The 57,535-nt window shown below is 68.9% G+C and carries 46 protein-coding genes and 2 pseudogenes (2 of these 48 only partly in view); 30 read left to right on the top strand and 18 right to left on the bottom strand.

The window, feature by feature from the left end; genetic code table 11:
- A protein-coding gene (locus tag DMC64_RS35855) for a family 16 glycoside hydrolase (protein WP_125737108.1) crosses the window boundary here: on the bottom strand, window positions 1-291 show its beginning. It extends 2,694 nt beyond the left edge of the window; 291 of the gene's 2,985 nt are visible here — the first part of the coding sequence; its start codon is at window positions 289-291; the stop codon falls past the left edge of the window.
- 213 nt (window positions 292-504) lie between these two features.
- Here DMC64_RS35855 and DMC64_RS35850 point away from each other — a divergent pair, with 213 nt between their 5' ends.
- Together DMC64_RS35850 and DMC64_RS35845 are read left to right on the top strand one after the other, a co-directional pair.
- Window positions 505-2,565 carry a tetratricopeptide repeat protein gene (locus DMC64_RS35850; protein WP_125737107.1) on the top strand — a complete coding sequence of 687 codons (2,061 nt, stop codon included), beginning with the start codon at window positions 505-507 and terminating at the stop codon, window positions 2,563-2,565.
- A 226-nt stretch (window positions 2,566-2,791) separates the two neighbouring features.
- Window positions 2,792-4,015, top strand: a complete 1,224-nt coding sequence (locus DMC64_RS35845; protein WP_125737184.1) for an HNH endonuclease signature motif containing protein — start codon at window positions 2,792-2,794, stop codon at window positions 4,013-4,015.
- Window positions 4,016-4,146: 131 nt separating this feature from the next.
- Here the strand turns inward: DMC64_RS35845 and DMC64_RS42800 are convergent, their stop codons facing one another.
- Entirely contained in the window at window positions 4,147-4,842 is a 696-nt protein-coding gene (locus tag DMC64_RS42800; protein WP_158634288.1) for a class I SAM-dependent methyltransferase, read from the bottom strand.
- A gap of 117 nt (window positions 4,843-4,959) precedes the next feature.
- On the opposite strand from DMC64_RS42800, the gene DMC64_RS35835 reads away from it, so the two are divergent.
- From DMC64_RS35835 to DMC64_RS35810, 6 genes are read left to right on the top strand one after another with little or no spacing between them, the layout of a single operon-like run.
- Window positions 4,960-6,273, top strand: a complete 1,314-nt coding sequence (locus tag DMC64_RS35835) for a hypothetical protein (protein ID WP_125737105.1) — start codon at window positions 4,960-4,962, stop codon at window positions 6,271-6,273.
- On the top strand, window positions 6,270-7,313 hold the full coding sequence (locus DMC64_RS35830) for a hypothetical protein (protein WP_125737104.1): 1,044 nt from the start codon (window positions 6,270-6,272) through the stop codon (window positions 7,311-7,313). Before DMC64_RS35835 ends, DMC64_RS35830 begins: the two co-directional genes overlap by 4 nt.
- Window positions 7,300-10,338: a tetratricopeptide repeat protein gene (locus tag DMC64_RS35825; protein ID WP_233629928.1), complete on the top strand. Its 3,039-nt coding sequence runs from the start codon at window positions 7,300-7,302 to the stop codon at window positions 10,336-10,338. Before DMC64_RS35830 ends, DMC64_RS35825 begins: the two co-directional genes overlap by 14 nt.
- 58 nt (window positions 10,339-10,396) lie before the next feature.
- The gene (locus DMC64_RS35820; RefSeq protein ID WP_038514728.1) at window positions 10,397-10,924 is read left to right on the top strand and encodes a hypothetical protein; all 528 of its coding nucleotides are present in this window, start codon (window positions 10,397-10,399) and stop codon (window positions 10,922-10,924) included.
- A gap of 9 nt (window positions 10,925-10,933) precedes the next feature.
- A complete protein-coding gene (locus tag DMC64_RS35815) occupies window positions 10,934-11,779 on the top strand; it encodes a DUF3592 domain-containing protein (protein WP_125737103.1) in 846 nt (281 codons plus the stop codon).
- Between the two features lie 21 nt (window positions 11,780-11,800).
- Entirely contained in the window at window positions 11,801-13,126 is a 1,326-nt protein-coding gene (locus DMC64_RS35810) for an MFS transporter (RefSeq protein ID WP_125737102.1), read from the top strand.
- Here the strand turns inward: DMC64_RS35810 and DMC64_RS35805 are convergent.
- Both DMC64_RS35805 and DMC64_RS35800 read right to left on the bottom strand, forming a co-directional pair.
- Window positions 13,119-13,934 carry a hydrolase gene (locus DMC64_RS35805; RefSeq protein WP_233629927.1) on the bottom strand — a complete coding sequence of 272 codons (816 nt, stop codon included), beginning with the start codon at window positions 13,932-13,934 and terminating at the stop codon, window positions 13,119-13,121. The two genes, DMC64_RS35810 and DMC64_RS35805, sit on opposite strands and share 8 nt — an antisense overlap.
- An 82-nt stretch (window positions 13,935-14,016) precedes the next feature.
- A complete protein-coding gene (locus DMC64_RS35800; protein ID WP_125737101.1) occupies window positions 14,017-14,613 on the bottom strand; it encodes a DUF6801 domain-containing protein in 597 nt (198 codons plus the stop codon).
- Between the two features lie 113 nt (window positions 14,614-14,726).
- On the opposite strand from DMC64_RS35800, the pseudogene DMC64_RS43700 reads away from it, so the two are divergent.
- From DMC64_RS43700 to DMC64_RS35785, 4 genes and pseudogenes are all read left to right on the top strand, one after another.
- Window positions 14,727-15,281: pseudogene (locus DMC64_RS43700) on the top strand (hypothetical protein); the annotation flags it as partial.
- A gap of 169 nt (window positions 15,282-15,450) precedes the next feature.
- Window positions 15,451-15,636 carry a hypothetical protein gene (locus tag DMC64_RS43390; protein WP_233629925.1) on the top strand — a complete coding sequence of 62 codons (186 nt, stop codon included), beginning with the start codon at window positions 15,451-15,453 and terminating at the stop codon, window positions 15,634-15,636.
- A 57-nt stretch (window positions 15,637-15,693) separates the two neighbouring features.
- The gene (zapE, locus tag DMC64_RS35790) at window positions 15,694-16,548 is read left to right on the top strand and encodes a cell division protein ZapE (RefSeq protein WP_199755200.1); all 855 of its coding nucleotides are present in this window, start codon (window positions 15,694-15,696) and stop codon (window positions 16,546-16,548) included.
- A gap of 10 nt (window positions 16,549-16,558) precedes the next feature.
- Window positions 16,559-17,125 carry a TetR/AcrR family transcriptional regulator gene (locus DMC64_RS35785; protein ID WP_125737100.1) on the top strand — a complete coding sequence of 189 codons (567 nt, stop codon included), beginning with the start codon at window positions 16,559-16,561 and terminating at the stop codon, window positions 17,123-17,125.
- Here the strand turns inward: DMC64_RS35785 and DMC64_RS35780 are convergent.
- Window positions 17,122-18,510 carry a Gfo/Idh/MocA family protein gene (locus DMC64_RS35780; protein WP_125737099.1) on the bottom strand — a complete coding sequence of 463 codons (1,389 nt, stop codon included), beginning with the start codon at window positions 18,508-18,510 and terminating at the stop codon, window positions 17,122-17,124. The two genes, DMC64_RS35785 and DMC64_RS35780, sit on opposite strands and share 4 nt — an antisense overlap.
- A 172-nt stretch (window positions 18,511-18,682) precedes the next feature.
- A complete protein-coding gene (locus tag DMC64_RS35775) occupies window positions 18,683-19,378 on the bottom strand; it encodes a nitroreductase family protein (RefSeq protein WP_125737098.1) in 696 nt (231 codons plus the stop codon).
- A 281-nt stretch (window positions 19,379-19,659) separates the two neighbouring features.
- On the opposite strand from DMC64_RS35775, the gene DMC64_RS35770 reads away from it, so the two are divergent.
- The 3 genes from DMC64_RS35770 (at window position 19,660) to DMC64_RS35760 (ending at window position 23,554) form a co-directional block, all read left to right on the top strand.
- Window positions 19,660-20,379, top strand: a complete 720-nt coding sequence (locus DMC64_RS35770; RefSeq protein WP_037336721.1) for a trypsin-like serine protease — start codon at window positions 19,660-19,662, stop codon at window positions 20,377-20,379.
- Window positions 20,380-21,356: 977 nt separating this feature from the next.
- Window positions 21,357-22,289 carry a hypothetical protein gene (locus tag DMC64_RS35765; protein WP_125737097.1) on the top strand — a complete coding sequence of 311 codons (933 nt, stop codon included), beginning with the start codon at window positions 21,357-21,359 and terminating at the stop codon, window positions 22,287-22,289.
- A gap of 143 nt (window positions 22,290-22,432) precedes the next feature.
- Window positions 22,433-23,554, top strand: a complete 1,122-nt coding sequence (locus DMC64_RS35760; RefSeq protein WP_233629934.1) for a pentapeptide repeat-containing protein — start codon at window positions 22,433-22,435, stop codon at window positions 23,552-23,554.
- A 120-nt stretch (window positions 23,555-23,674) separates the two neighbouring features.
- Here the strand turns inward: DMC64_RS35760 and DMC64_RS35755 are convergent, their stop codons facing one another.
- The gene (locus DMC64_RS35755; RefSeq protein ID WP_125737095.1) at window positions 23,675-24,247 is read right to left on the bottom strand and encodes a CGNR zinc finger domain-containing protein; all 573 of its coding nucleotides are present in this window, start codon (window positions 24,245-24,247) and stop codon (window positions 23,675-23,677) included.
- Between the two features lie 64 nt (window positions 24,248-24,311).
- Here DMC64_RS35755 and DMC64_RS35750 point away from each other — a divergent pair, with 64 nt between their 5' ends.
- The 6 genes from DMC64_RS35750 to DMC64_RS35725 all read left to right on the top strand — a co-directional run bounded on the left by DMC64_RS35750 (window position 24,312) and on the right by DMC64_RS35725 (window position 32,151).
- A complete protein-coding gene (locus DMC64_RS35750) occupies window positions 24,312-24,950 on the top strand; it encodes a haloacid dehalogenase type II (RefSeq protein ID WP_125737094.1) in 639 nt (212 codons plus the stop codon).
- A gap of 72 nt (window positions 24,951-25,022) precedes the next feature.
- Window positions 25,023-25,520: a hypothetical protein gene (locus DMC64_RS35745; protein ID WP_233629924.1), complete on the top strand. Its 498-nt coding sequence runs from the start codon at window positions 25,023-25,025 to the stop codon at window positions 25,518-25,520.
- Entirely contained in the window at window positions 25,520-26,893 is a 1,374-nt protein-coding gene (locus DMC64_RS35740) for a hypothetical protein (protein ID WP_233629923.1), read from the top strand. The genes DMC64_RS35745 and DMC64_RS35740 overlap by 1 nt, the downstream gene beginning before the upstream one ends.
- Window positions 26,890-28,260, top strand: coding sequence for a VWA domain-containing protein (locus DMC64_RS35735; RefSeq protein WP_037336741.1), 1,371 nt, complete (start codon window positions 26,890-26,892; stop codon window positions 28,258-28,260). The genes DMC64_RS35740 and DMC64_RS35735 overlap by 4 nt, the downstream gene beginning before the upstream one ends.
- Before the next feature lie 19 nt (window positions 28,261-28,279).
- Entirely contained in the window at window positions 28,280-29,392 is a 1,113-nt protein-coding gene (locus tag DMC64_RS35730) for an AAA family ATPase (RefSeq protein ID WP_125737092.1), read from the top strand.
- Entirely contained in the window at window positions 29,389-32,151 is a 2,763-nt protein-coding gene (locus tag DMC64_RS35725; protein WP_125737091.1) for a DUF5682 family protein, read from the top strand. The genes DMC64_RS35730 and DMC64_RS35725 overlap by 4 nt, the downstream gene beginning before the upstream one ends.
- Window positions 32,152-32,194: 43 nt before the next feature.
- Here DMC64_RS35725 and DMC64_RS35720 read toward each other — a convergent pair whose 3' ends face one another.
- Window positions 32,195-33,661: a carotenoid oxygenase family protein gene (locus DMC64_RS35720; RefSeq protein WP_125737090.1), complete on the bottom strand. Its 1,467-nt coding sequence runs from the start codon at window positions 33,659-33,661 to the stop codon at window positions 32,195-32,197.
- Window positions 33,662-33,743: 82 nt separating this feature from the next.
- On the opposite strand from DMC64_RS35720, the gene DMC64_RS35715 reads away from it, so the two are divergent.
- Complete coding sequence (locus DMC64_RS35715; RefSeq protein WP_125737089.1) at window positions 33,744-34,466, top strand: TetR/AcrR family transcriptional regulator; 723 nt, start codon at window positions 33,744-33,746, stop codon at window positions 34,464-34,466.
- Here the strand turns inward: DMC64_RS35715 and DMC64_RS35710 are convergent.
- A complete protein-coding gene (locus DMC64_RS35710) occupies window positions 34,450-35,055 on the bottom strand; it encodes a TetR/AcrR family transcriptional regulator (protein ID WP_125737088.1) in 606 nt (201 codons plus the stop codon). The genes DMC64_RS35715 and DMC64_RS35710 overlap by 17 nt on opposite strands.
- 88 nt (window positions 35,056-35,143) lie before the next feature.
- On the opposite strand from DMC64_RS35710, the gene DMC64_RS35705 reads away from it, so the two are divergent.
- Window positions 35,144-36,016, top strand: a complete 873-nt coding sequence (locus DMC64_RS35705) for an alpha/beta fold hydrolase (RefSeq protein WP_125737087.1) — start codon at window positions 35,144-35,146, stop codon at window positions 36,014-36,016.
- On the opposite strand, the gene DMC64_RS35700 is transcribed toward DMC64_RS35705, so the two are convergent.
- Window positions 35,998-36,606, bottom strand: coding sequence for a TIGR03086 family metal-binding protein (locus DMC64_RS35700; protein WP_125737086.1), 609 nt, complete (start codon window positions 36,604-36,606; stop codon window positions 35,998-36,000). The genes DMC64_RS35705 and DMC64_RS35700 overlap by 19 nt on opposite strands.
- A gap of 70 nt (window positions 36,607-36,676) precedes the next feature.
- On the opposite strand from DMC64_RS35700, the gene DMC64_RS35695 reads away from it, so the two are divergent.
- Window positions 36,677-37,105, top strand: a complete 429-nt coding sequence (locus DMC64_RS35695; protein WP_125737085.1) for a MarR family winged helix-turn-helix transcriptional regulator — start codon at window positions 36,677-36,679, stop codon at window positions 37,103-37,105.
- 1 nt (window position 37,106) lies between these two features.
- Here the strand turns inward: DMC64_RS35695 and DMC64_RS35690 are convergent, their stop codons facing one another.
- Entirely contained in the window at window positions 37,107-37,724 is a 618-nt protein-coding gene (locus tag DMC64_RS35690) for a hypothetical protein (RefSeq protein ID WP_125737084.1), read from the bottom strand.
- An 87-nt stretch (window positions 37,725-37,811) separates the two neighbouring features.
- Between DMC64_RS35690 and DMC64_RS35685 the strand changes: the two genes are divergently transcribed.
- Both DMC64_RS35685 and DMC64_RS35680 read left to right on the top strand, forming a co-directional pair.
- Window positions 37,812-40,808, top strand: coding sequence for a DEAD/DEAH box helicase (locus DMC64_RS35685; protein WP_125737083.1), 2,997 nt, complete (start codon window positions 37,812-37,814; stop codon window positions 40,806-40,808).
- The gene (locus DMC64_RS35680) at window positions 40,801-41,505 is read left to right on the top strand and encodes a hypothetical protein (protein ID WP_125737082.1); all 705 of its coding nucleotides are present in this window, start codon (window positions 40,801-40,803) and stop codon (window positions 41,503-41,505) included. Before DMC64_RS35685 ends, DMC64_RS35680 begins: the two co-directional genes overlap by 8 nt.
- Here DMC64_RS35680 and DMC64_RS35675 read toward each other — a convergent pair.
- Window positions 41,493-42,491, bottom strand: coding sequence for an enoyl-CoA hydratase/isomerase family protein (locus tag DMC64_RS35675; protein WP_125737081.1), 999 nt, complete (start codon window positions 42,489-42,491; stop codon window positions 41,493-41,495). The two genes, DMC64_RS35680 and DMC64_RS35675, sit on opposite strands and share 13 nt — an antisense overlap.
- A 28-nt stretch (window positions 42,492-42,519) precedes the next feature.
- Complete coding sequence (locus tag DMC64_RS35670) at window positions 42,520-45,876, bottom strand: DUF3376 domain-containing protein (RefSeq protein ID WP_125737080.1); 3,357 nt, start codon at window positions 45,874-45,876, stop codon at window positions 42,520-42,522.
- A gap of 152 nt (window positions 45,877-46,028) precedes the next feature.
- Between DMC64_RS35670 and DMC64_RS35665 the strand changes: the two genes are divergently transcribed.
- Window positions 46,029-47,684 (top strand): DUF885 family protein, encoded by a 1,656-nt coding sequence (locus DMC64_RS35665; RefSeq protein WP_125737079.1) that lies wholly within the window; start codon window positions 46,029-46,031, stop codon window positions 47,682-47,684.
- A gap of 22 nt (window positions 47,685-47,706) precedes the next feature.
- Here the strand turns inward: DMC64_RS35665 and DMC64_RS35660 are convergent, their stop codons facing one another.
- The 3 genes from DMC64_RS35660 to DMC64_RS35650 all read right to left on the bottom strand — a co-directional run bounded on the left by DMC64_RS35660 (window position 47,707) and on the right by DMC64_RS35650 (window position 52,042).
- Window positions 47,707-50,160 carry a LamG-like jellyroll fold domain-containing protein gene (locus DMC64_RS35660; protein WP_125737179.1) on the bottom strand — a complete coding sequence of 818 codons (2,454 nt, stop codon included), beginning with the start codon at window positions 50,158-50,160 and terminating at the stop codon, window positions 47,707-47,709.
- Window positions 50,161-50,435: 275 nt separating this feature from the next.
- Entirely contained in the window at window positions 50,436-50,957 is a 522-nt protein-coding gene (locus DMC64_RS35655) for an HAD domain-containing protein (RefSeq protein ID WP_125737078.1), read from the bottom strand.
- Between the two features lie 11 nt (window positions 50,958-50,968).
- Window positions 50,969-52,042 carry a DUF6670 family protein gene (locus tag DMC64_RS35650; RefSeq protein WP_125737077.1) on the bottom strand — a complete coding sequence of 358 codons (1,074 nt, stop codon included), beginning with the start codon at window positions 52,040-52,042 and terminating at the stop codon, window positions 50,969-50,971.
- A 63-nt stretch (window positions 52,043-52,105) separates the two neighbouring features.
- Between DMC64_RS35650 and DMC64_RS35645 the strand changes: the two are divergent.
- Window positions 52,106-53,688: pseudogene (locus DMC64_RS35645) on the top strand (FAD-binding oxidoreductase).
- Here DMC64_RS35645 and DMC64_RS35640 read toward each other — a convergent pair.
- Window positions 53,663-54,586 carry a LysR family transcriptional regulator gene (locus tag DMC64_RS35640; protein WP_125737076.1) on the bottom strand — a complete coding sequence of 308 codons (924 nt, stop codon included), beginning with the start codon at window positions 54,584-54,586 and terminating at the stop codon, window positions 53,663-53,665. The pseudogene DMC64_RS35645 and the gene DMC64_RS35640 overlap by 26 nt on opposite strands.
- A gap of 121 nt (window positions 54,587-54,707) precedes the next feature.
- Between DMC64_RS35640 and DMC64_RS35635 the strand changes: the two genes are divergently transcribed.
- Both DMC64_RS35635 and DMC64_RS35630 read left to right on the top strand, forming a co-directional pair.
- Window positions 54,708-56,090: a M20 family metallopeptidase gene (locus DMC64_RS35635; protein ID WP_199755198.1), complete on the top strand. Its 1,383-nt coding sequence runs from the start codon at window positions 54,708-54,710 to the stop codon at window positions 56,088-56,090.
- On the top strand, window positions 56,087-57,364 hold the full coding sequence (locus DMC64_RS35630) for an MFS transporter (protein ID WP_125737075.1): 1,278 nt from the start codon (window positions 56,087-56,089) through the stop codon (window positions 57,362-57,364). The genes DMC64_RS35635 and DMC64_RS35630 overlap by 4 nt, the downstream gene beginning before the upstream one ends.
- Window positions 57,365-57,469: 105 nt before the next feature.
- Here DMC64_RS35630 and DMC64_RS35625 read toward each other — a convergent pair whose 3' ends face one another.
- Window positions 57,470-57,535, bottom strand: partial view of an HNH endonuclease signature motif containing protein gene (locus tag DMC64_RS35625; protein WP_125737177.1) — the final stretch only. It continues 1,179 nt past the right edge of the window; the window shows 66 of its 1,245 coding nt (coding positions 1,180-1,245); its start codon lies off the right edge, out of view — the gene reads right to left on this strand; it ends in the stop codon at window positions 57,470-57,472.

The following is a 57,535-nucleotide window of genomic DNA, read 5'->3' as shown; positions in this document are numbered from 1 at the left end:
GTTGATGTTCCCGCTGACCTCGGAGACGAACCGCTCGTCGAGCCCGAAGTCGGCGGTGGTGGTCCAGTCGATCGTCGGCATCAACTTGTCGACGTTGGGGGTCTGGCCGGATTTGATCGCGCAGAGCTTGGTGAGCTCACGCTGGAGGTCGTACGTGCGGAGCGTGACACCGGGTTGCTGGGGTGGGATGGCCGCTTCGGCCGGGACTGTCGTCAGCCCGGTCAATGCCGTGACCAGCGCCAACGAGGCGACGATGGACCGGTTGAAGCGCTTGCGGACAAACGGAAGCATCGTTGCTCCTCGGGTCGGCGGCGGAGCACCTCTGTGACGCCGCTGAACCTAAGAGGACTTTCGATCGAAGTCAACGAAAGTCTGTACAGAACGGACGAAAGTTAGACCGAACGGCCGCGTTCGGGGTCTTTGCCTTGCCGTCTCGACCTGCGCCATTCAGGTGGGAACCGCGGGAACTCGCGACAACGGTCCGTCCCGGCGCGATTTCCCGGTATGGATCGTTGGTACGACGAGTCCCCCGGGCGCGGTGAAGCTTCTCCGCTGACCCCGCATCAGCTCCCGTCGGTGACCGCGACGTTCGTCGGTCGGGAAACGGAATTGGCGAAGATCAGCGCGATCGCGGACCGAGGGGACGGCCGTTCCAACGCGATCGCGATCATCGCGGGCGCGCCGGGGGTGGGGAAGACCGCCTTGGCCGTGCAATGGGCGTCCGCGCAGCGCGAGCGTTTTCCCGACGGCGATCTCTACTGCGACCTTCACGGCTACGCGCCGGGTCCGGCCAGTACACCACCCGAAGTCCTCGCCGGTTTCCTGCGCGCGCTCGAAGTTCCCGGGAAGAAGATCCCGCGAAGCCTGGAGGCGAAGTCGGCGCTCTTCCGCTCGTTGCTGAACGATCGCCGGTTCGTCATCGTGCTGGACAACGTCACCTCACCGGACGCGGTACGCCCGCTGTTGCCCAGCACACCCGGCTGTTTCGTGCTGGTGACGAGCCGCAGTAGCCTGTCGGGCCTAGTCGTGACCAATGGTGCCCGCCGGATCACCTTGGACATGCTGATGCCCGCCGAATCGGAGACCCTGCTCCGGACGGCGATCGGATCGCGCCGGGCGGACGGCGAACCCGGCGCGATCAGGGAACTCGCGGATCTGTGCGGGCATCTGCCACTGGCGGTGAGGATCGCCGGCGAGCGAGTGGCGGCGCATCCGTATCTCAGGCTGGCGGATCTTCTCGGGGAACTCCGGTCGGAGGCACGAAGGCTCGACGCGTTCGAAACGGGTGACGACGAAATGTCCGCCCTGCGGCCGGTGTTCTCGTGGTCGTATCAAGCCTTGGATCCCGCCACGGCCCGCGTCTTCCGCATGCTCGGCCTGCATCCCGGACCGACCGTCAGCGTGGCCACCGCGTCCGTGCTCGTCGGCCCGCCCTCGGCCGATGTCCGGCGCAGGCTCGACAAGCTCACCGCGGGATGCCTGCTGAGCGAAGTCGACCGCGACAGATTTCGTTTCCACGACCTGCTGCGCGTGTACGCGAAGGAACGTGTCGACGCGGAGGAGTCCGCCGAAGAACGCGAGGAATCGCCTCGGCGCTTGCTCGAGTGGTATCTCGCCTGCGCCGATTCAGCGGACCGGGTGCTCACGCCCATGCGAAGACGTGTCGCACTCGAAGTCTCCCCGGACGTCTCCGGCAAGCTCGAATTCGGCACCTACGGGGAAGCACTCGCCTGGTGCGAGGCCGAGCAGGCCAATCTGGTCGCGTCGGTGCACGCCGCGCTGGCCGCGGACTGGTCCTCGATCGCGTGCAGGCTGCCGCTCGCGCTGTGGGCGTTCTTCACCTTGCGGAAACCGTGGGCCGACTGGATCGCCACCTACAAAGCGGGCGTCGAGGCCGCGAGACGATGCTCCGACCAGTTCAGCGAGGCTTCACTGCTGGCCGGACTCGGCATCGCGCACCGGGATCTGTGCCGGTTCGAAGAGGCGTTGGCGTATTTGGAGTCGGCGCTCGCGATCCGGCGGCGGATCGACGATTCCTGGGGGCAGGGTCAGGCGCTGATCAGTCTCGGGATCGCGTACCACGAGCAGGGCCGGTTCGCCGAAGCCCTCGGGCACCACACAGACGCGCTGGAGGTCTTCCGGCTCCTCGGTGACGAATGGGGAGCGGCGCAGACGCTGCATTTCCTCGGCCTCACGAACCATGGGCTGGGCCGATTCGACCAGGCTTACGAGAATCTCCGGCAGGCCTTGGACATCCGGCATCGGATCGGCTACCGCTACGGCGAAGCGGAGACGCTGGTGGGGCTGGCCCTCGTCTTCCAGAAGATCGACCGGAGCGGCGAATCCGCGGGGCAGCTGAAGCGGGCCTTGGAACTACGTCGCGACATGGGGGATCGCTATGGTGAAGCGGCGGCGCTGGACCACTTGGGCCAGCTCTGGGCGAGAAAAGGCGAAACCGAGTGGGCGAAGACCTGCTGGGGTGACGCGTTGAACATCTTCAACGAACTCGGTGCGCCGAGGGCGGCGGAGGTGTACGCGCGGCTTCGTGAGGTTCAAGCGAGCTAGGGATTTTGACTGCGGCGGCTTATTGGCGGGAGATGTGGTGGGCCGCCGGTTCTGTTGCCGAAAATCGACGACGTTGCCTACGCGTCTTGCTCCATTTATGAAAGTTGTTTCACGTTATCTGCTGGTGCGGTGTTGCCGAAAATCGGCGATGCCTTTGTCGTTCGTGGGGCCGGAAATTGTCGGTGGTGGGTCGTATGTTCGTGGGGTGGATACTCATTCCGCGCCTGTGGCGCTCCTGGAAGGCCTCACCGATCCCGAGGTGCTGGCTGCGGTGAACGATGTCGCGAATATGTTGGACGACATAGATTCCGTCGCGTTGGCGCAAGCCGCCTCGGCCGGGATCGCACGCCTGGAAGCGGTCCGGTTTCGGGCGCTCGCGCAGCTGAACCGTCATCGTGACGGCGCACGGAGTGTGGCGCAGGAGGTCGCGCTTGAATTGTCCCTTGTGGACAATCATGCCGGTGCGCTGGTCGCCGCCGCTGACGCGCTGACCACCCGTCTGCCCCGCACGTTGAATCTGATGGATGAGGGGAAGCTGGCCGGTTTCAGTGCGATGAAGGTCGCGACGGCCACCGCCTGGCTCTCCGACGAGGATGCTTGTGCGGTGGACGCCGTGCTGGAGGACCGGATCGGGGACAAGAACCCGGATCAGGTGCGGAAAGCCGCGAACCATGCGGCGAACACGATCGACCCTGAGGGCGCCGGTAAGCGGGCCGAGCGGCATCGTGAGGGGCGTCGCCTCACGATGCGGCATGGTGAGAGGGGGGTGGCGTCGATCGAGGTCGAGGATGGGCCGGTGGAGAAGGTCGCTGCGGCGTATCAGCGGATCGATCGTGAAGCGCGGGCTCTCAAGACCAAGGAGGAACCCCGCACTCTCGACCAATTACGGGCAGATGTCGCCCTCGATCTCTTGCTCGATGGCCAGGGCGGGGCGAGTGAACGCAGCGAGGTGTTCCTGTACATGGACTTGTTCACCTATCTCGGGCTGAACGAGGATCCGGCGGAGTTGGCCGGGCACGGCACGATTCCCGCCACGTTGGCCAGGGAGATCGCCACGGGTGGGAACAGTGTGTTGCGGCGGATCGTCACTGATCCGCTGTCGGGGCAGGTTCTGGATTTGGGTCGGGATCGGTATCGGCCGACCGCGGGTTTGGCGGAGTTTGTGCGGGTGCGGGATCGTGAGTGTCGAAGACCCGGCTGTCATCGTCCGGCTCAGGCGTGCGACATCGATCATGCGGTGCCGTGGCAGCACGGCGGGCACACCACCGACACCGACCTCATCGACCTCTGCCGCCGCGACCACCGATTGAAAGACGAACCCGGCTGGACCTACCACCTCGCCTCCGATGGCACTCTGACGATCACCACACCCACCGGACAGCAGTACGACAGCACACCACCACCGCTGCACGAACCCCGCCCGGGAAGCGACGAGCCGCCACCGTTCTGAGTCCGTCGCCGGAATGTGGCGACGGGCGTTGTGGGGGCTGGGTTTCAGCGTTCCGGCCCGTCGCCGGAAAGCGGCAACGGACGGCTTGTGCCCAAGTAGCGGCAAGCGTCCACGAAGTCCCAGCCGACCGGCTAGCGTTTCCGCGCCCACGCCACCAGCCCTCGTTTCGTCAGCGACAAAGGCACCGCCGTCTTGGTGGCCAGCCGCCACGCGGACGGCTCGGGCAGGCCCCGGCCGCGGAGGAACAGCGCGACCGCGGCGCGATCGGGAAGCGTCACCAACCGGGCGTCCCAGGCCCGGATCGACTCGATCTCGAACACCTTGCCCAGCAGAGGTTCGGCGGTTTCCGCGTCGAAGCTCGACGCCCGGCCCCAGCGAGGCAGCGCCCACGCCAGCTCGGGGTCGTTCCACCGGCTCGACGCCGAGACGGCCAGCAGCCCACCCGGTGACAGAACCCGCCTCACCTCGGTGAGCGCTTCCACCGGGTCGGGAACATGGTGAAGCATCCACAACGCGGCCGCGCCGTCGAAGGTCGCTTCGCGGAAAGGAAGGCCGGTCACATCGGCCTGGACGGAGTATCCGGGCGCGTGGGACACGTGCGACGCCAGGTCGGCCACCACCGTCGGCACGTTTCGGCGTACCAGCAGCCGGGAAAGCGCTCCGGTGCCGCCTCCGACGTCCAGCACCAGCGAACATCCTTCGGTCGCGAAGCCGGCGGCGATCTCCGGATGGACGTCGCCGCACGAGGAGAACCACGCGGTCGAGAGCACATTGGCTGCGAAGCGTCCGGGATCACTCTCGTAATCGACGGGAACGGCGTCATTCACGACCTGACAGACTAGGGACGGGCTGGGCGGTTCGCGTCGTCTGCTCGGTGGGGTCTTTCGGGCATCAGGGTGAGGCCCGGCCTCGGATAGAGTTGTGGCCGGAGCGGGGGAGGGCGAGTGACGACGGCATCGGGCGAACCCCGGCTGAGGTCGGCCGTTCTCGCGCAGGCGTGGCAACGGATCGATGGCGTCGAGGTTCTCTCCTCCGCTGACGGCGGCCCGCTGACCCGCACGATCAAGAAGATCATCGACCCGCTGGTGATCCGCACGGCGGCGCGTCCCCGGCTCGGTCGTCCCGTGCTGGACACGGCGACGGCGGCGGAGCTGACGGAACTCCTGCTGGCCGACGCGGACAGGCTGCGTGCGACGGCCGCGTGGTTCACCCACCTCAAACGGCAGCGCCGCGCCCTGCGGATCACGGCTGGCAATGTGCAGGACGTCTGTTTCCCGCTGGCGTATGAGCTGGCGACGGGCTTCGGTTCGCCGGGGCCCGACGCGGCGGAGACTGCCGCGGGGGCGTTGCGGGATCTCCATGGCGAGGGCGGCGCGGCTGGCGTGGATCAGCTCACCGCGTATCTCGCGGATCCGCGGCACGAGACGCGGCTGACCGCGGAGTTGCATCGCCGCTGGGCCGCCGAAACCGTTGTGTCGCAAGACATCGCCGCCCTCCGGACGTTCGTCGACGACCTTTCCGATGCCGCTTGGCGAACCCTCGCCGATTCGGCCGCCGGCCACGCTCTCGGGCTCGGATTGAGAGAGCCGGGCGGGGCACGCGAGCTGAGCGAGATCGTCCGAGAGGTCTCCGGCCTGTCCGCCCCGGATCTCGGTCTGCAGCGCGGAGATCGCACCGCCGTCCCGCCCTTGAACCGGCGCGACGAAACCGGCGCCGAACTCCTCGAACGCAGTGTCGAACGCCGCGTGCGCGCCACCCTGCGCCGCCTTCCGCCGGACGAGCGGCCTCCCGTCGAGGACCTCGTCGACGACGAACTCACCCGGGTCGCGGCCGGATTCGGGCTCGGCATGCCCGCGCTGGCCGCGTGCTTCGCGCTGGGTGTCGTCCTCGCCCCAGCGCTGCGGCCGCTCGACGGCGCGGCCCCCGCCGGGGTCCCCGAATTCGCGCGGCGGCTCAACGCGCAGGTCGCGCGGGAGGGTTACGTCCTGCACGCCCGCCGCGCGCTGGCCGGGGCCACCCCGCTCACCCCGCGGCCCGACGCCGAACTCCTACGTGATCTTCGCGAGTTCGCCAAGCACTTCCTCGGCAGGCTGTGGGTCCGGCTGCACGGCTTCGACGTCCGCGGCGACCTGCCCGCCGACGCCGCTGACGTCCGCGACCTCGTCACCGGAGTGGTCCGCTCGACGTCACTGGACCTGCGGACGAAGGTGCGCCGCGCGCTCATGGCCCGCTTGCCGGATCTGGAGGCCGTGTCGTGACGCATCCGGTGCACACGCCCGTCGTCGCGGCCGACGGCGGTCTCATCCGTTTCGCCCTCGCCGACCTCCTCGCGGGCAGGACGACCACGATGCGCGTCGAGCTCAGCGACGCCGGAGCCGCCGAACCGTGGCTGACCCGGCTCGTGGGCGCGGAAGCGAGCCTCGCCGTGCTCGACCAGGGCCACGCGGATCTTCCCGCCCGGCCGGAATTGGGCAGGCTCGCGCTGCTGTTGTGGCTCCGGCGCTGGTGGCCCGCCGGCCCCTCGCTCGGAGTCCCGTCGCTGGACCCGGCGTTGCTGGACCTCGAGACGGCGGTCGCGACGGCCGACGTCGAGGACCTGGCCGAAGGGCTTCTCGACGGTTTCGAGGCCTCTCCGGCGGAGCTGTTCGACGCGGCGGTCGCGGACGGCGCCCTCGTGGCAGCGGCGAGGCCGGTCGCCGACGACGTCCAGCAGCTGTGCACCCGCCTCGCCGCCTGGTTCGACGATCAGGACGACGTCGTGCGCGCCGAAGCCGCGGCACGTGTGGAAACGCCGGCACCGAGCCAAAAAGCGTACGCACTGGCTGCGGGCTTCGATCCGGTGGCGCCCGGCGAAGGCGTACTGGCGAGCGGAAGTGCGAGCGTCGACTGGGCGAGGGTCCCGCCCGGAATCCTGGACGCCGGCGAGGACACGGTGAGCTGGCGGATCGTCGCCGCCGCGGCCGCCACCCGGCTCGAAGTCGTCGTCGCGGGCGCGTTCGCCGACGCGGCCATCACCGCGTTCGCGAGCCACGAGGGCGAGCCGTTCGCGGAGGTGCCGCTGGAGCTGGGCGCCGGTCGGTTCAGCGGTACAGCCGACTTGGACGACGCCGCGGCGCGGCTGGCGGCGCGTGTCCCACCTGGACGGATCGCCGTCGTCGTCGGGGTGGCGGACGAGAGTGTCGCCGGGACCACGGCGGAAGACCGGGCGGAGGTGGTCGCGCTCGTGCGGGCCCGTCCGCCCGAGCTCAGGACACTGGCCGAACGGGCGGCGGCCGCTTCCGCCGATGAGGAGTTCTGACGTGCTCGTCGGCATGCCGCCGCCCCGGAACCCGCCGGATCGCCCGCTTCCGCCCGAACTGGGCCCCGCGAGCTCGCACGGGTACAACTGTCGTTGCGTCGCACGGTATTTCGGTCTCGATCCGGCTCCGTACGGCGAACTTCCCGCGTGCTCGCTGTCCGAACGCCAGTACCGGAAGCTGCTGGTGGAGGCGGCCAAGGTCCAAGACGAGGCCAAACGACTGGCCGTCACGCGGAACGTCGCGGACGCGCAACGGAAGTACGCCCGGATGCGGGAGATCGCGCAGCGGCTCGACCGGACGGATCTGGAACTCGCCGCGGTCAGCGACCTGGCCACGCTCTGCTATTCGGCGGGCGATCTGCGCAACGCGCGGCAATGCGCCGAAGCCGTGCTCAACGTCTTCAAGGTGAGCGCCGTCGCCATCGTCCACTTCGGACAGTACGCCGAAGCGCGGATGATCGAAGGCTCCCGCGAGGTCGCCGAGCGCGTGCTCATCTCCCTGGCCACCGAGGAAGGTGACGTCGCCAAGGCGCGCGAGCTGATCGCCGGGCAGCGGCGCCGTGCGGCGTTCCGCAAGGAGGCGGGGCCGGACCAGTATCCGCCCGAACTGCTCGACGTCCACGGGGTCGACGAACTGGAACTGCGCATCTTCGACGTGCGTGTGCAGATCGCCGCCGGGGATTTCGCCGGCGCGCGGACGGCGATCGAGGAGATCCTGGCGGCGTTGGACGCGCTCGCGGAGAACGACGAGGTCCGCGAGCGGGTCGTGCACCAGCAGGCCATGGTCAGGGCCGAACGCGCCAGGATCCGCCAGGCGGGTGGTGAGGACGCCGACGCGCGGGCGGACCTCCTGAGGCTGACGGCTCAGCACGCTGGGAGCCCGATGGCCGCCAAGATGGGCATAGGGCTGGCGGAGGCCCGCGCCCTCGCGGGGGATTTCCCCGGCGCGGTCGCCGCGATCGTCACCGCCCGCGACGAACTCGCGGCGGCGGGCCTGACCGGCGACGTCGCGGAGGCGAGCCACGCGCTGGGCATGTTGCTGCTGCACGCGGGCGACGTCTCGCAGGCCAGAGCGCAGTTCGAACACGCGGGAGCGATCCGGACGGCCAACGGCGACGGTCCGGGTCTGCGCCTCGTGGACACGGCACTGGCCCGCTGCGCGGCCGCGGAAGGCGACTGGACGACGGCGGAGGACCATGCGAACCGCGCGAGGGAATCGGCGCGGACGGCGGGGGACTGGGCGGATCTCCTGCACACGGATTTCGTGGCGGCGTCGATCGGGTTCGCCCGGGGAGAAGACCTGCCCGCGGTGCTGGATCTGCTGCTCCCGCTGACGCTCGCGGCGGCGGAGTACCGGTTCGAGTTCGTCTCGCCGGAGGCGCGCACGGCGTGGGCACGGGACATCGCGGCCCCGACGATGGGGATGGCGCTCGCGTTGCTGGCCCAGCTCGAGGAGCCGAGGCTCGCGGCGGAACTCGTCGAGCGCACCTGTGCCGTCGGCGCGTACACGGGCACGGAGGAGCCCACACTGGGCCTCACCGGCGCGCTTCCCACCCTCGAAGTCGGCCCGGTCACCGAGGGGCTTCCGTTGGCGGCACTGGGTTCCGTGACTTCGTCGCTTCCGCTGCGGCTCGCCCCGCCGCCCGCGCTGCGCTGGTCGCCGTCGTCGCCCATGGAACTGGACCGGTGGCTCGCCGTCGCCGCCGAGCGGTACCGGCTGCCTCGTCCGGTCACCGACACCGTCGAGACCTGGCCCTCCGCGAAGCCCGGGCGTGAGACGTTCCTCCTGCGCTTCGCCGACGCCGGGCACACCTTCCTCACCTGGCGGACCACCGAGGACCTCGACACCGTCCACACGCACCCGATCGACTTCGCCCTGGTCGGGACCGCCCGCCAGGTCTTGGACGCCGCGTCCCCGACACCGCACGAAGGCGAGAGCGTGGCCGACGCGGTCCGGCGCTCGCTGGGCGAAGACGCGTTCGGGAGCTTCGCCGGGGAACAACGCCTGGCCCGCGTGCTCGCGCTCAACCTCCTGCCCGCCGACCTGGTCGAGCGGCTCCGTCGTGCCGCCGCCGGGGGAAACCGCCCGCTCCTGCGGATCCAGCCGTCGCCGAGCCTCGCCGCTGTCCCGTGGGGACTGCTGGCTCTGCCCGACCGGCGGGCCGATCGTGTGCTGGAAATCGACGAGCTCGGCCTCTGCTTCGACGGCGACGAGCGCGTCCTCGACGTCGCCGACGTCTCGCTGCTCGCCCCGTCCGCGATCCCGCGACGCCCGTCCTCGGCCGACGGCCCGCCGGTCTACCTGCTCGACCCGCGCATCCCCGGCCAGAGCGCGTTCGGCGAGCTGGGTTCCGTGCTCGGCAAACAGGACGCGACCTCACCGTTGATCCGCCATCTCGACGAGCGGCTCGCCGAGGGGCCGGTCCTTCCCGCCGCCGGACGCGGGCTCGATCTGGTGCGCCGCACCGACACCGACCGCCGTCTGCTCGCCGAACTCGTGGCGGGACCTTGTTCGCGGCTGGTGTTCGTCGGGCACGTCAGCCGCGTCCGCGACGAGCACGGCGCGCAGACCGCGCTGCATCTGTCCTGTGCGGCCGATCTTCCGGGTACGGCCGCCCCGATCGGCGCGCACCGGCCGTTCACCGCCGCCGATCTCGCACTGTCCGAAATGGACATGCCCGCGCGGGTGGCGCTCGTCGGCTGTGCCAGTGCGAGCGATTTCGGCCTCGCCGAACCGTTCGGAGTGCTGCTCGCCGCCGTCGCGGCCGGAGCCGGCCTGGTCGCCGCCACCGTCTGGGCGTTGCCGACGTCGGCTGCCGTACCCGGCGCGGACCCGATGTCCGAACTGGTCATCGCCGTCGACACCGCGCTCGCCGGTGAGGATCCGGTCACCGAGCTGTGCGCCTGGCAGCGTTCCCGGCTCGCCCGCTGGCGTGAGAACCCCGAACCGGCGACCTCTCCGGTCTTCTGGGCGCCGCTGACCTGCCTCGACGCGACCGACGACGGGAAAACCTGGGTTCGGTAGCGGGACGGGCCGCCGAAGCTGTGTCCAGCACGAACGACACGGCGAAAGGCGGCACCCGATGTTCAAGAAGATCCGCGACAAGATCAACGACGCGACGCAGCAGGGCATGGCGCGGGGAGAACAGGACTTCCAGCGCCACGCGGAGCAGTTCCGGCAGGCCGCCGCCGCGCAGGGCCACGACATCACGCCGCAGCTGCCGACTCCGCAGCTGGCCGCGCAGGCTTTCCGGAGCCTCAACGCCGACCCGGACATGGCGGCGTTCATGGCCCTGCCGATGGACGAGCAGTTGCGCCAGCAGCAGGAACTGCAGGCCTACGGCACCGAACTGCGGCGGCTCTACGACACCTGCGAGCCCGCCACCCTGGTGGTCCGCGGGCTGGAGCCGACCGGCCGGAAGATCGCCGGGCAGGCGCAGTACACCGCGACGCTCGAGGTCACCCGCGCCGACGGCACCACCTACCGGACGGTGACGCAGCTGATCACGCCGCTGGCGACGATCCAGCAGTACGCGCCTGGTACCCGGCACGAAGCCCGCGTCGACCCCGCCGACCCGGCGAAGGTCGCCGTGTTCGGCCCGATCGGTTAGGCGGTAGGCATGTTCGGGACCTTCGAATTCGGCCTGCCGGAAGACCCCCGGCGGGCCCGCCGCCCAGGCCTGCGTCTGTGGCTGCTCGGCGTGCCCACGACGCTGGCCTGGGCGGTCGTGGGCTGGTCGGGCGCGCTCGGGCTGCTGGACGGTTTCCGGTTGATGTCGCTGAACCGCGTCGACGCGTGGGGGGCCGACGCGGGCCCGGCGGTCTCCCTCGTCCTGCTCTTCAGCATCTCGATCACGGTGGCTTCGTCGCTCGGGTTCGCGATGCTGTGGGGCGGCGGGGTGTCGCTGCGCGGGGTGGGCGTCGGCTTCCGGGCGAGCAGCCTGGCCGCCTCCCTCGGCATCGCGCTGGGCGCCGGCGCCGCGATTCCGTCCTGGACGCCGCCGGAGGCCGTGGGGAAGCGGCTGCCGTCCGAACCGTGGACCGAGGTGGACTGGGTCGTCTACTACGAGCCGTATCTCGTCCCGGCGGTGGCCGGGGTGACCGCACTGGTCATGATCATGGTGCTGGGCCGGGCGTTCGTCACCAAGGCCGAAGCGGACGACCGCGCGGAGGCGCTGGCGCAGACCGGCCGCCAGGTGATGGGCACCGTGGTCGGCGTCGAGTTCACCAACGTCTGGGTGATGGGAAATCCCCGGTTCACCCTGCAGGTCCGGTTCCCCACCGACGCGGGGGAGCGGACCGTCACCGCCACGATGATCACCTCGCCGTTGCAGGCGCCGGCCCGCGGTTCGACGGTGAAGGTCACCTACGACCCACGCGATCCGGAGTCGGTCCGGATCGATCCGGATCCGGCGGATCGGGCGGCGGGCGGAAACCTCGGTGCCTTCCTGCCCCCGTTGTTCTGATCGCCCTCTACACTCCCGCGGATGGACGAACAGACGGCAGAGGTGTCCACCGCGCAGGCGGTCCGCAAGGCGATGATCCGGCTGGTCCCGTTCCTCGGGCTGCTCTATCTGCTCAACTATCTCGACCGGGTCAACGTCGGGTTCGCGGCGCTCACCATGAACGCCGACCTCGGCATCAGCTCGGCGGCCTACGGGCTCGGCGCCGGCCTCTTCTTCGTCGGGTACTTCTTCTTCGAGGTGCCCAGCAACGTCATCCTGCACAAGGTCGGCGCCAGGGTCTGGATCGCGCGGATCATGGTCACCTGGGGCATCGTCGCCTCGGCCACCGCGTTCATCCAGGGCGAGGTCAGCTTCTACATCGTGCGGGTGCTGCTCGGTATCGCCGAGGCCGGGTTCTTCCCCGGCATCATCCTGTACCTGACCTACTGGTTCCCGAGGAAGGTGCGGGCCAAGATCGTCGCGCTGTTCTTCCTGGCGGTCCCGCTCTCGTCGGTCATCGGCAGTCCGATCTCCGCCCTGCTCATCAAGCACGGCGACGGGGCTCTCGGCTTCGACTCGGGCTGGCGCTTCATGTTCTTCGCCGAAGGTGTTCCTTCGATCCTGCTCGGCATCGCGGTGCTGTTCCTGCTGCCGAACCGGCCGAAGAACGCGAAATGGCTGACCCCGGACCAGCGCACCGCGCTTCAGACGACCCTCGACTCCGAGGACACCCGCGAGGTCGGCCACGAGGTGAGCACGCGGAAGGCGCTGACCGACCCGCGCGTGCTCGCGCTGAGCGCCGTCTACTTCGGGATCATCTTCGGCCTCTACGTGCTCGCGTTCTTCCTCCCGCAGGTGATCAAGGGCTTCGAGCAGCAGTTCCAGACCAAATACAGCATCGTCGAAATCGGCCTGATCACGGCGGTCCCGTATGCCATCGCCGCCGTCGCCATGGTGTTGTGGGCACGCCATTCCGACCGCACCGGCGAACGCGCCGGGCACGTCGCCATCGCCGCGTTCGTCGGCGCGGTCTCGATCGCCGCGGCGCTCTACCTGGGTTCGCCGTTGCTGGTGATGGCCGCGGTGACGCTGTGCGCGGTCGGCGTGTTCACCGCGGTCCCGGTGTTCTGGCAGCTGCCGAACGCCTTCCTCACCGGCGTCGGCGCGGCCGCCGGCATCGGCCTGATCAACTCCTTCGGCAACCTGTCGGGTTTCGTGGGCCCGTACCTCGTCGGCTGGCTGCAGGGGCTGACCGGCAGCTTCCGGCCCGGCATGTGGGCCGTCGCGTTCTTCATGGGGATGGCCGGTGTCATCGCGTTGTTCTTCCGCCGCAAGGAGAAGGCCAAGGAGAACCTCGCGGTCAAGTGAGGTGGTCGAAGTCGCCGTTCACCCACCGGACATGGGTTTCGGCGCTTCGGCGCACGACGGCGCGGGCGTCACGGTCGATCGTGTCCCCGCCCAGGGTGTAGAGCCGGTCGTAGGGGAAGTCGTCGAGCCGGTCGACGGTGCGGCGGACCACGGCCGCCGACAGCGGGATGTGCTTGGGGAAGTTGCGCTGGAACGAAACCCAGCCCGGCGCGAGCCCACCCGAGATCGTGTCGCCCGCCAGGATGCTGCCGTCCGGTGTCCTGGCGACGGCGCTGCCGCGCATATGCCCGCCGAGCCGGATCAGTTCGAGGCCGGGCAAGGGTTCCACGTGTTCGTCCCAGAACTCGAACGCCGGATCGGGCGCGGGCAGCCATTCGCGGTTGCGTTCGTTGACCAGCACCGGGACCCCGCCCAGCGCGCGGCTCCAGCCGAGCTGGGCGCCGAACATGTGCGGATGGCTGGTGGCGATCACGGCGACGTCGCCGAGACCGCGCACGACGTCGAGCACCTCGGTGTCCAACCAGGACGGCGGATCCCAGAGCAGGGTCCCCGCCGGAGGCGTCGCGAGGAACGACCAGTGCCCGATCGCGAACTGAGGGTCCCGCTTGATGCTGTGCAGCCCGCGGCCGTGATCCCGGCGCAGGGTCTTGTGCGGCACGGACATCAGTTCTTCGTGCGTCCACCAGCGTCCGGTGTGCGCGCCGAGGTCACCGGCTTCCTCCATACCGACCTCGCCGCGGTCGAGCACGCACCGGGGCGGCTCCGGGGTGGCCGGGTGTTCGATACCGCACCTGTCGCAGATCCACATGATCGAGAGTCTGTGACCTCCAGTGCGCTTGAGGTCAAGACGCGTCTTCCCCCGGCTCGCCGAGCCGGGGGAAGACGGGTGATCAGCTGACGGTCGTCTTGCCGAGGACGGCGTCCTGGTCGGGCGGGTCGAGGGTGAGGTTGACGTCGAACTCGCCGAGCGAACTGTCGGTGACGATATGCGAGGTCGCCGCGGCGTCCACGCTGCTGGTCGCCTCACCGGCGGGGGTCCCGGCCGGGATGGTGAAGTCGACCTTGCCCGTCGCGGTGAACTTCAGCGAGCCTTCGGCGGGCACCTCGGTGTCGGGGATCGGCAGTTCGATGGGGATCGACACCTTCTGCTCGCCGAGCGCGATGTTCACCTTCGAGCTGATGGTGCCGGAGAGCTTCTTCGCACCGACCAGCCGGAGCCCGTCGCCGGCGGCCTGACCGGAATCGACGTCGAGGGTGAACGGCACCGAAATCGGCTCACCCGCCTTGGCCGCCGCCGGGATTTCCGCCTTCACCACGACCGCCACCTTCTGGTCGCCGATGATGGGGAAGCCGCCCTTGTACGTGAGATTCTTTTCGACGGCGGCCGCGGTTCCCGCCGCGGTGAGCATTACGGTTCCGGCGACCACGGCCGCGATCCCGGCCGCGCGGAATCGCCGGACACCCTTCCGTACGAGGGTTTCCGTCATGTCAGGTCCTTTCGTCGTTGAATGGGCTCGAAACCGAATGTAGGTGGAAAGTCACCAACGAGGAAAGGAAAAGATCTCTCGCGTTTTCTTTACGCTTCGATCTTGTCACGTGTATGGAGAATGGCGAGTTCGCGAATTGTCACGCGAAGGCGGAAAGGGGAACTGCCGTCCGTGTTCTTGTCACCGCGGTGACAGGTGCTCCGTCCGTGTGGCGAACGGCTATCGTCTTGATCGTGACCGAACGACCTGAGCCGTGGCACCTCCGGACCCGCAGGTTCCTGCGCGCGACGGACCAGCGCGGTGAGCTGGTGCGCGGCGCGCGGTTCCTGCGCGGACTCGTCCCCGGGAACGCCGAGCCACTGGCGCCGTCGACGGGACGCTCGTCCGATCGGCTCGCCCGCCTGCTCGCCGAGGCGGGTGCCGACCGGCCCAGCGCCACCCGCGAGCTGGGGCTGGCCGCGGTCCAGGCATGGCAGGCCGTCCGCCGCTCCGGCGCCCCGCCGCGGTCCGCGGACGGCATCACCGTGCTGTTCACCGACCTCGTCGGCTTTTCGACCTGGGCGCTGGAGGCGGGCGACGACCGCGTGCTGGAGCTGCTGCGGGAGGTCTCCAAGGTGACCGAGTCGATCGTCGCCGGGCACCGCGGCAGTGTCGTCAAGGGGCTCGGCGACGGGGTGATGGCCGTGTTCGCCGACCCGGGGGAGGCGGTGAACGCCGCCTACGAGACGTGTTCCGCCGTGAGCGTGATCAAGGCCGACGGGTATCTGCCCCATCTGCGCGCGGGGCTGCACCGCGGGAATCCGCAGCGGGTCGGCGACGACTATCTCCGGCGTCGACGTGAACATCGCCGCCCGGATCATGGCCGCCGCCGACGGCGACGAGGTCCTCGCCAGCGCCAGCGTCGTCGAAGAACTCGACCAGGACACCTTCACCGTGCGCCCGCGCCGGAACTTCCGGGCCAAGGGGACCCCGAGGGACCTGCGCGTCTTCCGGGTCGTTCCCCGGTACACGGCCGACGGCTGAGTGTCCTCTCGATCACCTTCGCTTGCCTGGCCCTCTATTTCTCTAGAGGTTTCCTCTATGGGCATAGAGCTGGACTCCGGGCAGATCGCCGTGGCGGCGCTGCTGGACGAGGTGCCGCGCAGGCGGCGTGGTGTCTACCTGTGGGGTTCCGTCGGGCGGGGCAAGACGATGCTGCTCGACGCCTTCCACGCCGCCGCGCCCGGCCGCAAGAGCCGATGGCATCTGCATCATCTGCTCGCGCATCTGCAGTCCACCGCGCACGACCTCGGCGGGATCGACCGGGCCGTCGCCGCGGTGCTGGACCGGCTCTCGCTGTTGTGCGTCGACGAGTTCCATCTGCACGACATCGGCGACGCGATGCTCCTGCGGCGTTTGCTGGACGCGGTGTTCGCCCGGAAGATCACGTTGGTCGCGACGTCGAACTACCCACCGGAAGGGCTGCTGCCGGATCCGCTCTTCCACGACAAGATCGAGGCCGTCGTGACGGCGCTTCGGGCGCATCTCGACGTCGTTCGCCTCGACGGCGAGAACGACTACCGCCTGCCAGGGACCAGGCCGGGCCGATTCGTCGTCGGCGAGCCGCCCGAGTCGACGGCCGGTGTCACGTTCGGTTTCGGCGAGCTCTGCGCGACGACGGAGATGTCGACCAGGGACTACCTGGAGCTGGCCGCGCGCCACCGCCGGTGGACCATCACCGACGTCCCGCCGTTGAGGACGGCGGGGGCCGACGCCACGATGCGGTTCCGGGTCCTGATCGACATCCTGGTCGACCAGGGCGTCGAACTGGCCGTCTACGCGCGCGCGTCGCTGGACGAACTCTTCCGCGACCCTCCGGAAGTCCCGGATCTGGACCGGATCCGGAGCAGGCTCACCGCGCTGTCCGACGGGAAGGTCCACTGTGGAGTCAACTGACCGGCGGACCATGATCGCTGAATCCGCGACGGAAGTTCTTGCCTCACAAGGAATCCGAGGTCTGACGCACAGCGCCGTCGACGTCCGACTGGACCTGCCGCGCGGCTCGACGTCGTACTACTTCCGCACGCGCCAGGCGTTGCTGGAAGCGGTGGTCCGGCGTATCGCGGACACGTCCGCCCACCGCTTCCAGCTGACCGGCCTGGCGCACGCCGCCGTCGCCGGCCACACCGCCGCGGCGCGGGCGATGGCCGCGTGGCTCGACGACCTCTTGGTGAGCCGCCGCCATCACGTCACCGCCCGCTACGCGCTGACGATCGAACTCGCCGGCTTCCCCGAGCTCCACGAACTCCTCGCGCGGGCCCTCTTCTCCCGTGAGCACGCGGCGCGGTTGTGCGAAGCCCTCGGCGCGTCCGATCCCGGCACGGCGAGCGCGGACCTCGTCAGCCTGATCGAAGGCCTGCTGTTCGACCGGTTCGCCGGTGCGCGTTCCCTCGACGGCGTCGAGGCGGGCACCCCGGCGAGTGTCGACCAATTCACCCGGCCGCTGGCGGCCTTCCTGCGGGGAATGTCTTAGCCGGGCATCTCCGAAGGCTGAGAGTCCAGCCCTGGCCGGGCTTTCGTCCACTCGCCACGCGTGAAGTCCGGTACCGCCACCGGTTTCCCGCCGCGCGCGAGGGAGACCACGCTCAACGGTACGGGGGAGCACCAGGCCGCCGAGTCGTAGACGTCGATGTCCGGCACCAGACCGGCGCGCATCTGCTGCACGATCCGCCACTGCAGCACGTAGTCCATGCCGCCGTGCCCGCCGAGGTTCGGGTCGTCCTTGAGCTTCTTCCACAGCCAGTGGTCGTGGCGGTCGCGGTACGGCCCGAAGTCCTTCCACGCGTGACCGCTGTGGTCGGGCTCGATGTAGATCCGGGCGGGGTAGTCCTCCACGATGCCGCGGCTGCCGGCGAGGCTGTTGATGCGGCTGTACGGGCGCGGCGAGCTGACGTCGTGCTCGGCGCGGATGATCCGGCCCTGCTCGGTCTCGATCAGACAGGTCACCAGGTCGCCGTTGATGTAGGTCTCCTTCCACGACGGGTGACCCGGCGGCATGTGGCGTTTCCGGTAATCGGCGAGGCCTTTCGGCTCGGTCGCCGTGGCGCGCAACGTGGCGAACCGGTCGCCGCGGTTGACGTCCATGCAGGCGGCGATCGGCGCGAGACCGTGCATCGGGTAGAAACTCGCGGTGCTGCGCGTGTGCCACTTCCGGCGCCACGCGTCGGTGTAGTACGTGTCGGAGAACAGCAGTTCGCGGAGGTCGTGCAGGTAACCGCCGTGCCCGTTGGTGACCTCGCCGAAGACGCCCTCGTGCGCCATCTTGAGGATGGCCAGCTCGTTGCGGCCGTAACTGCAGTTCTCGGCGAGGAACAGGTGTTTGCGGGTTTGCTCGCTGGTGTCGACGAGGTCCCACAGCTGGTCGAGCTCGGTGGCGATGGGTAACTCGACGCCGACGTGCTTGCCGGACAGCAGCGCGGCCTTGCCCTGCGGGTAGTGGAACTCCCACGGCGTGGCGATGTAGACGAGGTCGATGTCGTCCCGCGCGAGCATCTTCCGGTAGGCGTCGGCGGATCCGCCGTACTCCGCCGGACGCGGACGCCCGTCGGCGGCGAGCTTGTCCGCGGCGGCCTTCGCGCGCTCGGCGCGGATGTCGCAGACGGCCGTGACCGCGGCGCCCGGGACGGCACTCCAGCCGCCGATCATGGACATCCCGCGGTTGCCGAGACCGATCATCCCGATCCGGACGGTCTGGTGCCGTTCGAACGGGACGCCGATCATGCTGCGCTGGCCAGGACGGCGGGGCGAGCTCGCGGCTTCTTCCGCGGCGGTGGCGCTCGCCGGCATCGCGGCGAGCGCCCCGGCGGCGAGCGCGCCACCGAACAGTGTCCGCCGGGAGACAGAGGGCAGGTCGGCCATGAAGAACACTCCTTCGTGTCGCCTTCGGTGCCCAGACTTTGTCCAATCGCCGCCGGATATGTCAAGAGATGCGCCAAAGTGAGCAGTAAACTGCACTAATGCGCAGTTTGACTGTGTGTTCGCGGCCGCTTCGCGCAACCCGGGTGCGCGCGCACCCGGGTCACGCGTCGGCTCACCGGCGGATCATCACTTGGTCGATCGACTTGCGCACGAGGTTCGGCACGACGCAGTCGTCCGCCGGATAGCCCACCGGGATGACGGCGAACGCCTTCTCGTTCTGCGGCCGCTCGAGCAGCTCGCCGAGGAACCGCATGGGCGACGGCGTATGCGTCAACGCGGCCAGCCCGGAGAGGTGCAGCGCCGTGAGCAGCATGCCGACCGCGATGCCCACCGACTCGTCGACGTAGTAGTGCTTGTGCTTGGTGCCGTCCTCGTCGAGGAAGTAGCGCTGCTGGAAGACCACGATGAGGTACGGGGCGTCGGTGAGATGGGTCTTCACGGCGTCGGTGCCCAACGGGCGCAAGGCGGACAGCCACTCCTCGCCGAGTCTGCCCTCGTACGAAACGCGCTCTTCCTCTTCGGCGGCTTCACGAATCCGCTGTTTGGTCGCGGCGTCCTCGACGAGCACGAACGTCCACGGCTGCTGATGCGCGCCGCTGGGCGCGGTCGAAGCCACCGCGATGGCGTCGACGACCACCTGCTCGGGCACCGGGTCGGTCGAGAACATCCGCACGGTGCGGCGGTCGTCCATGCGACGGCGCAGATCGGCGGCGGTGGCCAGCGATTCTTCCTCGGACATGCGCGCCGGACGATAGGGAACCGGCTCGAAGGGGTCGCCGTAGGTCGGGGTCCACTGTGCTGCGGTCATGGTGGCGATTCTGTCGGCGGGAAAGGTTTTCGGGAAGACCCGGCGCGGGGTTATGTCCCTGGAGTTATGCCGCCATCCGTCTCAAGTGGACGGACGCCGGGTGTAGTAACCGGCGGGTGGTTCCGGTACCTAGAGGGGCACTTAGCGGTGGTCGGGGTGAAGAGATAAGTACCTACTGCACGACTTTCGGCGGTGTCCGATTTCTCTTGCCGCGTCCCAGAATCAGCACACCCCGTCCCCATCGCGCGGCCGGATCCCGGCCGCAGAAATGAGTCGGAACCATGCGACTTCGCTCCTTCGCACTGATCGCCGGCACCGCCTTCGCGGCACTGCTCGGCGTCACCGCCCCCGTGGCGTCCGCCGCGGAACCGTCCTCCGACGTCCAGCCGATGATCATCGGCGGCCAGAACGCGTCGAGCGGCCCGTGGGCGGCCAGGCTCTTCGCCAACGGCCGGCAAACGTGTACCTCGACGATCATCGCGCCGCAGTACATCCTGACCGCGAAGCACTGCGTGGCCAGCGGTGGCACGTTCACCTTCCGGATCGGGAGCCTCGACCAGCAGAGCGGCGGCACCATGGCCACCGGCTCCACCGTCACCCGGCACCCGAGCGCGGACCTCGCGATCGTGAAGCTGACGACCTCGGTCAACGCCACCTACTCGCCGCTGGGCACCACCGCCAGCGTCTCCGTCGGCCAGACCGTCCAGGTCTACGGCTGGGGCGCGACGAGCCAGTGCGGTTCGGAGATCAACTGCCAGTCGCGCTACCTGAAGGTCGCCAACGTCTCGGTCACGTCGGTCTCCTGCCGTGACTACAACGGCGGCATCGCGGTGTGCGCGCGCCGCGGCGACGGCATCACCGCCGGCGGGGACTCGGGCGGCCCGATGTTCGCCTCCGGCCGTCAGGTCGGCGTCGCGTCGACGAGCGACCGGCAGACGACGACCGCGTACACGAACATCACGCGGTACCGGCCCTGGATTCAGCAGGTGGCCGGGGTCTGAGTTTCGGTTGTGGCGGGGCCCTTCCCGGCTGTTGCCAGGGGAGGGCCCCGGCTTTTGTATTTTGTGTAGGGGGATGGCTGTTCGTGCGCTGAGACTTGGGCGCTCAAGTGAACTGGGGTTCAAGTCCCCCCTCGAACACTGCGGCCTCACGGGCTGGGTACAGCAACGGCGATTGGTTTTGTCTGTGCTGGATGCTCCGGCAGGTGGGTCTCGTGATGTGCGACTGCTACTGGAGTGGTACCTGCCCGTCGCGAGGGACAGATGGATTCCCTCCGCCGCATCTCCCAGACCGGTGGCGTGCTTGAGGAGTTCAAGCAACGAACCTGCCGTCGGCCCGGGACGTCGCGTCCCGCCTCCTCTGCGGAATCGGAGGGTCAGGCGCCTGGGGTGGTCGCAAGTGCGGCATCATGAAGCAGGTGACTTGGCTTGACGAGCGTGAACGACTCGACATCGGGGCCGCGGCGAGAACTCTTGGTCTCGAGCCTTGGCAAGCCGGGTGGTACCACTGGCGTCGTCGCTTCTGTTCGCCGGCCGGAAGTCTGGGGCGTCGCCATTACTGGTACGAAGACGATCTGTTCAAGTGGGCTGCGTCGACAGGCATGCGAGAGCTTCTCCGGCAGACTCCGTTGAAATACTGGCCAGATGCCAGGGAGAAGGCGACGTACAGTGGGAGCAGGCAGGTCGCCGATGCCCTGGTTCAGGAATGGATCACAGAGTCTGGCGTTGTCGCGGTCTTCTGGCCGCTTCATCATCGCGCAGGACCGCTGGCGCACGAGGCGGCAGCCCTCTTTCCGGAAGCTGATGCGCTCGTCCGAATAGCGTCGGACTTCGGTCGAGATGGGCCGACTGTCGGTACCGCACAGCCCGGGAACGTTGATCCCAAGTGGCGAGATTTTGCCGCTCGATGGGGGGATCTATCGCGGGTGCTGGGTTGTCCTGCGCCTTACTGGCCGCTTCCTCTTAGAGTTCCTCGTCTCATGAAGGAATGGGGACCTGCTAGTGCAACGGTGACGTATCCGCCCAATCCTGACATTGATGTGACGCCACTTCTGCGTATGGTAAGCGCGCTTACCGACGGTGAGCCGGCGCAGCAAGTGCTCCTGCGTCTGGCGCGAGTGGCACAATGTCGGGCGACAAAAGCAGCTTACCGTGATCTCGAATTCGTCAAAGAGGCACATGATCGAGTTGGCAAATTAATGGAGCTGACCACTATGATCGCCGCGCGACCTATGGATTTTACGGAGCCGCAGGAAATAACTCCTACTGATGCGCAAAATGGCTGGCACGAAATCCTTTCTCGCAGTGATCTGCTGGCGCTCGAGTGTGTCCAGGTTGTTCGCGAGTGGGATGGTGGGGCGGATTTTCAATATGCCAGCACTGAGATAGTTCATCCTGGTCGCCGTTACGGTGCGGAGTGGGCAAAGAGGCTGAGGTCGGCTAGTGAGCCGACTGCTTATCATGAGTATCTCGGTGCCCAGGGGGAGCGATTGGTGGATCCTGTCAGCGGAGCCCCGGCTGTCCGGGAAAAGGATGGGACCATTACCGTTTCCGTACCCCAACGCCTTTCGGAGGAAAATGGTAAGCTGATCGAGGTAATTCTCGACGAGCCGATCTGGGTGCGGACCGAGAATGGTGTTCTCCAATTGGCGCCACAGCACTACTACTATGGAATTAATTGGGGATACGGCGGAAGTGGGCCCGGGTCACTTGCGCTCCTGATCCATAGGCTCCTCGACGACATCACAGCGCCTGCGGCGGACACTATCTCCGGCGCGCCGGACGGGCTCGAAGAGCTTACTCAGCTCGCATGGCCGCGAGAGCAGGTGCTCACCCGGGAGACTCTCGAAGCAGCCAGGGAGGGGCGCGTCTATCGGCGCCCGGCTCCCCGTTCCAAGGAAGATGGCGAGTGAACCCGCGCCCTCAAGGCCGAGCAGTACTTTTCCTGTCTTCGGCAAGCGTCATCGCGGGTGCGGCGGTCGCCGGCTGGGCCGCGAGGTCTTGGTGGAGCCCACTGTGGACCTGGCTCACGGCTTGGTGGGCAGTTCCGTTGTCGATGGTTCTGGTGTCTGCGGGCGGCGTCGGGCTATTCAGCCGCGCTCGCCGAGAATCCCACGACGAGCCAAACGATCTCCGAGTCATCTCGGTTCGGAGCATCGCGGTGGCAGGAACAGCTCTTCTGGCGATCGGTATAACCGCCGTAATCGTGCTACTGCGGCTCTATGGTGGGACCGGTCCGAGTGTGCAGTTGGACGCCATCCGGACAGCTGGAACGATCGTCGTGGGAACAGGCGGTGCGGCCGCGCTGCTGCTGGCGGCCAGACGTCAACGCTCCGCCGAATTGGCCCTGACTGACCAGCGCTCTGTGGCAAGGCAGACCGAACACGATGCGGCCGAGCGGCGGATCACCGAGCTGTACACAAAAGCCGTTGAGCAGCTTGGAGCGGACGCCGCGCCAGTCCGCCTGGGTGGCCTGTACGCCTTGGAGCGCTTGGGTCGGTCTTCCGATGCGCAGCGTGAGACGATTCTCGACGTAGTGTGCGCGTATCTGCGGATGCCGTTGCCCGTCGATCGGGAAACCGTGGCCGAGAATGACGGCAGTTCTCCAGGCAAGCCGACACGCGGCCATACGGAAGAACGCCAAGTTCGCCTGGCCGCTCAACAAATCCTCCATCGGGCCCGTCGGCCTGGGCCGGACTTGTGGCAGGTCGGGCGGATCAATCTGCGAGGCGCGGATCTCGCAGGTTCGGATTTGAGCGGCATCAACCTGACGTCGGCCATCTTGAACGAGGCCAATCTCGCCGGAGCAGACCTGAGTGGCGCTGATTTGACCAACGCCGACCTCGCCGATGCCAAGTTGGACGGCGTAGTTCTCCGTCGGACGACGCTGACTGGCGTGATCCTCGATCGGACCGACTTGAGCGAACAGGCGCTTTCCGGGCTGAACCTCGCCGGTGCGTACCTCGAGGGCGCCAACCTCTTCCGGGCCGATCTGGTAGGCGCCATCCTTCGTGATGCTGTCCTCAGGGGAGCCAACCTGACGGAAGCCGACCTTACCGGCGCCGACTTGAGGAATGTGGCTTTGAGGACGGTCAATACTACGCGAACGATCTTCGGTTCGTCCCTGTCCCGGGAACAGCTTCAGGAAATCACAACCTCGGGGAACGACTCCGAGTAAAGCGAATTCTCGATATTAGTGCTGTCGGGCCTACGAGGTACGAGTCAGCGTCACGGCCTGCGGCGAGCGGTCTCGATGCGTCGGAGCTGTGATCGGAGTGTTGCTAGCGATGAGTGTGCTTCAAGCTTGATGACCCCGAGGCGTATGTGTTGTGGCTCGGCGTGCTCGGTGATTGGCCACGTTGACACGGTTTCCGCAGAGACCTGGCATGCAGTATCGACGTCGTCCCGGGCGCGTGGTGTCGATGAACGCGCCTCGGCAAACAGGTGCGCCGCACGCGCGAAATCGTTCGGCGCCGAGAGCCCGGACCGCACCGAGAATCCCGACGCCGCAGACCAGCGAGAAGCTGTCGGAGACTGTCGCCCCGGGCCGGAGGGACGCGGTCCATCGGGCGTGGTCGGAGGAGGCGTCGAGGCTGAGGACGCCGATTGCAGAGGTCAGCGCGGTGGCGCCAGTGACAAGGCCCGCTCGGTTCGGGTGATCGATCAGATCGCGCACTGTGACGCGCAGCCGGTGAACGGCGCGCAGGTCACTGGGCCGCGTGTCCACGAGTATCGAGTGAAGCTCAGCGAAGGCGACAAGAGAGTCGAGGTCGGGCAGCTTGTCTTCGCCGTGCCACACCTCCGGCGCCGTGTTGACCAGATCGGTCGCGACACCCGCTGCCCAGACGTAATCGTCTAAAGCTACTTGCATCCCTTACCGACCTCTCGTACGTTCGCGGTTAACCGACACTTTAACCCTTACCGGGAGGTTCATCGTGGAGATCGACGCGTTGGTGTTCGACATCCTCGGCACGCTCGTCGACGAGCCGGCCGGGATCCGCGCGGCCGTCCGGGAGGCCGCGCCGGATGTCGACGCCGACGAGCTGGTCAGGCTGTGGCAGGGCCATGTCGAGACCGAGCAGCGGCGCATCGTGGCGGGGGAGCGGCCGTACGCGCCGAGCGACGTTCTCGACCGCGAAGCGGCCCAGATCGCCACTAAGACGGACGTGGTGCCGAAGCTCTCGCCGTGGCCCGACTCCGTCGAAGGGCTGGCCAAGCTCGCTGAGCACCACATGCTGATCGGACTCTCCAACGCCAGCCGCACGAGCCTCCTCAGGATCAACGCCCACGCCGGCCTGCGGTGGCATCTTGCGCTCTCCGCCGAGGACGCGCAGACCTACAAACCCGACCCGGCGGTCTACGAACTGGCCGCCGACGTGGCCAAGACGAAGCCGGAGCGGCTGCTGATGGTCGCCACCCACGCGTGGGACCTGAGGGGAGCGCAGAGCGTCGGTCTCCGGACCGCCTACGTCGCCAGGCCCGTCGGTGACCCGCCGTCCGAGACGGACCGGTTCGACTTCCATGCCGACGGCCTCGCCGATCTGGCCGTTCAGCTCGCAAAACTCCGGATGTGATCAAAACTGTCGGTGCCTCCCGCTAGGTTCATCCCAGTCCCCACCGAGGCACCCCCGCAAGGAGAAGATGCGTTGTCAGACTGGGAAAGAGCGAGCACGGCCCGGGTATTGCCGCCCGCCCGCCCGCGCAAGCTCGCGAAGGTCCCGTTCGTCGAACTGGCCGACGGACGGGTGCAGGGCGTGGTGTCCAGCGGATCGGACATCGGACGGGTGTACGTCTCGTCGGTCGCGGCGAGCACGTACGAATTCTCCTGTAGTACCAACAACAACCGGCCGTGTGGCGGGGCGCGGGGGATGTTCTGCAACCATATTCTCGGCCTGATCAACGAATCCGCCCTTCAATACGGTGCCGAGCGGGTGGCGCGATACCTGCGCGTCGAGGTTCCCGAGCCGACGGCGCAGGCCATTTCGCAGACCATGAGCGCGACACGGCCGTCGCAGGGTGACAGCACCGCCGCGGCTTCCGTGTTCAGCCAATTCCTGCGGCACTTGGCATATCTCGAATTCGAAGCGTCCACGGCGCCGGTGCCGGAGCTTCAGTGGTTCCCGTCGACCAGGGCGGTGGTCTGATGCGCGTCGATCTGCTCACCGATCCCATCGCCGGTCTCGACGAGGCACTGGCGGTCGTCGACGCCTTCGACGACGTGCTCGTCGCCGGGTTGCTTCGTCCTCAGAAGATCGCCGGTCTGACCGAGCTCGCCGATGCCGTCGCCGGGTCGCCGTTGGCATCGCGCGTCGCGGAGGCTGCCGAGAAGACCGCAGCCGGCGCGGCAGGGGAGGAGCACTTCGTTTCCCTTGCGGCGGCGAGGATCGCGGTGTTCGGCTCCGTGCACGACGCGATCTTCGCGCGCCTTGCCGAAGCGACTGGCCGACCACAGGACGAGGACCCGGCCCGGCAAGCTTCCGAGACGGAGTCGCCGAATCTCCTCGCGGCCGCCCGGTCCTGGCTCGCCGATCTGGCCCGAGCGGGCTGGCAGGGCATCGACCACGACCTCATCTCGGGCTCGGCGCAGGTGATCTCGGCGTTGCTGGCCGAGCCGAGCCTGCGTCGGCTGGCCGTTCTGCTCGACGGTTTCGCGGCCGAGCTCGCGGCGTCGTGTCCTGGTGCGGCGTTGGATCGTGTCCCCGTCCGGCGCTGGGGCGACCTGTGGTCGCGTGCGATGTTGCTGGCCCTTCACCACGAGGTATCGGCGACGAGCACGGTCACCGGCCGCTTGCTGCCGCTCGGGGTCGACCTGCTGGAACACTCGACGGCCGCGCAGGTCCAGGTCCACGCCGTGGTCGAACCCGAAGACGGCACGGCTCCCCGTCTCGTGCGTGCGAACGTGACCGTGCCCAAGCCGGACACGATCATCGGCGCCGGGATCTGGCAGCTGCTGCGCCCGCATCTCTCCCTGCTCACGGCGATCAGTGAGGGCCGCTCCATGGACCTCGTCGACATGCCGGTCACCGCCGAGGGGGACTTGCTCTGGCAGGACGAGCACGCCCGCCTCGGTGAGCCCGCGGACGCGTTCTCGACGGCGCGCGTCGTCCTACCGAAGGCCGTCACGCCGATGGTGGCGCCCTTGGACCGGCATCCGGTGCGGATCGCCGTCCCTGTCTTCATCGAGGGTTACGACGTCGAGGGCGGCGAGGACGAGGTGACGTTCACCTTCGCCGGGAATCAGCTCTTCGTCGAGACGGACCGCATCCCCGCGGCCGGTCCGCTGACGCCGAAGGCCGTCGCGAGTTCCAGCGCGTGCATCGGCCTGATCCGCTGGGACGGCGGATTCCGCCTCCAGCCGCTCGCCGTCGAGACCACCGTGCGGAAGAAGACCACCGCCGTGCACGCCGGAGCCTGGGCCGGCGGCACCACGGACAAGGCCGGGGTGAAAGCCGAGAAGGCGGCCACCGACGCCGCGGCCGTGTTGCGCGAGCGTGCCGGAAGGCTGCTGCGGAAATGACCGAATCCGAGGACAACCGCCGCCAGGTCCTGTACTGGCGGCTGCTCGCCCGGCTCTTCGACACCGAGGAGCAGGCCGCGCTCGAATCGGCGAGTGTGGCCGTCGTCGAGGACATCGGCTTGCCGTCGGCGCTGCTGGATCCGAACGTCGCGGTCGACTCGGTCGTCCAGCGTCATCCGGAACTGGCCGCCGAGTTCGACGGGCTGATGGTCCCCGAAGCCGAGGACAGCCGGGACAAGGCGGCGGAGGTGCGGCGCGCGGCACTCGTGTCGAAGGTGCTGCTGAACGTCTTCGCTCAGCCGCCGCACACGGTGACTGCCAGCCGGCTGTCCTGCTGGCAGTCCGACGCGGGCTGGCTGGAGCGAGCGCTGGGCTGCCGTCCGGGCGAGTTGCGCGGTGGCCGTTCCGGAGGCGCCCCGACCGGGCTCGGCGGCACCGGCGGGGGCGGCACACCCGATCTGAGCACCCTGCTCCCGGCGATCGGCCCGGACCTCGGTGACATCGAGGCTGACCTCGTGAAGCGGATGCATCTGCGCGAGGTCCTCGCCGATCCCGCGCTCGCGGCGAAGCTGAGCCCGAGTATGTCCCTCATCGAACAGTTGTTGCGGGACAAGGACAATCTGTCCGGAGTGGCGTTGGCCAACGCCAAATCGCTCATCCGGCGTTACGTCGACGAGATCGCGGAGGTCCTGCGGACCCAGGTCGAGAAGGCCTCGACGGGCAAAGTGGATCGTTCGGTCCCGCCGAAGCGCGTGTTCCGCAACCTCGACCTCGATCGCACCATCTGGAAGAACCTCACCAACTGGAGCCCGGAAGAGGAACGGCTCTACGTCGATCGCCTGTACTACAAGCAGACCGCGAAGAAGACCACACCACAGCGGCTCATCGCGGTCGTCGACCAGTCCGGTTCCATGGTGGACTCGATGGTCAACTGCGCCGTGCTGGCCTCGATCTTCGCCGGATTGCCCAAAGTGGACGTTCACCTGATCGCCTACGACACGCAGGCGCTCGACCTCACCCCGTGGGTCCACGATCCCTTCGAAACGCTGCTGCGCACGAACCTGGGCGGCGGCAACGACGGCATGGTCGCGATGGGGCTGACCCAGCCGAAGATCGCCGAGCCCGCGAACACCGTGGTGGTGTGGATCTCCGACTTCTACGAGACCCGCGTCGAGCAGCTCTTCGAGAGCATGGCCGCGATCCACCGGTCCGGGGCGAAGTTCATCCCGGTCGGTTCGGTCACCAGCGCCGGACGGGGCAGCGTCAACCCCTGGTTCCGCGAGCGCTTCAAGGATCTCGGCACGCCCGTGATCTCCGGCCACATCACCAAACTCGTTCACGAACTCAAGACTTTCCTCACCTCCTGAACTCCCCGAAAGGCAAGACATGTCCGACCTGTTGCGCGCCCCCGCCGAGATCAAGTACGCCGAAGAACTGGACTGGCTGGAGTCCGTCGACGACAACCCCAAACCGTTCGCCTGGCGTCTGTCCCCGAAGATGCTGCGCCTGTTCATCCTGGGTTCCGAGCGCGCCGACGGCCTCGACCGTGAGATCGCGCAGAAATGGTTCGGTGACCGCAGCATCGTGGAGCGGGCCATCGTCACGCTCGCCTCGGACCGCGGGCTCCTGCTGATCGGAGACCCGGGCACCGGCAAGAGCTGGCTCGCCGAGCTGCTGGCCGCCGCGATCTCCCGCAACTCGACCCTCGTCGTGCAGGGGACCGCCGGCACCACCGAGGACCACATCAAGTACTCGTGGAACGTCTCGATGGTCATCGCGAAGGGCCAGTCCCGCGAGTCGATGATCCCGTCGCCGATCATGACGGCGATGGAGGCGGGCTCGATCGGCCGGTTCGAGGAGCTGACCCGGTCCACCAGCGACGTGCAGGACGCGCTGATCTCGATCCTGTCGGAGAAGTACATCTCGGTACCGGAGCTGGACAGCGACGGCATCGTCTTCGCCAAACCCGGCTTCTCCGTGATCGCCACCGCCAACAGTCGCGACCGCGGCGTCAACGACCTGTCGTCCGCGCTCAAGCGCCGCTTCAACTTCGTCCGCATTCCCGTGGTGACGAACAAGAAGAGCGAGGCGGAGATCGTCCGCTTCCGCACCGAGGAACTGCTGCGCCGCCACCAGATCGAACTGGACGTGCCGCCGACGCTCCTCGACGTGTTGCTGCGCAGCTTCGGCGACCTTCGCGCAGCGGCGGCGTCGGCGGGCAGCGACGACGAGAAGCTGGAGTCGGCGTTGTCCACGGCCGAGCAGATCGGCGTGCTCGAAGACGCGGTGCTGCACAGCAACTTCTTCGGGGAACGCGAGCTGACCGCCCGTACGCTGGCGTCCTCGCTGGTCGGTTCACTCGCCCGCCGTGAGCCGGAGGATCTGGCGATCCTCAACAAGTACCTGCACGGCGTCGTCGAGCCGCGCAGCAAGGACGAGGGCGGGGACTGGCCGGAGTTCCTCGACGGCGGCCGCGACGCGATCGCCACCCTCTCGTGAGCGGCGCCTTCGAGGCGTTGCGCGGCCAGTTGCAGGAGGCCGCGGCCGCCTTCGCCGACGGGCCCGGCGCACTGGAGGGCATCCTGCTCGGACTCGTCGACGACGTCGACCGCGCGGTGCGCGAGCCGTTGGAGATCTTCCCGGTCTGCCACCATTCCCCGGCCTCGGCCGTGGCGATGGCGCGGCGGTTGCGGGAGAAGCAGCCGAAGGTCGTCTACCTCGAACTGTGCGAGGACATGGCGCCGTTGCTGACCGAGCTGCGCAACTGCCGTCTGCCCGTGGCGGTGCAGGCGTTCGCGACGGAGGTGAAGGGGTTCCCCGCGGAGTGGGCGCCCTTGTCCGTGGTCGCGCCGATCACCGAGGCTTCGGCGGAATACCAGGCGATCGCGTACGCCCTGGACACCCCGGGCGTCGAGCTCGTCCTCGTCGACCGGTCGGCGGACCACGTCTTCCAATGGAACGAACGTGAGCCCGAGCCGTCCGCCGACCCGGACGCGCCGCCCGCCGAGGAGGAGGCCGCGCTGCACGGTGACGCGGTCGGCGTCGAGATCGGCGATCTGCGGCCGCGGTTCGCCGAACTCGAGGAGCACCTGCTGCGGCACGGGCGGGTGCGGCACTGGTCGGAGTGGTGGCACCAGTACGTCGAGCTGCCGCTCGGTGACAGCGACCACGACACCTATCGCCAGGTCATGTTCCTGATCGGCAGCCTGTTCCGCCGTCTCGCGCCGGGGGACACCCGGCACGTTCGGGTCGACGAAGACCGCGAGCGCTACATGTGGACCCGCATGCGCGAGCACCTCGCCGCGTCGGGAGCGGATCCGGCGGAGTGTCTTTACGTCTGCGGCGCCTTCCACGCGGCCAGCCGGGTCGCGGAGTTCGGCGTCGAAGGTACGGACGGGTTCGTGATCAGCCCGCGTAGTGAGAGCACCTGGCAGTACGGGCTGATCCCGTCGAGCCACGCCTCGATCGAGGCGCAGTTCGGGCTGGCCGGGGGATCGGTGTCGATCGCGGCGACCGAGTGGGCCAAGAACCTCAAGCGCACCAAGGTGAAGCAGTTCCAGCTGGAAGGGCAGGTGGGCGGGCCGAAGCGGAAGAAGGCCGCGGAGCTGCCCGCGCCGACGCCGGATCCGGTGGCGGCGGACCAGCTTTCCGGCTTCCTGCGACGACCTCCGGTGCTCGACCGGCTGGACGAGGCCGAGCTGCTGGGCTGGTCGGTCGAGATCGTGCGGGCGGCGCGCCGGAACGGGTACCTGTCCTCGACGGCCGACGCCATCGCGGTCTTCGAGACCTCGATCCTGCTGGCGGGTATGCGTGACCGGGCCAAGCCGACGCCGTACGACTTCCAGGACGCGGCGGTCACCTGCATCGAGAAGGACGTCGTGCCCGGCAGGCGCGACGTACGCCGCCTCGTCGAGATCATGATGGGTGGCGACCGGATCGGCCAGGTCGGGTACGACGCGTTGCCACCCTTGGCGCGCGACGTGCACGACAGGCTGGAGCCGCTGGCCCTCAAGCTGCAGCAACGAGGTGTGCAGCGGGCGCTGCTCGACATAGCGTCGAGGCCGGAGCTGGAGCCCTGCTCCGATCTCCTGTGGATGCTGCGCTACCTGATGCCACGCGGTGCGGCGAGGCCGATCATGGGCGAGCGGCGCCTCGGCGAGCGGCCGATCCAGGAGTCGTGGGATCTGGCGCTGGGCACCCATCAGCGGGCCCTCATCGAGCTGGGCTACGAGGGGGTCAGCGTCGAGCAGGTGCTGGAGCAACGGCTTCGGCGCGCTGCCTACCATCCGCAGGCCACCGCCGCGAAGGTGCTCGGAACGGTCGAAGACGCGACGCTCTACCTTCGCAGCGCACGGCTCGCGGGGGAGCTGGGGACGCGCGCCCTGGAGGTGCTGGCCACCGAACGCACCGTCGACGGCGCTCCGGAAGTGTTGCGGCGGGTGCGCAGACTGCTGGCGCACTACCGGACCAGCGAGCCGGTGCTGCCTCGATGGATCGAGGAGTTCGTCAGGACGGGGTACGCGCACTACTGCACCCTGCTCCCAGCGGCCTTCGCCGACGAGGAAGCCGGTGTCGAGCAGGTCGCCGCGATGCTGGGCTTCCTGTTCAGCATGGAGTCGCTCGCCTTGTCGCTGGGGTGCGACCGCACGCAGCTGGAGCTCGCGATCGTCGGATCGCATCCGCAGGAGCCGTCGAAGGTGGCGTTGCTGTGGGCCGCGCAGGTGCAGCTCGGTCGTCTCTCCCGCGCGGAACTGCGGGAGCGATGCGCCGAACTGCTGGCGAACCCGATGGTGCTGCCCGCTTATCCGCGCTACCTGAGCGGGTTCGTGCACGCGTTGGAGCCGGCGCCCGGGCTGGCCGACTTCGTGGTCGAGGCGGTGTCGAACGCTTTCGCCGAGCTGCCGGACCGGTTGCTGTTGCCGTGGTTGCCGACGTTGATCACCACACTCAGGTCCCGGGGCGCGGAACTGGTGCCGTTGCTCGTGAGGGAAGCCGGCCGCATCTTCCCGGGACGGCTCGCGGCGCTCGACGAATGGGTTCCGCCCTGGAAGGACCAGCCGGAACCCGTCGCGGTGACGAGGAAGACCGGGGGCGGCGGCCTCGCGCTGCTGGCGGCGCATCCGGCGGCGTGTGACGCGGTGGCGGGTCTGCTGGGCTGCGACGAGCCGTGGGGGAGCACTGCACCCACCGGTCTGGCGTTGCTCGAGCGGTATCCGGACTCCGCCGCCGCGTTGGAGGAGGTGCTCACCGGAGTGTGACCCGAGGGGCTGTCGCCGGGGTTTCCGGCGACAGCCCGGTCGGTCAGTCGGCGACCCAGCTTCCGTGGAAGCCCAGCGGTACCGGCCTCGGCAGGTGGATACGTGCCAAGGGCTTCGCGGTGAAGTCCTGCGCCGCGAGGATCACCAGGTCCGACGCGTTGCGGTCGGGATTGTTGACGTACGCGAGCGCGTAACCGTCGTCCTCGGCCTTGCCGCGGGAGGAGGGCACGAACACCGCTTCGCTCGCGTCGGCACCCCGGCCGAAACGGTGCACCTCGGAGCGCCCGCTCCGCAGGTCGTGCTTGATCAGCGCGTTGCCGAAGGAGCCGGACGGCTTGTCCAGGTAGACGTCGAACAATTCGCCGGGAGAGGCCGAGTAGCCGTACCGATGCCGTCGTGACACCAGGCTTTCGTTGACCCGCGGGAACTCCTGCGGCCGGTCGTCGAGAACGCGGCGCCGGACCCGCCCCTGGGCGAGATCGATCGTCCAGCGCTCCAGCACCGGCGGGCCCGACGCCGACGGACCACCGAAGCCCTGCTTGCCTGCCACCTCGAACGGAGCGGGCATCGTGGTCAGGTCGACCACCACCGTGGAGCCCTGCTCGTAGGCGTTGAGCGTATGCGAGTAGAACACCGGATCCACCCCGAACCAGCGGACCGGGCCGCCGTCGCGTTTCATCACCCCGACCCTGGCCGGGTGATCCGAGTTCCACTTGTAGGGCACGACCTTGCCCGGCTGCGGATCGAAGGTGACCGGTACGTCGAAGACGACCACGTAGTTCTCGGTGAGCCCGAAGTCGTGCATCATCGGGCTGTCGGTGACCGGGATGCGGGTGGTCCGCACCACGCGGCCGGTCCGGTCGACCATCAGATGCCGCACGTGGTCCCAGGTCGGGTGATAGGTCACCGCGTGCAGCTCGTCGGCGCGCGCGTCGAACTTGGTGTGCGCGGTGTAGGAACCCTCCAAAGAACCGCCGAAATCGAACGGCCCTAACGTGTTCAGCTCGCCGTCGAGTTCGTACGGCGGGGCGCCCGATTCCTGGAGGGCGAGGATGCGGCCGTGATGGGCCATCACGTGCGTGTTCGGCGCGAAGTCCTCGGCGGGCACCGGCCACGGGTACCGCTCGCCGAGCTTCGCGGCGACCCCGGACGAACGGACCCAGCGGTTGCGGTACCACTCGGCCTTCCCGTCGCGCAGCCGGACGCCGTGCACCATGCCCTCACCCAGCATCCAGTGGTGGGCGCGTGGATCCTCGAGACCGAGGACGTTCGGCCCGGTGCGCAGATACCGCCCGCGAAGATCGCTCGGAATGCGGCCGGTGACCGGCAGGCCGAACGCGGTCACCTCCTCCGTGACCGGCGCGAACGCGCCTTCGAGGAATGGGTGGCGGGGTTCCGCCGGAGCTTGTGCGGCGGAAGCGGATCCGCTGCCGCCGAAGCTCGCGGCGGCTCCACCGATGGCGAGCGCGGCGGCTCCGCGGAGCACGTTCCGTCTGGTCGGTTCGGTCATGGTCGAGCCCCCAAGTCGTATGAAACTGTGTATGCCATGAACAGTGTATGCCTTTACCGGTTTTGAGTGCAACAATGCCCCGATGGACGACGTCGAGATCGAGTTGCTGCCGCCGGGTACGGCGCTGGCCTGGGGGCACGCCCCGGCGCCCCGGCGCGGGCCGAAACCGGGATACAGCCTCGAGCAGATCGTCGACGCGGCCATCGCGCAGGCCGACGCGGAGGGCTATGCGGCGCTGTCCATGCCTTCGATCGCCAAACGCCTCGGCGTCACCGCGAACGCGCTTTACCGGTATCTGAGCTCCAAGGAGGAACTGCTCGTCCTCGTGGCCGAAGCGGCCTGGGGGCCGCCGCCGCCGGAACCGCCGTCCGGCGATTGGCGCGTCGCGGTCACCGCCTGGGCCCGCGCGCTCCTCGAACGTTGCCGCCGTCATCCGTGGCTGATCGACCTGCCGGTGCGGAGTGCGCCCAGTACGCCGAATCTCTTGGGGTGGCTGGAAAACTTCCTTGAGGGGATGGCGGATTCAGGGCTGAGTGCCCAGGACGTCACGGGTTGCGCGGTACTGGTCGACGGATGGGTTCGCAGTACCGCGTCGTTGCTCCGGGACGTGAACGCGAGCCCTCCTGAACAGGTCCGGGCTCTGGGCTCGTTTCTGGGGCCGCGTCTCGAAGCGCGGGGCTATCGGCGCGTCGCCGCCGTGATTTCCGGTGAGGCGTACGGCGAAGAAGGCATCGAGGAAGCGGACATCGAGTTCGGTCTCAGCCGCATCCTGGACGGCATCGAGGCGCTCATCGAGCGCCGCTGAACACCCCGTCCAGCCGGTAGTCGACGATCTCCGCCGCGCGCTCGGCCGTGTAGGCGTCGACCATGATCGCCGTGACGAGGCCGGCGGACATCGTCGCGAGGGAGTCCGCCTCGAGCCGGGGATCGAGGCGCGCGGGGACGTCGCCTTTCTCCTGGGCCGTCCGGAGCAGCTCGGTGATCGCATGGACCAGGTGGGGCAGAAGCGGTTCCTGATCGGGATCCTGGCTCCCGCGCGTGACGTCGACGGCGAAATACGCGATCTGGACGGCGGAGAGCATGCGGGCCCGCTCGCCGTCCGGCAGTACCGAGGTCAGGTAGGCGCGCACGATGGTGCGCTCGTCGCCGGTCTTCATCGCCTCGCCGATGGTCTTCCCGGCGTGCTCCGCGGTCAGCTCGACGATCCGCTGCCAGGAGAAGCGCAGCATCTCTTCCTTGGTCGGGAAGTAGTACTGCACCAGGTTCATCGAAATGCCCGCCTCCGCGGCCACCGCACGCAGCGTGACCGCCTGCAGGCATTGGGCGGCGGCGATCCGGAAGAGCGCCTCCGCGATCTCGCGCCTGCGCTCTTGGTGGTCCACACGTTTCGGCACGCGGTCACTCTGCCATGCCGGTGAGGGGTGGCTGGAATGGCCACCCGCTGTTATGGTGCAAGTGCACCATAAACTCGAAGGAGGTCCGATGCTGGGGGAGTTCACCGACAAGAAGGCCGAAGAGCGCTTCTTCGCCGTCTACGACGAAATTCTGCGGAAGTGGCCGGTTCCCGCCGTGGAGCTGGACATCGAAACGAGATTCGGCCCGACGCGGGTCCGTGGGTGCGGGCCGGCGGACGGTCCGCCGATCGTGCTGCTTTCCGGCGGGATGGGCACGTCGCTGTCCTGGTATCCGCATATCGCCGAACTCGCCGTCCGGCACCGGGTCTACGCCGTCGACTCCCTCGGCGAGCCCGGGCGGTCGATCCAGACCGCACCGATCGAGTCCGCGGATGACTGTGCGGACTGGCTCGCCGAGGTCGTCGAAGGCGTTCTCGCGGAAACGGCCCACGAAAAGGTCTATCTCGCCGGTGTTTCGCGAGGCGGCTGGCTGGCGCTGAACCTCGCGACGCGGTCCACCGCTCGGATCGCGGGTGTCGTCGCCATCGAAGCGGCGGGGTTCGGCGTGATCGGCCGGAGCTTCATCTGGTGGAGCCTGCGCGAGATCTTCCTCTGGTTCCTGCCCGGGTGGCTCCTGCGGCTGGTGGCGTCGGGGGATCCGGACGTGCGGCACACCGTGCGGCCGCTGCTCTTCGCCGCGCTCAAGTACAAGCAGCAGCTCCCTGAGATGCCCCTGTTCAGCGACGACGAGCTGGCGGCGATCGACGTGCCCACCCGGATCGTCGTCGGCGAACGCAGCGTCATCCACGACGCTCGCGCGGTGGCGACCCGGCTCGCCTCACTGAACCCGCATATCGAGGTCGAGGTCGTGCCCAAGACCACTCATGGATTGTCGCTGGAGAAACCCGACCTCGTCACCGGCCGGATTCTCGAGGCCGCGCGTCACGCCGCGGCCACCTGATCCGGCCACGACGGGGAACGGCCCAGCAGGGCAACGATCGTGTCCAGATCGGACTGTCCCGTCGCCTCGACGGCCGGTGCGAACGCCGCGCCCGGCGTGGTCCGGTTCTTCCCGTTCGGGATCGCCTCGGCGAACCGCAGCCCGGCGTCGAGGACCTCGCGCTCGAACGTGAGCGGCAAGCCGAGGGTCTTGGCCACGTCCCACGAATGCACCAGGTAGTCCACGAAATGGAAGCCGAGGGCCTGCTCCGCGGTGAAGGTGACTTCGGTGGAGAACTCGGGAAGGGCGAATTTCCGCTCGGCGAGGTCGTGGGGGACGAAGGCGTTCAGTACCCGGTTCACCGAGGCGCGGTAGGTGCCGACGGGGTCGTCGCCCAGGGGGAGCAGCCGCCAATGGTCGAGGTGGCTCTCGCCTTCGGCCGCGGCGGCGAAGCCGTGGTGCTGGGTGGCCATGTGCGCCAGCAGTCCGTGCAGGGTCCAGGCGCTGCACGGGGTCGGTTTGGCCAGGTCCGCCGGGGTGATCTTGGTGACGAGGTCGAGGCTGGCCCGGGTCACGACGGCGTCGAGCATGCGGAGTTCATCGATAGGCATGTGCATATCATCTACACATGCATACGAGTTCGTCAACCGGTTCCCGGACTTCGGTCGGTATGGTCTGCGCATGGCGGAGCAGGGGAGGCCGGATCTCGCGGCGATGCTCGGCGGGCTGATGCGACGGCTGATGAACGCCGAGACGCCGGTGCTGGCCGAGCACGGGTTGACCATGTGGGGCTACGTGGTGCTGAGCGCCCTCGACGACGGGCCCGTCCGCACGCAGGCCGCGCTCGCCAAGGCGATCGGCGCGGACAAGACCCGGATCATCGGCACCCTGGACACCCTCCAGGAGGACGGGCTGATCACCCGCGAGCCGGATCCGAAGGACCGCCGGGTCCGGCTGCTCGGGATCACCGAGGCGGGCCGTGCGTCGCGGCGTTCGGCCCAAGCCCGGATTCAGGAGCAGGAGGAACGGTTGCTCGGCCACCTGTCGGCCGCCGACCGCAAGGCGTTCCTCAAGGCCGCACGCGTGCTTTCCGAAGCGCAGTGGCCGTGAGTCAGCCCAGTTCCTCCACGACCATGCCCGCCGGATAGTCCGACGGCGACCGGCGCCACCACGCGCTGAAAGCCTGCGCCAGCCGCCGTGGCACCTCGACCTGCGCCCCGCCACCGTGGAACTCGATCGTCACCAGCAAGGCATCGATGTCCCAAGGGATCCGCCGGGCCAGTTTCGCGTAGTCGGCGCTGGCGGACACGAACGTGACCGCTTTAGTCGCGCCGATCCGGCGCGCTTCCCCCAGGACGGCGTCTTCGAGCACTCCCGGCGGCCAGTCGCTGAGCCGCAGCTTCCGGTCGTAGTAGGAGATCGGCTCGTCGGCGCGCAGGAGCCCGTAGCCGCCGCTGAGGATCAGCGTCCGCCCGTTCTCGGCGGCCTCGCCCAGCGCGCCGCCGACGTTCCGGTAGAAGTTCCCGCTGTAGCGCAGCCACGCGGGCCGCAAACCGCCGTTTTCGACCTTGGACTTCGCCAAGATCCCGGCTCGTGCGCGAAGCATCGGTTCCGGCCAGGCCGTCCCGGTTTCCCCGGCCTGCCCGCCTCGGTTCTTGGCCTTGGAAGGGCCGAGAACGGTCAGTGCCTCGCGCGGATCGATCGCGTCGAGAACGTCGGCTGCCTCCATCGAAGGGATCCTATCGGCGACTCGCTGACCGGCCGCTGATCGGTGCCGGGCATGCTGGAGGGACCAGACGCGCGGAGAGGGGGGAACATGTCGCCACTCGTCGTGCACGGCCTGTGGTCCCGTGGCCGCGGGATCGTGCTGTGGGGTGAGCACGGCGACCGCCCGGCGACGACGTCGATGCGGCCGTCGAGCGCGGCCCGGCCGCATCCGTTCGCCGCCTCGGTCGCGGATCTGACCGCCCTGCATCCCGGCAAGCCCGCGACGGCCGTGCTGCTGTTGCCGTCGCGGCGCGGCGGCCCGATCGCCTCGCCCGAACTGGGTGCCCGCGGCCGTCCGCAGCCGGAACCGACGCTGGAACCCTGGTCGGTGCCGGCCCTGCTGATCGACCCCTCGGAGCTGGAGGATCTGGCCGAGACGGTCAGCTACGGCACGTCGGTCCGCCATCTCCGCGCCGTCGTCCGGCTGGCGGACGACCTGGTCCGCCGCGGCCGGGTGCTGCCGACGCTCGTGCGGAACGAGATCGTGGCGCGGGCGCGCTGGCGGCCGGTGGCCCGGGGCGGTGACGCGGTCGCGGTCCGCGCGCTGATCGCGGCCACTCCTCCGGTGGGCCGGGCCGAGCATCCCGGCCCGGATCCGGCGGCGCTCGTCACCGACGCGCTGCACACCCTGGTCGACGCGGCGGTCCGCGACCGGCTCGCGGCCGCCGGACATGCGACGGAAAGCGATGGGCGCGAAGGCCCGTTCGGGTCATGGCTCCACGCGCTCAAGAGTGCCGACGACCGGGTCGGCCAGTCGCCGGGGCGGATGGGGATCGTCGCCGAGGGCATCGCCGCCTGGGACGCGATCGGCGACACGGACCTCACCGAGGGCACCGTCTGCGTCCGGCTCGACGAGGTTCCGACGCTGCACGGCCCGGCCGACGATCCGGACGACCAGACCGGCGACGGGACCAAGTGGCAGCTGCGTTTCCTGCTGCGCTCCGCGGCCGACCCCAGTCTCCTGCTCCCCGCTGAGGACGTCTGGTCCGGCAAGGCGGGCGCGAAGTTCACCGACCCCGAAGGTCTCTTCACCGCCGAGCTGGAGCGCGCCGCCGGGGTACTGCCGCTGCTCAGGCCCGCGGTCGAGGCCGAGAAGCCGGGCGTCTACGACCTCACCGTCGCTGAAACCGTGGAGTTCCTCGACGGCGGCGCGGAACAGCTGGTCGCCGCCGGGTTCGACGTCCAGCTCCCGGCGAGCTGGGGCGGCAGGCGGAAGCTCGCGCTCAAGCTGTCCGTCCGCGGCGCGTCCGTCGACCAGGCCGCCGTGCACCGGCTCGGGCGGCACCAGCTCGCCTCCTACCGCTGGGCGCTCGCCGTCGGGGAGGACGCGCTGACCGACGAGGAACTCGCCGGGCTCGCCGCCGCGAAGTCGTCGTTGGTGCGGCTGCGCGGCCGGTGGGTGAGCGTGGACCCCGAACTGCTGCGCGCGGGCCTCGAGTACCTCCGCCGCGATCCGGACCGCGAGAAGCCGCCGCTGCCCACCCCGGCGGACCTCCTCGCCCTGCTGCACGGCGGTTTCGAAGCGCCGCTCCCGGTCACCGAAGTCACCACCGACGGCTGGATCGACGATTTCCTGGCCGGCCGGGTCCAGCGCACCATCGAACCGGTCGAGCCGCCGCCGACCTTCGTGGCGACGCTGCGGCCCTATCAGAGCCGCGGTGTCGCCTGGCTTTCGTTCATGACGTCGATCGGGCTCGGGGCCTGCCTCGCCGACGACATGGGGCTGGGCAAGACCGTCCAGCTGCTCGCCCTCGAAGCGATCGAGAGAGCGCAGGACGGCAAGCGGCCGACACTGCTGGTCTGTCCGATGTCGCTGCTCGGGACGTGGCAACGGGAAGCCGCCAAATTCGCCCCGGAGTTGCGTGTCCACCTCCATCACGGCGCCGACCGCGGCCGCGTGCGCACCGAGGGCGTGGATCTCGTCGTCACCACCTACTCGACCGCCGCCCGCGACGCCGACGAACTCGCGGCCATCCGCTGGCACCGGCTCGTGCTCGACGAGGCGCAGGCGGTCAAGAACCAGAACACCGGACCCGCGCAGGCCTTGCGCCGGATCCCCGCCGGGCACCGGGTCGCCCTGACCGGGACGCCGGTGGAGAACCGGCTCGCCGACCTGTGGTCGCTTTCGGATCTGCTCAACCCCGGCGTCCTCGGTGGCAGGCAAGAGTTCCGGGAGCGGTTCGAGGTGCCGATCGAACGCCGGGGCGACCTCGCCGCCGCCACCGAGCTGCGCCGCCTGACCCGGCCGTTCCTGTTGCGGCGCCTCAAAACCGACCCCACCGTACTCGCGGACCTGCCCGAGAAGATCGAGATCCTGCAGGAATACCGCCTCACCCGCGAACAGGTGACGCTGTACCGCGCGACCGTGGACGAGATGATGACGAAGATCGCCGACAGCGCCGGCGTCAAACGGCGCGGCAACATCCTCGCCGCGATCACCAAGCTCAAACAGATCTGCAACCATCCCGCGCATCTGCTGCACGACGGCTCGCCGATCGGGCACCGCTCCGGCAAGGTGAACCGGCTCGAAGAACTCCTGGCGGAGATCCTGGATTCGGGCGACCGCGCGCTGTGCTTCACCCAGTTCGCCGAGTTCGGCCACCTGCTCGTGCCGCATCTGTCGCACCGGCTGAACGTGAAGATCGCCTTCCTGCACGGCGGGTTGTCCCAGCGGCGCCGCGATTCGATCGTCGAGCACTTCCAGTCGGGCGAGGGACCGTCGATCCTGCTCGCGTCGTTGAAGACCGGGGGAGCGGGGCTGACCCTCACCGCCGCCACCCACGTCCTGCATCTCGACCGATGGTGGAATCCGGCGGTCGAGGAACAGGCCACCGACCGTGCCTTCCGCATCGGCCAGCGGCGCAGCGTCCAGGTGCGGAAATTCGTCTGCCCCGGAACCATCGAGGAACGGATCGACGACGTCATCACCAAGAAGGAGGCGCTGGCCGACCTCGTCGTCACCGACGGGGAGGACTGGCTCACCGAACTGTCCACCGATTCGCTGCGCGAGGTCTTCACGCTCGGCCGGGAGGCGGCCGATGACTGACGGATTCCGCCGGGCGCTCGACGAGCTGGGCGTCCACAAAGGACTGGTGCCGCCCTGCACGGTCGACACGCTCACGCTGGCGCCGGGGGCCGCCGTCGCCAGGGTCCGGGTGACCCGGCAACGGTTCTACGAGGTCCGTATCGGCCTTCCGGCGTTCGGCAAACAGGTGTGGACGGCGGTCGTCGCCGCCGTCGTCGCGGACGAGCCCACGAGGACCGCCCTGCTCGACGGACGGGTACCGGACGGCATCGACCGCTTCTTCGCCGCCGAGCAGGTGCCGCTGTTCCCCGAGGCGGCGTGGGAACTGTCGCTGGACTGCACGTGTCCCGGCACCCGCGTCCCGTGCGATCACCTCGTCGCGGGCCTGATCGCCCTCGAGGCGGACGCGGACCCGTTCTCGATCTTCACGCTCCGCGGGCGGGACCGCGCGACGCTGCTCGAAGAGATCGGACGGCAGGCGGGCGCGCGCGTGACGGGCCCGGCCGCGGAAGACGGGACACCCGGGCTCGACGAGGTGATGGACGACTTCTTCGGCTGGGGCCCGGCCGGGGACGTCACGAACCGGCGACGCCCGCCGGCCGGGGATCCGCTGGGACTGCTCGACGAGGTCCCGCCGCTCAAGGCCACGGTGGACGGAACCTCGGTGACCGCCCTGCTGCGGCCGCTCTACCGGGCGATCACCGGTCAGGAGAAGTAGGCGTCGACGATCCTGTCGTCCACTTCGGACAGAGTGGCGGGTGACCACTTCGGCGCGCGGTCCTTGTCGATGATCTGCGCCCGGATGCCTTCGGCGAACTCGGCGGACGAGAGGGCGTGGGCGGAGATCCGGTATTCCTGCGCCAGCACGGTTTCCAGATCGGGCATCGCCGCCGCCGACCGGAGTGCCCGCAGGGTCACCTTCAGCGCGGTCGGCGACTTCGCCTCGATCTCCTTGGCGGCGGTGGCCGCCGCGTCACCCGCGGCGTGGAGCCGGGCCAGGATCTCTTCGACGGTGTCCGCCGCGTAGCAGTGGTCGATCCAGGCGGCGTCCCCGGCCAGCGCGCTCGGCGGCGCCGGTTCGGCGATCAGCGCCAGCGCGTCGTCCGTGGGCCGCGACGTGAGCGCGTCGAGCAGGTCCGGGATCCGTTCGCTGGACACGAAGTGGTCGGCGAGTCCACAGTGGATCGCGTCGGACCCGGAGATCGCCCCGGCGGTGAGCGCGATATGCGTCCCGAGTTCGCCGGGGGTCCGCGACAACAGATACGTGCCGCCGACGTCCGGGACGAAACCGATACCGGTCTCGGGCATGCCGACACGCGAGCGCTCGGTGACGATCCGGTGGCTGCCGTGCGCGGAGACGCCGACACCGCCGCCCATCACCAAGCCGTCCATGAGGGCGAGATACGGCTTGGGGTAGCGCGAGATCAGGAGATTGAGGCGGTATTCGTCGGCCCAGAACGGCAACGACGCGGTGCCACCGGCGCGCGCGTCCTCGTAGATGGCGCGGATGTCGCCGCCGGCGCAGAGCCCGCGATCGCCCGCGCCGTCGATCAGCACGGCACGGACGCCCGGGTCGGCGCGCCACGTTTCGAGGTGGTCGAGCATGGCGAGGACCATGCCGTGGTTCAGCGAGTTCAGCGCACGCGGCCGGTTCAGCGTGATCCGGCCGATTCCGCTCTCGACGAGGAACTGGACGTCATTCACCAAGCCACCCTAAAAGTAGGAAGTCCTACTATGTCGTGGTTGTGGTGTACGCCTCAGCCGAATTCGACGGCGCGAGCGGCGGGTCGGGGAAGTACCTGGTCAGCATGACCGTCTCCCACGCGATGGTGAAGTAGAGGATGCCGGTGGCCGCCCAGCCGGTGAGTGGTTCTCCCGGCCAGAGCAGCACGGAGGCCAGGGCGGTCAGCGACGCGGCGACGAGCGCGGGGAAGAGCACGGTGAGCCCGACGAAGGTGAGACGGCGTCCGCGCCCGCTCCGGATGCCGACGGCGGTGACGCCCCACAACGAGACGAGAACGCTCAGCGCGCTCAACCCGCCGACGTAGGCGGCACGGTCCCAGGGATCGAACTCCCACGGCAGTGCGGTTCTTCGCAGGAGCAGGCCCACGCCGAGCAGGTAGAGCAACGCGCCCACCGCGAACGCGACCACCCGGCGGAACGGGGTCGCTCCGCCCTTGTCCGGCAGGTAGTGCCAGCAGAAGTACCCGCCCGCGAAGCCGATCCCGATCGCCAGGAAAAGGTGGCCCGGCGGGCTGAACCACTCGTTCGTGCCGACCGACACCGCGCCCCACGCGAGCAACGCGGCGACGACACTCCACAAGGGAGCAAGGAAGCCGATCAGCAGAGGCGGCACGACCATGGGCTTGGTCACCGCGAACAGCGTCCGTCCCAGTTTGGCGCCCTTGCTCCTTCCCGCGGGCTGGATCGCCCGCCAGGTGACCAGGCCGAGGCGCAGGCCCGCTCTTCGGAGATGGGGGCGTTTGAAGAGCACGCGCACCGTTTCGGCGCCCACCTTGCCGAGAACCTGGGCTTTGTCGGAGAGTCGGGCGACGGAGGTCCCGGTCGCTTCCTTGAGCTGCGTGCCAGTCGGCGGGATGTCGCCGTTGTGCCGCAATTCGGCGAGGCCGGTGAGCAGCGGGATCTCCTGTTGCAGGATGTTCCAGTGCAGCCAGGTGGTGAGCAGGATCGGGAGCCGGTGCCGGACGTTCGCCGGGGTCACGCCGAGTGCTTCCCAAGGTCCGATGAGCCCCGCCAGTTCGGGACGTGCGTCGAGGTCGTCCGAAGTCTTGCCGAAGACGTGGACGTAATGCTCGGCGTAGAGATCCCGGAGCCACTCGACGAGTTCGGTGTCCTTCCTCGCCTGGAGACGCTCGCTCCTGGCGACGACGTCGACCAGTGAACAGGCCGCGTCGAGGCGGCCCCAGGTCCAGTCGTTGAGCCGCCAGCGCGAGGACAGGAAACTGGCGAAGTTCATCAACTGGTTCCCGCTGAGCTTGCGCTCGACCCGCTGGATGTCGTCGGCCGGTGGCTCGGCCAGCAGGATCGGTTCCAGGGGACTCTTGGCGACCGCGGACATGGCGTGCACGCGGATCCGGCTCGGCTCGGAGAGCGGATCGGGGCGGAGGGGGCCGATCAGGAGTTCGGCCACGGCGAAGACGTCGAGCGTCGACTTCAGGTCGATACGTGCCGCCTCGTAGAGCGCGGTGAACCCCGGCGCCTTCGCGCGTTTACCCAGTGCGGAGACGAGTTCCCTGGCCAGTTTCCCGACCCGGCGCCAGATCGGGGTGAGGAACGGCTCCGGGAAGTCCGGCGCGACGGGGAGCAGATCCGCGTGGACGGCGTGTTCGGCGACGTCGGCGATGGCGCAGCACCAGTTCTCTCCGGACCGGAGTCCGCCCGAGGTCTCGATGAAGCAGGCGAGACGACGGCAGGCCGCCATGACCCAGGGAAGGACCTCGAAATCCGGTGAGCCACCGCGGAGGAGCAACCGATCGCGGCAGGCAAGGAGGACTTCGCAGGCGAAGCGGGTCTCGTAGAGCTTGTCGCGGATCGAACTGAGCGCCGCCTTCTGCTTCTCGTTCAGGGTTTGCCCGGCTTCGATGGCCTGGACCCAGTCCAGGACCAGTGCGACGGCGCGGGCGGGCGCCAGCAGGGACCGGAACCACGAGACGGTGAGCTTCTTCGCTCCGGGCACACAGACGAGATCGGGAACGGCGGGGCCCCGCAGGAGTTCGAGGATCGGAGCGGCGGCCTGGCCGGAGGTGAACGTGCGGCTGTCGGGGATCGGCAGCGGATCGGGACCGGTCAACGAGATCGGGTCGTCGACCAGTCTCGCCAGCCGGTCGGCCTCCACGGAGGCAACGGCCTCGGCATAGCGCGGCATCAGTTTCCTGCGTGCCTTCGCGCCGGGGAGGTTTCGCAGGCCGGGGTCCCCGGGAAGGCCGCCGGCGGTACCGTGCAGCCGTTGCGCGGACGTCCAGGCGTCGCTGAGCTCGGCCGCGTCGTCCAACAGGGACTCGCTGTTCATCTTGGTGCGGACCAAGGCTTTCACCACCCGCGCCAGCCGGGCGAGCGAGCCCTGTTCCTTGCTGTTGGCGGGGAGTTTGGCCGGCGTCGGCGGCACCGGCTGCAGATAGAGCAGCCAGCGGTCGACGGGTGCCTGCGCGGGCGCGCCGGCGACCGCGCGGATCGCCCAGGAGAGCGGGATGTTGTCGAGGACGCCGCCGTCCATCAACTGCGCCTGGGTGCCGCCCACGTCCGGGACACCGGTCTCGCTGCACGTGCCGACGGCGTCGAGCCACGGCTTGTCGTCGACGATCTCGGGACCGGTCACCGTCAGCCTCGCCGGTTCGAATGCCCCGGGGAACGACGACGTGGTCCGCGCGGCGTAGGCGAGCCGGTCGAGATGCGCCGTCGAACCGGCGGGGAAATCGCTGAAGATCGGGTGGGCGACCCCGCATTCGGTCCGGTAATGGCGAAAGGCGAGGTGAGCCTGAGACCAGCTCGCGAGCAGGGCCTGTCCGACGGAAGGGCGCAGGTATTCATTGCGCGGGAACAGCCTCGTGGCGGTGAGGATGAGCCGGACGAGACGAGGGGAGGCATCGGTGCGCAAGGGATTGCACGACGAGGTGTCGAGCAATTGTTTCACCTGTTCCGCGAGCTTCGCGTAGAAGCCGCCGTCGCCGTCGAGCAGAGAAGGCGGGATTCCGTGCCCGGGGTGCCGGGTGAGCAACTCGAGATCGCCCAATCTGAGCCAGATGTCCCGGATTCCGTCGTCGAAACGCATTCCGTAGACGAGATGACTGGCGAGCAGCGCGCCGTTGAGCCCGCCCGCGCTGGTCCCGGCGATGACATCGACATCGACATGCTCGTATCCGGCGACGGTGAGGATCTTCCGGTAAATGGCGCGCTGCGTGATATCGCGTGCCGTCACCGCTTCCGGCGAATCCTGGGAACCGTCGGCGGATCGGAGCGCGGTGATTTCGCGGCACGCGCCGCCCATCCATACGGCGAGGCTGACACCACCACGCATGCAGAGCGCGAGGCGGAGATCGTGCGGACGTGCGGAAGAATTCATGATGGTCATCGCTGCCTCCCTGCGAAGAGGTCGGCGATTCCGGAACAGGGGTTACCGGAATGCGTAAACGATGAGTGGTCGTGACGCATTCGAAGCTGATCTGCTTTGCGATCGCTAATATCTGCGAGCGAACGAAGGGCCCGGTCTGGTAGTCATCGGTCATGAGCGATGAGCCCACCGCGGCGGAATTGGCCGACGAACTCCTCGACGTCCTCGCGACCGAACTTCCTTTGATGGCGACGTTCGACAACGTCCCCGGGCACGACCACGAATTGCGGGACGTTTCGAAGGCGGGGGACGACCGGCTGCGGGAGCGGGCCGTCCGGATCGCCGGGCTCGCCGCCCGGTCCACCGATCCGGACCGGATCACCCTCGGGGTCATCGCCCATCACGCGGAATCGCTCCTGACCAGGCTGGATTCGCGGTTGACGGAATTCGTCCTCGCCGATCCGATGGTGGCCGAGGGGGTCGGGGTGCTGGCTTGGCTTCCGCAGTTGCAGCCGTCAGGGGAGCAGGCCGAGGAGGACTATCTGGCCAGGCTGGCGGCGTTCCCGGAGTTCTTCGCGGCACTGGCCGAACGCCATCGTGCCGGGATCGCGGCCGGCCGGACCCCGGTGGAACGCGCGGTGCGCAACGCCGTCGACCACCTCGACCGGACCCTGGCCGCCGAACGCCACCCGTTGCTCGTCCCGCCGCTGACCGGCGACCGCGTCGTGCGCCGGGAGCGGCTGTTCGCCGAGCGGGTGCGGCCGGCGCTCGTCGCCTACCGCGAGATGCTCGCCCGGGAGATCGCCGGACACGGCCGCCCCGACGACCGGCCGGGTCTCTGCTGGCTGGACGGTGGCAAGGAGAGTTACGCCGGCCTGGTCAAGACACACACCACCACCCGGATCTCACCGGAGGAACTGCACGAGACCGGTCTCGCACTCGGCCGGGCACTGGACGAGGAGTACCGGCGGCTCGGCGCGGCCGTGTTCGGTGAGGACGACCCCGTCGCGGTCCGGCGGCGGATGCGCACCGATCCGTCGCTGCGCTGGCGGGACGCGGACGAGATGATCACGACCGCGACGGAAGCGGTCGCGCGGGCCGCGGCCGCCGCACCCGGCTGGTTCCGGCGGATACCGTCGGCGGAATGCGTCGTGCGTGCCGTGCCGGAAGCCGACGGGCCCTCCGCCGCGCAGGCGTACTACATGCCGCCGTCGGCGGACGGCAGCCGTCCCGGCGTCTACTCCACCAACACCTACCGGGTGACCGAGCGGTTCCGATTCATCGCCGAGTCGGTCGCCTTCCACGAAGCCGTTCCAGGGCACCATTTCCAGGCAGGGGTGTCCTACGAGCTGGAGGACGTGCCGCGGCTGCGCAGGCTAGTCCCGCTCTCGGCGTTCGACGAGGGCTGGGCGCTCTACACCGAACGGCTCGCCGACGAGATGGGGCTGTACTCCGACGACGTGATGCGGCTGGGCATGGTCGCCGAGGATTCCTTGCGCGCCGCGCGGCTCGTCGTCGACACCGGACTGCACGCGCTGGGCTGGGGCAGGCAGCGATGCGTGGATTACCTCGCCGAACATTGCGTACTCAGCGATGTCGAGGTGCAATCGGAGACCGACCGCTACATCGAATGGCCCGGTCAGGCGCTGTCGTACATGACGGGCAGGCTGGAGATCCAGCGGTTGCGTGCCTTCGCCGAGGAACAGCTGGGGGAGGCGTTCGACATCCGCGACTTCCACGACGTCGTCCTGAGGAACGGGCAGGTGCCGCTGCCCGTGCTCGGCGACATCGTGCGGGAATGGGTGACGGACACGCGGCGCCGGGAGTGACCCCGGCGCCGCGTGCCCGGGCTCAGTCGCGCTTCGCGAGCGTCGCGACCTCGGCGTCGGACAACGGCCGGTCGTAGAGCCGGACGTCGTCCACCGCGCCACGCAGGAAGTCGACCTGCTGACCGCCGTACTGGCCGCGGCCGATCACCGTGTGCCCGGTGCTCGGGGCGGCCGAGCAGGCGTTCTGCGAGGCGACCTTCGTGCCGTCGACGTACAGCGACAACGTGCCCGCCTTGGCGTCGCGAACGCCGGTCAGGTGGTACCAGCGGCCGACTTCCGGCTTCTCCGGCGACAGGGCGCGGAGGCCGACGAAGCTCATCGCCCACCGCTGGTCCTGCCCGGAGTACTGCAGGAAGAACGCGCTGTCGCGGCCGGTGTCCTGGCTGACGACGGTCTGGAACGCGCCGCTCGTCTCATCCAGCTTCGCCCACGCCGAAACCGAATAGCTGCCCGCCGTATTGACGAGGTTCGCCCCGGTGTCGGCCTGCCCGTTGCCCGCGAAGGCCAGCGCGCCGCCTTCGACGCCGCCCGCCCACTGCGCGTTGGTCAGCGTGGCGTGCGCGGTGCCGACGGAGTCCTTGGCGCTGGATCCGGTGCCCTCGTTGAACTTGTAGGCGTGCACGCCGTCGATCCCCGGAGTGCCGGGGCCGGGATCGGGAGCGCCCGAGCCGCTGCCGTCGGCGTTACGGATGATCGCCTGGTTGACCGCGCGCACCTGCGCGAAGTCCATCTTCTTCACCTGCCTGTCGTAGGTGAAGAAGCCGTTGACCTCGTGCTCGACGTCGGTGATCTGCGTGTAGATCGAGCCGCTGATACCGCAACTCTGTGCGGACGCGAGTACGTCACGCTGGTTCTGGACGTAGCGGCTGTTCAGGGTCGCCTGGTCCTTCACCATTTCGTACGCGTGGCCTTCGCCGAACCACATGTGGTCCTGGACTTCGAGACCGTAGCCGCCGTGCTCGCCGTCGATCGAGATCCGCTTGGCGTCGGGCATCGGCTTGGCGGGGCCGGGGTAGGAGTGCCAGTCGAGGACGTCGCCCTTGCCCGAGTCACCGAGCGAATCGCAGCAGTTGACCCCGCTGTGCGCGTTGACCAGCCGGGTCGGGTCCTGGGCCTTGACGCTCTCGGCGACCTGTCCGGTCTCCTCGCGCGACCACTCCGCCCAACCCTCGTTGAACGGCACATAGCCGACGATCGAGGTCCAGTTCTTCTTCTGGTCGACCAATTCCTTCAGCTCGGCCTTGAACTGCCGCTGGGCGTCGACCGGCGGGCGGCCGCCGGTGCGCATCGACGGCATGTCCTGCCAGACGAGCAGGCCGAGTTCGTCGGCGTGGTGGTACCAGCGGTCGGGTTCGGTCTTGATGTGTTTGCGGACCGTGTTGAAGCCGAGGACCTTGTGCTGCTCGAGATCGAAGCGCAGCGCCTGGTCGGTCGGCGCGGTGTAGATGCCGTCCGGCCAGTAACCCTGGTCCAAAGTGGACTGAAGGAAGAGGATCTTGCCGTTGAGGGTGAACCGGAGTTTGCCGTCGGCGCCCTTCGCGGTGCCGAATTCACGCATGCCGAAGTAGGACGACACCTTGTCCACGGTGCGGCGGCCGTCCTTCAGCTCGACGTCGAGGTCGTAGAGGAACGGCGAGTCCGGCGACCAGAGTTTCGCCTGGGGCACCGGCAGCGAGATCGTGCCGGCCGCGGCCGCCTTGCTGCGGCTGACCACCTTCCGGCCGTCGCGGACCACGGCCTCGACGGTCAGCCCGGAGTTCCCGCCGGTGTCGACGGTGAGCTTGAGCGTGGAGGATTTGAGATCGGGAACCATGCCGAGCGTGCCGACGTGCTTGGCCGCGACCGGTTCCATCCACACCGTCTGCCAGATACCCGACGCGCCTTCGTAGAAGATCCCGCGGTCGGGGACCCGGCGCTGTTTGCCGACGGGCTGCCAGGTGGCGTCGGTGCGATCCTCGACGCCGACGATGATCTCCTGCTCTCCCTGGGGTTTCAGCGCCGAGGTGACGTCCGCGGAGAACGCGCCGTAGCCACCCTGGTGCGCGGCGACCTCCTTGCCGTTGACGTAGACCTTCGCCTTGTAGTCGACCGCGCCGAAGTTGATCCGGAGGGTGTTGTCCTTGCCGACGTTCCAGTTCCGGGGCACGGTGAACGTGCGCCGATACCACATGAAGTCCTCGTGCCGCTGGATCCCGGACAGCGCCGATTCGGTGGGGTAGGGGACCAGGATCTTCTCGGCGAGCTTCTCGCCGAAGGGCGGCACCTCACCGGGTGCGGCGCCGGCGAACTCCCAGACCCCGTTGAGGTTCTGCCAGTTCTCGCGCACCAGTTGCGGCCGCGGATACTCGGGCAACGCGTTGGTGGGCGAAACCTGGTTCGTCCACGGGGTGGTCAGGCGTGGCTTGCCCATCTTCCAGCCGCTCTCCGCGGCCGTCGCGGCCCCCGGCGCCGACGCCAGGGCGGTGAGGGCGACCACCGCGGCGGTCAGGGATTTCCGGAAGCGTCTCCGGGGGCGTTGTGGTGACAACGTTGGCAACATCTGCTCGACACCCTTCTCCGGGGGCGGCCGCCTCGGCGGAGGTACGCCTCCCGCTGGACCTGTGCAGGCGTGAAACCACGACCCCGTGGCCGGTGGGAACCGGTGTGAGCCGGGCCACGGCTGGCCGTCAGGATGTTTTTACATCGTTGATACAACGTTGTAAAGCGTCGAAGGCGTCGAATCGGTCGTGGGCGGAAGAGCTGTCCGGTGTGTCAGGAGCGGCGGGATTCCCGCAGCCACGCGTCGAGTTCGCGGTAGTCGTCGCCGGTCAGGCCCCGTTGGGGATCGACGCGGTACAGCAGCGCCGGCGCGGTGTGCAGGCCGGACACCCAGGCGCGATCGACGTCGGAAATCTCGTCGTCGATCCAGGCGAACGGGCGACCCTGGGCGTGCTCCAGGAGCGGGCGGGTCTTCCAGTGCAGGCCGATACGGGTGTCGAACTCGTCGCTGTCGGAGGGCTCCGGCCAGTCCACGACCGGCAGGCGGGGCAGGCCGAGCCTGGGCGAGAGCGAGTCGTTGGCGTCGTGCAGCCAGGTCGTGGCCCAGACGAGTTCGCCGGGAAGGGCTCGCAGCCTCGACCCGTGCGAAGGGTCGAGCCGGACGAGGAGCGGGTTCTCGTCGTTTCGTGGCGACGGTGCGAACGACCGGTAGTGGGACGGCCCGAGGCCGAACGGGATGAGCGGGCCATCGACGTCGAGGTAGATCAGGGGGAGTGTCTTGGGGGCGGCCGTCACGAAGACGCACGTTAGCGGTCTTCGCAGTCCACCCACTCGAAATACCCGGTCCCCGAAACCGCCCGGCTCCTGAACGCGCCCTCGAACGAGTACGCGCCCACGTAACCGCGTCCGTGCCCATAGCGCAGCGGCGTCTCCACGGTCCCGTCGAGCATGGCGACCTGTTCGTCGCCATCCCGCACGGTCCAGCGGAATGCTCGCGGAACACGCATCGCGCGCCCCTGCGGGTCGATCTCGGGCTCCTCGCGGGGCGTCACCTCGACCGAGACGTCCTGGAACACCGTCGCCGCTTCGTCCAGAGAGCGCAGGTGCGCCAGCCGGCACGCGGTCGCGCCCGCCGCGCGGACGTCGGTGAGTAGCAGCTGGGTGCGCTCGTCGAGGTTGATCACGTGGTAGGTGAAGAAATCGACCGGCAGCTTCCACCGCGGCGACACCGGCCTGCGGAAGAGTGCTTGCGGTGTAACGCATCGCGCGTATTCGACGGTGCAGAGACCATCGACTTCGACACGCTCGGCGCCGTCGGTGACGGTCCCGCGATAGGTCGCGAGCAGGCTGAGGTGGTCGTAGATCGGCGTCCGTACGAAGTACGAGACCTGCGGCGTCGTGGTGATCGTGAGATCCGCGCCGAAGCCGCCGTAATCCGCGCGCAGGCGGTATTCCGGATGGTCCGCTTCGATGACCAGATCCTCGCCCCAGGCCAGACGTGACCCGTCGGCGGCGAACCGGCAGTCCGTCCGGGTGTCGTAGGCGCGGTAATGATGGTGTCCCGGCGCGGCGGTCGAGGACAGGACCGTGGCGGTGCGGCGGGCGTCCGGCCGGGCGAGGTAGTCGTTGTCGAAGCACACCGTGCCGGTGGCGCCGATGAAGGTCATGGTGTTGAGGTAGCGCAACGGCGCTGGCAGCCGCGGCACGAAGACGCCGTAGTGCGTCCACGCCCAGGTCCGTGAATCCACGTGCGGGCGCAGGAGTTCGGGGCGGCTGAACGGGCGCCGTGATCCCTCGATGCGGTGATCCAGCCGGGGCAGGATCCGGTCGACCAGAACGGGGGCGGCTTTCCGCAGCAGCCCGGCGGTGCGGTGCTCCATGCGTTGACACGCTAACTGACTGATAAGTAACTTACTAGAGAGTCAGATCGAACGGAGGCGACGATGCCGGCCGAGGAGCGTTCGTGGTGGGGCTGGGGCACCACCGACGGCGAACTGTCCAAGGAAGAGTCCGACGCGCTGGTCGCCCGCACCTCGGGTGTGCTGCCCGGCCACGACTTCACCGACCACGCGCCACCGGACCCCGCGGATCTCGACCTCCCGGCGCCGAGGATCCGGCCGCCCTCGACGCTCGCAGCGTTGTGCGGTGACGGAGCGGTCGACCGGCTGTCCCACGCGCGCGGCAAGGCGTTCCGCGACGTCGTCCGCAATCTGCTCGGACGGCTCGACCACGTGCCGGATCTGGTCGCCCGCCCGTGCACGGAACAGGACGTCGTCGACCTCCTGGACTGGTGCACGGCCTCCGGGATCCCGCTGATTCCTTACGGTGGCGGCAGTTCCGTGGTCGGCGGGGTCGAACCGCGGTTCGACGGCCCCGCGATCTCGATGGATCTGGCCGGTCTCGGCGAGGTGCTCGAAGTGGACACGGTCAGCCGCGCGGCGCGGATCCAGGCCGGGATCTTCGGGCCCGCGCTGGAAGACCGGCTTCGCCGCTGGGGCTGACCCTGCGGCATTTCCCGCAGTCGTTCGCCCATTCGACGCTCGGCGGCTGGCTCGCCACGCGCGCGGGCGGGCATTTCGCCACCCTCGCCACGCATATCGACGATCTCACCGAATCGCTGCGCGTCGTCACACCCGCCGGGATCAGCGAATCGCGGCGCCTGCCCGGCTCGGGCGCCGGCCCCTCGCCGGACCGGATGTTCCTCGGCTCCGAGGGGACGCTCGGCGTGATCACCGAAGCCTGGATGCGGCTGCAGGACCGGCCGGTCTGGCAGGTGACCGCGTCCGTCGCCTTCGAGCGGCAGGAAGACGCCGTCGCCGCCACTCGCGCGATCGCGCAGTCCGGGCTGTACCCGTCGAACTGCCGCCTGCTCGACCCGGCGGAGGCGTTCATCAACGCGGGCGCGAGTGTGGGCGGCGGCCTCCTGCTGGTCGCGTTCGAATCCGCCGATCACCCGGTCGACACCTGGCTCGACCGCGCGCTCGAACTGACCGCGGGCCACGGCGGTGTCGTGAAAGCCAGGCGCGGCAAGGATTCCGCCGGTCAGGACAGCGCGTCGGCGTGGCGGTCGTCGTTCTTGCGGATGCCCTATCAACGCGACGCGCTGGCCCGCCGCTCGCTGATCGTCGAGACCTTCGAAACCGCGTGCACGTGGGACGGCTTCCCGGAGTTCCACGACGCGATCACCTCGGCGGCCCGCGCCGCGATCGACGAGGTGTGCGGCGGCGCGGGCGTCATCACCTGCCGTTTCAGCCACGTGTACCCCGACGGACCCGCGCCCTATTACGGGATCTACGCCGCCGGGCGCTGGGGGAGCACGGTCGCCCAGTGGGACGAGATCAAGACCGCCGTCTCCGAGGCGATCGCGGGCCACGGCGGCACGATCACCCATCACCACGCCGTCGGCCGCGATCACCGGCCCTGGTACGACCGGCAGCGTCCCGGCCCCTTCGCCGCCGCGATCACCGCCGCCAAGACGGCGCTCGACCCGGCGGGAATCCTCAATCCCGGGGTGCTGATCGGCTGACCGGAGCTCGGACGAACGACGTCAGCAGCGCGGTGAACCGCATGGCCGCCAAGGACAACGTCCGCCCCGCCATGGTCTGCACCTGGGCTTCGCGTTTCCGGAACACGGCGTTGTCGAGCAGCACGTAGGCGACTCCTTCGGTGGCCGCGTCCCGCTCGATGTCACCCAGCCCGCCGACCAGGGCGATCCCGCCGCCGCAGCGGACGAACTCGTACTTCGGGCTCAGTTCGTTGCACTCCAGCACCGGATGCGCCGTGAGATTCTCGATCCGCGCGGCGATGTCGAACAGGTCGCGCAGGCTCTGTCCGGGCGCCGGCAGCGCGAGCGGGTATTCGCACAGTTCGGCGAGCCCCACGGCGTCGCGGCTGGTCAGCGGATGATCGAGCGGGACGATCGCGTACACCGGGACCACGACGGCGCTCTCGACGCGCACGCCGTGCTGAGGCCCGGTCGCGAACGTGACGGCGACGTCCGCCGCGCCTTCGAGGACGCGGCGCGTCGCCTCGTCCCTGGTCACGACGTCGATGTGGAACGAGACGTCGTGGTCGCGCCGGAACGCGGCGATGGCCTGCGGCACCACGCGGCGGGCGAACCCCTCGGAGCAGGCGACCGTCAGGGACCGGGCGTGCAGCCCGCGGCCGCTGCGGAGTTCGTCGACGAGAACGGCGGATTCGGCCTCGCTGCGCCGGACGTGGTCCAGCAGCCGGGTCCCGGCCTCGGTCGGCACCATGCCCCGCGGATGCCGGACGAACAACGGCACCCCGATGCCGGCTTCGAGTTTGGCGATCTGACGGCTGATGGCCGAGGGGGCCACGGTCAGTTCGGTCGCCGCCTCGGACACCGAACCGGTGCGGGCGACTTCGAGGAAGTACGTCAGCGCGATCGGCAGTAGTCGCATCAGAGGCTCCGCAGGTTTGCCGCAATGAGAACGCGGAGCACGGTAAACGGCAATGGTCAGGGTACGCAAACCGACTTACGCTCCACTGCGACACTCGACGAGCGAATCGGGAGACAACGCGGTGATCCCAGCGGAACTGGTCACGAAGGCCCACGAGCACGTCGACTCCGGCGCGTTCTTCGCCGAGCTCGCCGAGCTCGTCCGATATCCCACGGTGAGCGACCATCCGAGCGGTCGCGTTGCCATCAAGGCATACCTGGACGAGGTGCTCACCCCGGCGCTGACCGCGCTCGGCTGCTCCGTGGAGACGTACCCGAACCCCGACCCGGCCGGCGGCCCGTTCCTGATCGGCACCCGTATCGAACGCCCGGAGCTGCCGACCCTCCTGTGCTACGGCCACGCCGACGTCGTCGACGGGCACGAGGGCCGGTGGAGCGAGGGCCGGGACCCGTGGACGCTGACCGCCGACGGCGAGCGCTGGTACGGCCGCGGTTCGGCGGACAACAAGGGACAGCATCTGGTCAACCTGACCGCGCTCAGGCTCCTCCTCGCCGAAACGGGCTCGCTCGGTTTCAACCTGAAGTTCATGTTCGAGACCGGGGAGGAGATCGGCTCGCCCGGACTCGACGAGTTCGTCGAGGCGAACCGGGAGGCGCTCAGCGCCGACGTCCTCATCGCGTCCGACGGTCCGCGCCTGGACGCGGCGACGCCGACGCTGTTCCTCGGCGCGCGGGGCAGCGTCCGGATCGCGCTCGACGTCGATCTCCGGCCCGACGCCTACCATTCGGGGAACTGGGGCGGTGTTCTGCGTAATCCGGCCACCACCCTCGCCGGGGCGATCGCCTCTCTCGTCGACGGGCACGGCCGCGTCCAGGTGCCGGAACTCCTGCCGCCCGAGCTCCCCGACAGCGTCCGTGCCGCGCTCGCCGACCTCGAGATCGGGAACAAGCCGGGCGATCCGGCGTTGGACGACGGCTGGGGCGACACCGGCCTGACCGCGGCCGAGCGGCTGTACGGCTGGAACACGCTCGAAGTCCTTTCGCTCGGCGCGGCCGACATCGACCGCCCGGTCAACGCCATCCCCGGCCGCGCCCGGGCGATGCTGCAACTGCGCTACGTCGCGGGGACCGACGTCGACGGCGTGGGCGAGGCGATCACGAAACATCTTGCCGCGAAAGGGTTTTCGATGGTCGACGTCACTGCGGAGGGCAGCTTCGTCGCCAGCCGCACCCCTGTCGACGACCCGTGGGTCGGCTGGGCGAAGAGCGTGCTCGACGAGGTTTCCGGGCAGCGGACGGCGATTCTGCCGAGCTTCGGCGGGGGATTGCCGAACCATGTGTTCACCGACCTGCTCGGCCTCCCGACGTTGTGGCTGCCGCACTCCTACCCGGGTTGCCTGCAGCACGCGCCCGACGAACACCTGCTCGCGCCGATCGCCCGGGAGGGGCTCGTCCTCGCCACAGCGCTGTTCCACGCGCTCGGACGGCGCGGGGAGGAGGCATGACGGCCGACCAGACGGTGGCCAAGCCTCGTACGCCGTCATCGACGCGGCGTGCGATCGCCGCGGCGACCATCGGCAACGCGCTCGAATGGTTCGACCTCGGCGTGTACGCGCTGATGGCGGCCTACATCGGCAAGACCTTCTTCCCTGGCGGGAACGCCGCCGTCCAGCTCGTGCAGGCGTACGCCGTCTTCGGCATCACGTTCCTCGTGCGTCCGCTCGGCGGTCTGGTGCTCGGCGCCTACGCCGACCGGTTCGGCCGCAAGAAGGCGCTGGTATTGACCATCTGGCTGATGGTCATCGGGACGTTCTTGCTCGCGGTGATGCCGGGGTACGCGACAATCGGTTTCCTCGCGCCGGTCGGCGTGATCGTCGCGCGGCTGATCCAGGGATTCGCCGCAGGTGGGGAATTCGGGGCGGCCACGTCGTTCCTGATCGAACAGGACGATCGCCGCAAGGGCTTCCTCGGCAGCTTCCAGTTCGCCAGCCAGGGTTTCGCGACGCTGATGTCCGCCGGGTTCGCCGCCGGGCTGACCGCTTCGCTCAGCGCCGACGCGATGACGTCGTGGGGCTGGCGGATCCCGTTCGTGTTCGGGCTGCTCGTCGGCCCGGTCGGCTACTACATCCGGCGTCACGTCGACGAACCCGAAGCCGCCCAAGAGAAACAGCCGACGTCGACGCCGATCCGGACGCTGTTCCGCTTCCAGTGGGGCGGCCTGCTGATCGCCGGGGGAGCGCTGGTCGTCTCGACCTCGCTGAACTTCATCCTGCAGTCGCTGCCGACGTTCGCGATCAAGAACCTCGGTCTGGACGACTCGCTGTCGTTCGTCGCCCTGATGATCACCGCGGCCATCCTGACCTTCGTGACGCCGATCGTCGGACTGCTCACCGACCGGCACGGCCGCATCAGGATCATGATCGGGGCCGCGGTGGTGATCGGGGCCGGCGTGGTGCCGCTCTACTTGTGGGTCACCACCTCTCCGTCGTTCCTGACCCTCACGGTGACGATGACGATCCTGGGACTGTTGAAGGCCACCTACTTCGGCGCGCTTCCTTCGGTGATGGCCGACGTCTTCCCGGCCCACACCAGGGCGACGGGGCTTTCGTTCGCCTACAACGCCACGGTCGGGATCTTCGGCGGATTCACGCCGACCATCGCGACCGCGATGATCGCGGCCACCGGATCGCCGGTTTCGCCCGGCTATTACCTTTTGGCGACCGCTTCGCTCAGTATCGTCGCGCTGGTCGCGGCGAATCGGCGGCGCGGGATCCGGTGAATGGCGGTCGGTTCTGTACGGGGATCGCCTTCTGGGTGTAACCGGGTGCCGTGCCCAGGCATGCCGAGGGGCCCGTCGCCATGTGGTCGGCGGGCTCCCTCGGGTTCAGCGGTGGTTGCGGCGGGGTGTTTGGAGCGGGTCGAGGTATTGCGGTGGGATGAATTCGGGTCG

Source organism: Amycolatopsis sp. WAC 04197 (assembly GCF_003947475.1).
GTDB classification, from domain to species: Bacteria; Actinomycetota; Actinomycetes; order Mycobacteriales; family Pseudonocardiaceae; genus Amycolatopsis; species Amycolatopsis japonica.
The sequence above is the reverse complement of the archived record's forward strand: the minus strand, read 5'-3'. Positions and strand labels throughout refer to the sequence as shown.

What these genes read in the sequence shown, in the direction of transcription:
- DMC64_RS35850 (WP_125737107.1), top strand. Translation starts at nt 505, where the DNA reads ATGGATCGTTGGTACGACGAGTCCCCCGGGCGCGGTGAAGCTTCTCCG.
- DMC64_RS35825 (WP_233629928.1), top strand. Translation starts at nt 7,300, where the DNA reads ATGAGGAGTTCTGACGTGCTCGTCGGCATGCCGCCGCCCCGGAACCCG.
- DMC64_RS35820 (WP_038514728.1), top strand. Translation starts at nt 10,397, where the DNA reads ATGTTCAAGAAGATCCGCGACAAGATCAACGACGCGACGCAGCAGGGC.
- DMC64_RS35815 (WP_125737103.1), top strand. Translation starts at nt 10,934, where the DNA reads ATGTTCGGGACCTTCGAATTCGGCCTGCCGGAAGACCCCCGGCGGGCC.
- DMC64_RS35810 (WP_125737102.1), top strand. Translation starts at nt 11,801, where the DNA reads ATGGACGAACAGACGGCAGAGGTGTCCACCGCGCAGGCGGTCCGCAAG.
- DMC64_RS35805 (WP_233629927.1), bottom strand. Translation starts at nt 13,934, where the DNA reads ATGTGGATCTGCGACAGGTGCGGTATCGAACACCCGGCCACCCCGGAG.
- DMC64_RS35800 (WP_125737101.1), bottom strand. Translation starts at nt 14,613, where the DNA reads ATGACGGAAACCCTCGTACGGAAGGGTGTCCGGCGATTCCGCGCGGCC.
- zapE (WP_199755200.1), top strand. Translation starts at nt 15,694, where the DNA reads ATGGGCATAGAGCTGGACTCCGGGCAGATCGCCGTGGCGGCGCTGCTG.
- DMC64_RS35785 (WP_125737100.1), top strand. Translation starts at nt 16,559, where the DNA reads ATGATCGCTGAATCCGCGACGGAAGTTCTTGCCTCACAAGGAATCCGA.
- DMC64_RS35780 (WP_125737099.1), bottom strand. Translation starts at nt 18,510, where the DNA reads ATGGCCGACCTGCCCTCTGTCTCCCGGCGGACACTGTTCGGTGGCGCG.
- DMC64_RS35775 (WP_125737098.1), bottom strand. Translation starts at nt 19,378, where the DNA reads ATGACCGCAGCACAGTGGACCCCGACCTACGGCGACCCCTTCGAGCCG.
- DMC64_RS35770 (WP_037336721.1), top strand. Translation starts at nt 19,660, where the DNA reads ATGCGACTTCGCTCCTTCGCACTGATCGCCGGCACCGCCTTCGCGGCA.
- DMC64_RS35765 (WP_125737097.1), top strand. Translation starts at nt 21,357, where the DNA reads ATGAAGGAATGGGGACCTGCTAGTGCAACGGTGACGTATCCGCCCAAT.
- DMC64_RS35760 (WP_233629934.1), top strand. Translation starts at nt 22,433, where the DNA reads ATGGTTCTGGTGTCTGCGGGCGGCGTCGGGCTATTCAGCCGCGCTCGC.
- DMC64_RS35755 (WP_125737095.1), bottom strand. Translation starts at nt 24,247, where the DNA reads ATGCAAGTAGCTTTAGACGATTACGTCTGGGCAGCGGGTGTCGCGACC.
- DMC64_RS35740 (WP_233629923.1), top strand. Translation starts at nt 25,520, where the DNA reads ATGCGCGTCGATCTGCTCACCGATCCCATCGCCGGTCTCGACGAGGCA.
- DMC64_RS35735 (WP_037336741.1), top strand. Translation starts at nt 26,890, where the DNA reads ATGACCGAATCCGAGGACAACCGCCGCCAGGTCCTGTACTGGCGGCTG.
- DMC64_RS35730 (WP_125737092.1), top strand. Translation starts at nt 28,280, where the DNA reads ATGTCCGACCTGTTGCGCGCCCCCGCCGAGATCAAGTACGCCGAAGAA.
- DMC64_RS35720 (WP_125737090.1), bottom strand. Translation starts at nt 33,661, where the DNA reads ATGACCGAACCGACCAGACGGAACGTGCTCCGCGGAGCCGCCGCGCTC.
- DMC64_RS35715 (WP_125737089.1), top strand. Translation starts at nt 33,744, where the DNA reads ATGGACGACGTCGAGATCGAGTTGCTGCCGCCGGGTACGGCGCTGGCC.
- DMC64_RS35705 (WP_125737087.1), top strand. Translation starts at nt 35,144, where the DNA reads ATGCTGGGGGAGTTCACCGACAAGAAGGCCGAAGAGCGCTTCTTCGCC.
- DMC64_RS35700 (WP_125737086.1), bottom strand. Translation starts at nt 36,606, where the DNA reads ATGCCTATCGATGAACTCCGCATGCTCGACGCCGTCGTGACCCGGGCC.
- DMC64_RS35695 (WP_125737085.1), top strand. Translation starts at nt 36,677, where the DNA reads ATGGCGGAGCAGGGGAGGCCGGATCTCGCGGCGATGCTCGGCGGGCTG.
- DMC64_RS35690 (WP_125737084.1), bottom strand. Translation starts at nt 37,724, where the DNA reads ATGGAGGCAGCCGACGTTCTCGACGCGATCGATCCGCGCGAGGCACTG.
- DMC64_RS35685 (WP_125737083.1), top strand. Translation starts at nt 37,812, where the DNA reads ATGTCGCCACTCGTCGTGCACGGCCTGTGGTCCCGTGGCCGCGGGATC.
- DMC64_RS35680 (WP_125737082.1), top strand. Translation starts at nt 40,801, where the DNA reads ATGACTGACGGATTCCGCCGGGCGCTCGACGAGCTGGGCGTCCACAAA.
- DMC64_RS35670 (WP_125737080.1), bottom strand. Translation starts at nt 45,876, where the DNA reads ATGACCATCATGAATTCTTCCGCACGTCCGCACGATCTCCGCCTCGCG.
- DMC64_RS35665 (WP_125737079.1), top strand. Translation starts at nt 46,029, where the DNA reads ATGAGCGATGAGCCCACCGCGGCGGAATTGGCCGACGAACTCCTCGAC.
- DMC64_RS35650 (WP_125737077.1), bottom strand. Translation starts at nt 52,042, where the DNA reads ATGGAGCACCGCACCGCCGGGCTGCTGCGGAAAGCCGCCCCCGTTCTG.
- DMC64_RS35640 (WP_125737076.1), bottom strand. Translation starts at nt 54,586, where the DNA reads ATGCGACTACTGCCGATCGCGCTGACGTACTTCCTCGAAGTCGCCCGC.
- DMC64_RS35630 (WP_125737075.1), top strand. Translation starts at nt 56,087, where the DNA reads ATGACGGCCGACCAGACGGTGGCCAAGCCTCGTACGCCGTCATCGACG.